The sequence below is a fragment of the Acrocarpospora phusangensis genome (assembly GCF_016862995.1).
Lineage (GTDB): Bacteria > Actinomycetota > Actinomycetes > Streptosporangiales > Streptosporangiaceae > Acrocarpospora > Acrocarpospora phusangensis.
The window spans coordinates 1-56459 of sequence record NZ_BOOA01000037.1 but is presented as its reverse complement, the minus strand read 5'-3'; the positions used below and the strand labels follow the sequence as shown (position 1 = coordinate 56459).

Below are 56459 nucleotides of genomic sequence, written 5' to 3'. Positions count from 1 at the left end.
ACGTTCGGTGCATGGATGGCCCACAGGCCGGCGCCGGATTGAATCCTCGCCTCGCGCCACTATCCGGCGCCGTTAACGCAGGTGACGCCACTCACCGTACCGGCGCCAAGATCTACTGGAACAGGCCGGCTACCAAGATTGGCAAGCTCAGCCCACCCAGAACGGCCCCCTAGCGGGTGGCCCGCAGGCCGGTTGTCGGCTTCGTGAAGCCGTGCCCGTGCCTGCGGGCCGGAGGCTCACGTCGTGGAGAACGTGAACCAGTTGACGTTGACGAAGTCGGCCGGCTGGCCGCTGGTGAAGGTCAGGTAGACGGTGTGGGTGCCGGTCACGGGGGTGACGTTGGCGGGGATGGTGCGCCAGGATTGCCAGCCGCCGGTGTTGGCGAGGGCGAAGTCGCCGATGACCGGGCCGGTGAGGCTGTCGAGGCGGACCTGGACGAGGCCGCTGACGCCGCCGGCGGCGCCGGAGGCCACGCGGGCGCGGAACTGGGTGGCGGCGGTGGAGCCGAAGTTGACGCCGTCGAAGCGGAGCCAGTCGCCGTTGGCGATCGCGCCGACGTTCTGGCCGCCGCCGGAGTCGGTGGTGGTCTCGCGGATGGTGCCCTGCTGGGCCTGGTACGCCTCCGCCTGAATGGTGGACCGCGCGTCCACTCCGCCACTGGGCGGCGGCGACGGGGACGGCGAGTTGGGCGGCGGGCTGGTGGGTGTACCGCTCTGCCAGACGGCCACGTAGTCCACGACCATCGGCCGTCCGGAGACGGTGGCGGAGGTCGGCGTGCCGAAGCCGGCGACGCCGTTCGGGAACCCCCCGCCCATCGCCACGTTCAAAAGGATGAAATATCCGGCGTGGCTGGTCATGTTATTCCAGGTCGTGGCGTCGAACTGGGACTGGCTGACGCTGTGGTACTGCTGGCCGTCCACGTACCAGCGCAACTGGTTGGGGTTGACCGAACGGTCCCACTCGAAGCGGTACGTGTGGAACGCCGACTGGCAGGAAGAGCCGGGACAGGCGCGGCTGTTACCGAGGCCGTTGGTCTCGTTGCACGGCCCGCCTGGGCTGACGCCGCAGTGCAGCACGGCCCAGACCGAGTTGATCCCGTTGACGTTCTCCATGATGTCGAACTCGCCGATGGCCGGCCAGTTCCAGTAGTTCCCCCGGTACGGCGCGCCGAGCGCCCAGAACGCCGGCCAGTAGCCGAGCGCCGCGTTGCCGGTGACGTTCGGCATCTGAATGCGTCCCTCGATCCGCAGGATCCGCCCGGATGCGGGCTTGAAGTCGGATCTGCGGGTCTCGATGCGGGCGGACGTCCAGTTCTGGCCGCTGCCGATGGGCGTGATCCGGAGGTTGCCGGAGCCGTCCAGGCTCAGGTTGGCCGGGTTGGCCGTGTAGTTCTGGATCTCTCCGGTGCCCCAGTTGCCGGGTCCGCCCGGATAACCGTGGCCGGTGTCGATCTGCCAGTTGGCCGAGGACGGCAGGGAACCGGCGCTGCCGTTGAAGTCGTCGGCCCAGACCAGGCTCCAGCCCGAGGGGGTCGACGGCACGGCGGCGTTGGCGGTCATGGCGTGGAGCAGGCTGACGGGGATGAGAAGAGCGGTCAGCCACCCGAGGAGAGAGCGTTTTCTAACTCGTACGGATTGCATGAGGAACCTCTCGCGTGAGGGGATACCGCAGCCACCGCAGCGCTGAAGGGCGGTTGGGGTTACTTTGCGCCTTAGTCCAACAGGGGTCAAGGCCCAGAAGTGAGAGATTAGAGAGCGCTCTCCATGTTCGAGATCTGAACACTCGCGAGCGCGCCGAGCACGCCGGCGCGTTCGCCCAGAGCGCCGGGCACGACCGAGAGCACGGCCGCGGCGCTGGGGATCGCGAGCCGGCGCACGACCTCCAGGATCGGATCGATCAGCAGCGGGCCCGCCTCCGCCAGGGCGCCGCCGACCACGACCAGGCCGGGGTTGAGGATGTTGCACAGACTGGCTATCGCGACGCCGAGATGGCGTCCCGCGTCACCGATCACCCGCCGGCAGCCGACATCGCCCGCGAGGGCCAGCTCGACCAGCCGGGTGACCGTGACACCGGGCCCGTGCGTGGCTCTGACCAGCTCAGTCAGATAGAGCCCGCCCGCGAGCGTCTCCAGGCACCCGCGGTTCCCGCACCGGCAGAGCCGCCCGTTCTCGTCGATCGTGATGTGCCCGAGTTCTCCCGCCGCGCCGCTCGCGCCCCGGTACACCCGCCCGTCGATGATGATGCTCGCCCCCACCCCCGAGGCGATCTTCAGGTACGCGACGTCGCGCCGCCCCCGCGCGGCCCCCCACGTCGCCTCGGCCAGCGCCCCCAGGTTCGCGTCATTGTCCACGTGTACGGCCAGGCCCAGCCGTTCCCCCATGGCCAGCGCCGGATTGATCCCCACCCACCCCGGCAGGATCGTGCTGGACCCGAGGATGCCGGTCAGCGGATCGATCGGGCCCGGAACACCGAGACCCACCCCCAGGATCTCCGTCCGCTGCGCGCCCAGGCTCCGCAGCAGCTCGTCCACCAGCAGTTCCGCGGCGAGCAGGCCCTCGGCGGCGCTGGCGTCGACGTCGATCGGGATGGCGCGTTCGGCCAGGATCTGGCGGGTCACCTCGCCGATCGCCACCCGCAGGTGGGAGTGGCCGAAGTCGATGCCGACCAGCAGGCCGCTCTCGGGGGCCAGGGTGACCGCGTTGCGGCGGCCCCCGCCGGAGGTGATGGCGAGAACGCCCAGGTCGCGCAGTTCCCTGACGATGGTGGAGACCGTGGCGGGGGACAGGCCCGTGGTCCGGGCGAGCTGGGCCTGGGTGAGGGTGCCCGCTCGCCGTACCGCTTCGGTGACCATGCGCCGGTTGGACTCGCGCAGCGAGGACAGCGAGTTCGCCATAAACGATCTCCCATGTTCAGGTTCCGAACCTACACCCCTTGACGGGTCCGGAAAATACGAGCACTCTCAACAGAGAGCGCTCTCAGGAGAGAGGGGGCGACTGTGCCCACCTTCAAGGTCATCATCAGCGGCGAGGGGCAGTACGCCCTGTGGCCGGCGGACTCCGAGCCTCCCGAGGGATGGCGTGCCACCGGCGTCGACGGCGTCCATCAGGAACACCTCAACCACATCGCCGAAGTCTGGGGTGTGCACGGCACCATCGTGTGACCCCTCCCCCGAACCGCTCAATCCCCGGTCGAACCCCACCCCTTCAGTAGAGGGCCTTCGTTAACCTTCCGTCCATCTTTTCCCGAGCCGCATCGAAGCGCATCGAGTCGCCGGGGCGGCAAACTGCCAGAAGTGGGCTACGTGGACTCGCGGATCACCAGTTCCGTGGGCAGGACGACCGGGCTCTCCGGGTTCCGCGTCAGCAGCAGGCGGGCCAGCTCGCGTCCCATCCGCAGCGTCGGCTGGCGCACCGTGGTCAGCGGCGGCTCCGTGTACTCGGCCGACAGGATGTCGTCGAACCCCACCACCGCGACGTCGTCGGGCACCCGCCGGCCGGCGAGGCGGAGCGTCTGCAACGCGCCGAAGGCCATCATGTCCGAGGCCACGAAGACCGCGTCCAGCGCCGGATCGTCCTCCAGGAGCTGGCGCATCGCGAGGGCGCCCGAGTCGCGGGTGAAGTCGCCGAGGGCGATGATCGACCGGCGGCCGGAGTCGCGCAGGACCTGCCGGTAACCGTTCAGCCGGTCGATGCCCGCGATCATGTCGGGCGGCCCGGCGATGGTGGCGATGCGGCGGCGTCCCCGTTCGAGCAGGTGGCCGACCGCCTGCACCGCCCCGGAGACGTTGTCCATGTCCACGTACGGCAGGCCGTTGCCCGTGATCGGCCGGCCGCTGCACACGACCGGGATGCCGCGCCGGGCCAATGACATGGGCAGCGGGTCCGCGCCGTGCATGGACGCGATGATCACGCCGTCCACGTGCCCGGCGGTCGTGTACCGCTCGACGCGTTCGTGGCCGCGCGCCGACCCGGCCATCATCAGCACGAGCTGTTTGTCGGCGGCCTCGACCTCCTGGCTGACCCCGCGGATGATCCCGGCGAACGTGGGGTCCTCCGAGAACACCCGTACGGGCGGCTCGGAGAAGACGAGCGCGATGGAGTCGGCCCGCTGCGTGACCAGACTCCGCGCCGCGAAATTGGGGACATATCCGAGTTCGTCCACTGCCCGCAGGACGGCGACCCGGATCTCCTCCCCCACGCTCGCCGACCCGTTCACCACCCGGGAAACGGTCGCCCGGGACACCCCGGCCCGGGCGGCCACCTTCTCCAGCGTCGGGCGTACGGTCACGCGTCTCCCCCGTCCGCCGCGTACGAGGTCGCGTACGGACAGGTCACGCCGGCAGTCCGTTGCGCCGGATGACCTCGCTGTACCACCGGGCGCTGTCCTTCGGCACCCGCTCCTGCGACGCGTAGTCCACGTAGACCAGGCCGAACCGCTTCTCGTAGCCGTACGCCCACTCGAAGTTGTCCATGAACGACCACACCAGGTAGCCCCGCAGGTCCACGCCGGCCTCGATCGCGGCGTGGGCGGCGCGGAAGTGCGCGTCCAGGAACGCGATGCGCCGGTCGTCGCTGACCCTGCCGCCGGCGAGCACGTCGTCGAAGGCCGCGCCGTTCTCGGTGATCAGCAGCGGGACGGCCGGGTAGTCGCGCTTGAGGCTGACGAGCAGCTCGGTGAGTCCGTCGGCCTCGATCGGCCAGCCCATGGCCGTGGTCGGGCCGGGCTTGTCGATGAAGCCGACGCCTTCGCTGCCGGGGAAGACCGGGTTGGCGGGCTGGCCGGGCCGGGGTTCGACCTGGAACGGGTGGTAGTAGTTCACGCCGAGCATGTCGATGGGGGCGCCGATCAGGGCCAGGTCGCCGTCCTTGACGAAGGACCAGTCGGTGAAGCGTTCGGCCCGCCGTACGACGTCGGTGGGGTATTCGCCGCGGAGCACCGGGTCCAGGAAGATCCGGTTGAGGATGCCGTCGGGCACGGCCACGGCGGTCAGGTCGGAGCCGCGTACGGGCGCGAGGTTGAGGGTGATGCAGACCTCGCGGGCGCCGGCCCTGCGCAGTTCCCGGTTGGCCAGGCCGTGGCCGAGCAGCAGGTGGTGTGCCGCCGCGAAGGCCGCCCCCGGATCGGTACGGCCCGGCGCGTGCAACCCCGCCGCGTACCCCAGGAACGCCGAGCACCACGGCTCGTTGAGGGTGGTCCACAGGTCGATGCGGTCGCCGAGCCGCCGGTGCACCATCGTCGCGTACTCGGCGAAACGCTCGGCGGTGTCACGGTTCGTCCAGCCGCCGTGGTCCTCCAGGGTCTGCGGCAGGTCCCAGTGGTACAGCGTGATGATCGGCGTGATGCCGTGCCCGTGCAGTTCGTCCACGAGCCGGTCGTAGAAGTCGAGCCCGCGCGAGTTGGCCGGCCCGGAGCCGTCGGGCTGGATGCGCGGCCAGGACACCGAGAACCGGTAGGCGCCCATGCCGAGCCCGGCCATGATCGCGACGTCGCTGGCGTAGCGGTGGTAGTGATCGCAGGCGACCTCGCCGGTATGCCCGAGATGCACCTTGCCGGGGGTACGCGAGAAGGTGTCCCAGATGGACGGCCCCCGGCCGCCCTCCCGCGCGGCGCCCTCGATCTGGTACGCCGCCGTGGCCGTCCCCCACACGAACCCCGCCGGGAACTCCAGCACGCCGGACTCCGCCCCCCGGGCCAACTCCGCGGACACGGTCATGTCGCCTCGCCCCTTCCCCGCGCCTCCCCGTGAGAGCGCTCTCAGGCAGCATCCCGGCTGGACGGACCAGCTGTCAAGGCACGCTGAAACGCACACGTTTTCCTGGATGCCCGTGATGACGCATTGACGTGACGTTAACTGCGGGGTTACCGTCCTGGCGCTGAGAGCGCTCTCTGAATCCCTCGGGGCGATGCCGGTGCCCAAGGAGGTGACCGTGCGTTTCAGAACGGCCGCCGGGCCGAAAACGCCGCGCGCGCCGGATCATTCGGGCCCGGGCGGCGTGCCGACCCCAGGCGGTGCTCGACAAGGACGGCGCGAAGACCTAGATCACGTACGACGTGTCCACCTACGCGGCGAGCCGACCCCGAGCCGACCAAGGCCGACCGAGGGGACAAACCGGGGCGCCGGGCGGCGGCGGCAAGCCACCCGGCGCTTCCCCGAAGACTCGTGAGAGCGCTCTCCCAGAGACATAACACTGCAATTCACAATGCGGTAACCGTCAGCTCACATCGATTGACATCCACTCGACAAGAGATAAGGCTTCCGGAATCGCTCTCTCACGAGCGACGTCCCGGTAATAGCTTTGGAGGAAGGGTCCATGTCGCTCCCCTCTCGACCCGCCCGTATCACGGCCGTCGTAGCCGGCCTGGCGCTGATCGCCGCCGGATGCGGGTCTACGGAGACCTCGGCGCCCGCCGCAGGCGGCAACGCGAGCGTCTCCGCGGAGTGCGCGCCGTTCGCCGAGTACGGCTCGTTCGCCGGCAAGACCGTGAGCATCTACTCCCCCATCCGAGACACCGAAGCGGACCTGTTCCAGGAAGCCTGGGGCCCGTTCGCCAAGTGCACCGGCATGAAGATCACTTATGAGGGCACCGGCGAGTTCGAAGCCCAGATCCAGGTCCGCTCCGACGCCGGAAACCCGCCCGACATCGCCTTCTTCCCGCAGCCCGGCCTGCTGGAGCGGTTCGCCAAGGCCGGCAAGCTCAAGCCCGCCTCGGACAAGGTCAAGGAACTGACCGCCGCCAACTGGTCGCCGGACTGGGCCAAGTACTCCACCGTCGACAACGTCTTCTACGGCGCTCCCCTCGGCGCCAGCGTGAAGTCGTTCGTCTGGTACTCCCCGAAGATGTTCGCCGAGAACGGCTGGAAGGTCCCGACCACCTGGGACGAGATGATGACGCTCAGCGACACCATCGCGGCCACCGGGATCAAGCCGTGGTGCGCGGGCATCGAGTCCGGCGACGCCACCGGCTGGCCCGCCACCGACTGGATCGAGGACGTCATCCTGCGCGAGCTCGGCGCCGAGGAGTACGACAACTGGGTCGCCCACAAGCTCGCCTTCAACGACCCGAAGGTCGTCGCCGCGGTCGACAAGGTCGGGGCGATCCTCAAGAACGACAAGTACGTCAACGGCGGCTACGGCCCGGTCAAGTCGATCTCCAGCACCGCCTTCCAGGAGGGCGGCGTGCCGATCACCGAGGGCAAGTGCGCCCTGCACCGCCAGGCCTCCTTCTACGCCAACTTCTGGCCCGAGGGCACCAAGGTCGGCGAGCAGGACGACGTCTACGCCTTCTACCTGCCCGGCAACGACGCCACCAAGAAGCCGGTGCTCGGCGGCGGCGAGTTCGTCGCGGCCTTCGCCGACCGTCCCGAGGTCCAGGCCGTGCAGGCGTACCTGGCCGGCACCGACTTCCCGAACCGCCGCATGAAGCTGGCCACCTACGTCTCCGCCAACAAGGGCGTGGACCTGGCCAACGCGGCCAACCCGATCGACCGCCTGTCCATGGAGATCCTCCAGGACCCGGCGACGATCTTCCGCTTCGACGGTTCCGACCTGATGCCGGCCGCGGTCGGCGCGGGCACCTTCTGGAAGGGCATGACCGACTGGATCAACGGCAAGGACACGAAGTCCACCCTGGACTTCATTGACGCCTCCTGGCCGAAGTCGTAGAACTTCACCCGTGAAGTCAGCGTCCGGCTCCGGCCACGGAGCCGGACGTTGCCTGCCTCAAGGGAGACCCATACCCCATGGATCTGAACTTCGACTTCGCGGCCGAGTCACCCAAGCTCGTCCAGCTGCTGATCGGCGTCGTCGTCTTCCTCGCCTTCGTCGGCCTCATGCTGCTGCTCCTGGACCGCGCCCCGATGCGCCAGCGGGCCAGGCTGCACGCCTTCATCCTGCTCGGCCCCGCGCTGCTCCTGCTGGGTATCGGCCTGGTCATCCCGGGCATCCGTACCACGATCCTGTCGTTCATGAGCGGCGACAGCGCGAACTTCGTCGGCTTCGAGAACTACTCGTGGATGTTCACCCAACCCGAGGCGCTCACCGTCCTGCGTAACACGCTCATCTGGGTGCTGCTGGTTCCGCTGCTGGTCACGGCCATCGGCCTGGTCTACGCGGTGGTGGTGGACAACACCCGGTTCGAGGCGCTGGCGAAGTCGCTGGTGTTCCTGCCGATGGCGATCTCGTTCGTCGGCGCGGGCATCATCTGGCGATTCGTGTACGCCTACCGCCCCGAGGAGGCCGACCAGATCGGCCTGCTCAACCAGATCGTCGTCTTCTTCGGCGGCACCCCGCAGCAGTGGCTGCTGGAACCGCCGGTCAACACCCTCTTCCTGATCATCGTCATGGTGTGGATCCAGGCCGGATTCGCCACCGTGGTGCTGTCCGCCGCGATCAAGGGCATCCCGTCCGAGATCGTGGAGGCCGCCCGCCTGGACGGGGCCAACCCCATCCAGATGTTCTTCCGGGTGACGATCCCGGCGATCCGGCCGGCCGTGATCGTGGTGCTGGTCACCCAGTCCATCGGCACGCTGAAGCTGTTCGACATCGTCCGTACGATGACGGGCGGGCAGTTCGACACCAGCGTCATCGCGAACGAGATGTACAACCAGGCCTTCCGCTACGGCGAGACGGGCAAGGGCGCGGCCCTCGCGGTGTTCCTCTTCGTGCTCGTCATCCCGATCGTCGTCTACCAGGTCCGCACGCTGCGGCAGCACCGGGGAGCCTAGATGACCGCCACCGTCGCCAAACCGCTCGCCGCCGTCGACGCGCACACGCCGGCCGCGCGGGTCCGCAAGCGGCTGACCAGCCGCTGGGCCAGCCTGATCGCGATCGTGATCGCGCTGCTGTGGACCACGCCGACGTTCGGCCTGTTCCTGTCCTCGTTCCGGCCCGAGGACCAGATCAAGCAGACCGGCTGGTGGACGTTCTTCGCCGATCCGCAGCTGACGCTGGAGAACTACCAGTCGGTGCTGTTCGGCACGTCGTCCTCGTCCGGCCAGATGGCCAGCTTCCTGATCAACTCGCTGGTCATCACGATCCCGTCGGTGCTGTTCCCGGTGGCCCTGGCCACCTTCGCCGCGTACGCGCTGAGCTGGCTGGACTTCCGCGGCCGGGACTGGATCTACATCGGCATCTTCGCGCTCCAGGTGGTGCCGCTGCAGATGGCCCTGGTGCCGCTGCTGTCGTTCTTCTCCCAGGGCGTGGAGATCTTCGGCCTGACCGTGCTGCCGGCCTGGGAGCTGGAGGGCCCGGCCAGGTTCGTCCAGGTCTGGTTCGCGCACGCCTGCTTCGCCCTGCCGCTCGGCGTCTTCCTGCTGCACAACTTCATGTCCGAGCTGCCGGGCTCGCTCATCGAGGCGGCCCGGGTGGACGGCGCCACGCACGGCATGATCCTGCGCAAGATCGTGCTGCCGCTGGTGGCCCCCGCGCTGGCCTCCTTCGGCATCTTCCAGTTCCTCTGGGTCTGGAACGACCTGCTGGTGGCGCTGATCTTCGCGGGCGGCACTCCGGACTCGGCTCCCATGACGGTACGGCTCGCGCAGATGGCCGGCACCCGGGGCAACGAATGGCAACGCCTGACGGCGGGCGCGTTCGTGTCCATCGTGATTCCGCTGGTGGTCTTCCTGTCCATGCAGCGCTACTTCGTCCGCGGCCTGCTGGCCGGTGGCATCAAGGGATAACCGACGCAAAAATGAGAAATGCGCCGCCTGGACTAAAATATCTGCGTTCAATCGCCCGACCTGCGACTACGTGAGATCGGTAAGCTAGGTCGCGCATTTTCTCATTAGCGGAGGGTCCTAATGAAGCGCCCCACCTTGGAGGCTGTCGCCGCGCGCGCGGGAGTGTCCCGGGCGACCGTTTCCAGGGTCGTCAACGGCCAGTCCACGGTCGGCCCGGAGATCCGCGACGTGGTCATGCGCGCCGTGCGCGAGCTGGGCTACGTGCCCAACTCGGCGGCGCGCAGCCTGGTCACGCAGCGGACCGACTCCATCGCCCTGGTCGTCTCCGAACCGCCCACCCGGGTGTTCTCCGACGACCCCATGTTCTCCACGGTGATCCGTTCGGCCAGCGTGGAGCTGGAGGCGGCCGACAAGCAGGTCGTGCTCATGCTCAGCGGCACCGCGCAGAGCCACGCCCGGGTCGAACGCTACATCGCCTCCGGGCACGTGGACGGCGTCATGCTCATCTCCATGCACGGCGCCGACCCGCTGCCCGCCGCCATCACCCGGATGGGCGTGCCCGCCGTCTCGTACGGCCGGCCCGCCGTTCCGGTGGCGCTGCCGTACGTGGACAACGACAACGTCGGCGGCGCGGAGAAGGCGGTGCGGCACCTGCTGGACCGGGGGCGGCGGCGGATCGCCACCATCGCGGGCCCGCAGGACATGATCGGCGGCCAGGACCGGCTGACCGGGTACCGGAAGGCGCTGCGCGACTCCGACCGGCGTTCGATCGTGGCCGTGGGCGACTTCACCCGGGAGTCGGGGGCGACCGCGATGCGGCAGCTGCTGGAGGACGATCCGCAGCTGGACGCGGTGTTCATCGCCAACGACCTGATGGCCATCGGCGCCATCCAGGCGCTGCGCCACGCCGGGCGGAGCGTGCCCGACGACGTGGCCATCGTCGGCTTCGACGACATCGAGGCGGCCAGGTACACCGACCCGCCGCTCACCACGGTCCGGCATCCGATCATCGAGCAGGCGGCGGCCATGGTCCAGCTGCTGCTCAGCCTGCTGGAAGGCGACGAGAAGGCGGCCAGCCCGGTGATCCTCCCCACCGAGCTGGTCATCCGCGAGTCAGCCTAGAGAGTTCTTTATCCTGGCCAGCGTGTTGAGCGGGGCCAGGCCGTACGCGTAGAAGTCGACGGCGGTCGCTCCGGCGGCCTTGGCGGCGCGGACCTTGGCGGCCAGGCGGTCGGTGGCGTCGGTCTCGCCGAGCGCGGCGATGTCCGGGGCGCCCGGGCGGAGGACGGCGCGCAGCTCCCGGTCCTTGCCGACCGAACGCTGGTAGGCGGCGATGTCGTCGGCGACCCTGGCCGCGTCGCGGGCGAAGGCGAGCACGGCGAAGGACGGCACGATGTCGCCGAGCGCGACCAGGTCCACGCCGAGCTGCCAGGCGTCGTGGGCGGCGAGACCGGCCGGGGGCAGGCCGTCGGCGTAGCCTTTGGCCCCGCCGGTGCCGTCGGTGAAGGTGAGCGTGGAGCCCTCCTCGGTGACGGCGGCGGACACCTCGGCCACCAGCGTGGTGACGGTCTCCGACCTGGCCCGCGCGTACGCGACGACCTCCGGGCCTGCGTAGGCGGTGAGCGCGGCCCTGGTGACCTCGCCCTGGGCGGGCGGGTCGCCGTCGAGCACGCCGCCGACGATCCTGCCGCACTCCTCGCGCGCCACCTCGGCGTTGACACCCAGGTCGGCGGCGCGGCGCAGGCAGTGGTGGCAGAAGCAGAGCCCGAACAGGAAGGCGTCCATCGGGCCGAGCGGGACCGCGCAGCGTTCCTGGCTGAAGGGCCGGAAGTGCAGGTCTTCGGCGACGACGCTGTCAAAGCCCTGCCGGGCGACGGCGCGGGCCAGGGCCACCGCGTATTCGCGCACGTCGGGGTGGGCCGGGCAGAGGTCGGCCGGGGAGCCGCGGTCGCCGAAGCAGTTGCGGACGGTGACCTCCGGGTGGAGGGCGCCGATGGCGGCGTTGCGGAGGAAGACCGTCCAGCCGTGCCGGGCCAGGCCCGGCCTGGTCAGCTCGGCGAGGGGAAGCGGGGGCTGGAGCGGGGGGAGCAGGCGGCCGAAGAGGCCGTCCGGCAGGGGGAAACGCACGCCGTCGTGGCGCACGGTCAGGCGGGTGGCGCCGTGCGGGGTGACGTCCCTGGTCTGGTGGTAGGCCGCGGCGATGGTCACGCCGGCGGCGCCGTACCCGGTGATCCGGTCGAGGACCTGATCGACGCCCTCGGCCAGGTCCTCGGCGAAGACGTACACGGAGGTGTCCACCTAATGCCCCTTGTAGGCCACGAAGTCGATCTCGACGAGGATGTTCAGCAGCTGCGAGCCGACGGTGGTCCGCACCGGGTACGGCTCGGTGAAGTACGTCTTGTACACCTCGTTGTAGGCGGCGAAGTCCTCGTGCAGGTTCTGCAGGTGCACGGTGGACTTGACCACGTGGTCGAAGGTGAGGCCGTGCGCGGCCAGGATGGCGCCCAGGTTCTGCAGGGTCTTGTGCGTCTGCTCGGCCACGTCGGCGCCCACCACCTCGCCGGTCACCGCGTCCAGCGGTCCGACGCCCGCCGTGTACACGAAGTCCCCCACCGCCAGGCCCTGCGAGTAGGGGCCGACCGGCGCGTAGCTGTCGGTGGTACGGATCTCCTGCTTGCCGGTCATCTTTTCGCTCCTAGAAATAGGTGGTGATCAAGTCGACTACCACGTGGTCGTCGTCCACGACGGGGATGACGCGCCACTTGTCGAACGCCGTGCACGGGTGGGAGATCCCGAACGCCACCAGGTCCCCGGGGCGTACGCCGTCGCCGCTCAGGTAGGTGTGCTGGTCCTGGATGCGCTCCACGGTGAGCCCGTTGCGCGGGATGGGCAGGTCGATGTCGTACGGGATGTCGCGTTTGCCCATGCCGACCAGGACGAGGCCGGGCTCCGGGGTGGAGATCACCTGGGCCCAGACCTCGATGGCGGGCTGGAGCACGTCGCGGAGCGGGCTGGTGCGCGCGTACAGGCCTTCGTCGTGGGCGACGTACGCGCCGCTGCGCAGGATCACGGTCGCGTCGAGGTCCTTCAGCTCGGCGGCGACCAGGTCCAGCCAGGCGCTGCCGCCCGCCGAGACGATCAGGTCCGGGGTCAGCGGCCGGACCAGTTCGGCGGCCTGCCGGAGTTCGCGCAGGTAGGCGCGGACCTCGTCCGGGCCCGGCTGGGTGCCCTCGTAACCGGCGACACCGGCGAGTTCGACGCCCGGGGTGGCGGTGATCGCGCCGGCGATGGCGCGGAGTTCGTCCAGGCCGCGGCAGCCGGTACGGCCGCCCGGGTGGCCGAGTTCGATCAGGACCTGGAAGGGCCGGGCGCCCGCGCGGGCGGCCAGGGTGGCGACGCCGTCCAGGCAGTCGGCGTAGACCAGGCATTCGAAGCCCGCGTCGAGTTCGCCGGCCAGCCAGCGGAGCGCTCCCGTGTCGTAGACCTCGCTGGCCAGGAGCACGCGCCGTACGCCGAAGTGGCGGAACGCGAGGGTCTGGGCGGCGTTGGCGGCGGTCATGCCCCAGGCGCCGGCGCGGAGCTGGGCGTGGCAGAGCTCGGGGGACATGGTGGTCTTGCCGTGGGGGGCGAAGGTGAGGCCGTGGTCGCGGGTGAAGCGGGCCAGCGTGGCGATGTTGTTCTCCAGCGCGGACTGCCGCAGCACCAGGAGTGGCCAGGTGAAAGGCCCGTCGAAGAGGGAGTGGCGGGCGGCCAGGAAGTCGGCGCGGGTGACCGGTTCGGGGTGCAGGAAACCGCGGGTGCGCCAGTCGATGACCAGATCCGCGACCAGATCCGCCGCCGGGTGGGACGGATCGATGTCAGAGAACATCCGTCCGCCTCCGATCTGCCCGGTATAGACCACCTCGTGGATCGTACTGGACCTCAGGCGGCACGGAGGGCACGGCCGGGCGTGGCCCCGGTCAGCCTGCCGTCCCTGAGCACCGGGACGCCGGCGACGAGCACGTCGTCGATGCCGGTGGCCGGCGAGCGCGGGTCCTGGTACGTCGCGGTGTCGGTCACGGTGGCCGGGTCCACCACGATCAGGTCGGCGATCTGGCCGGGGCGGATCAGACCGCGGTCCGGCAGGCGGAACCGGCGCGCCGGGTGCGAGGCGAGGTGCACGGCGGCTTGCTCCCAGGTCAGGTCGCCCAGTTCGCGGACATGCCGGCCGAGGTAGCGGGCGAACGTGCCGTACGCGCGGGGATGCGGGTGGCCGCCGACGTGGATGCCGTCGGATCCGCCCGTGTGCCCGGGATCGCGCATGATCGCGCGCATGGACTCGTCGCCGCTCGGGCCTTCGTCGGGGCGGGTCATCACGCAGCCCGCCTCCAGGCGGGTCTCGATCAGCAGGAGCCGGCAGAACTCCTCGACCCTGGTGCCGTGCCGCTCGGCGGCCTCCGGCAGGGTCAGGCCCTCCGCCCATTCGAAGCCGGGCGCGTGGGCGAGGGTCAGCCGCTCCCAGACGACGCCCGCCCACTCGCGCTTCACCCGCTCCCCCTCGGCGGCGAGTACGGCGATCGCCTGCTCGATGTCCGCGGCGGGCACCCACGGGGGGAGCACGACCATCCCGAGGATGGTGCTTCCGCGCAGGTAGGGGTAGGTGTCGAAGGTCAGGTCCACGTCCTGGGCGCGGGCGTCGGCCACGAGGGGCAGCAGGTCGGCCGAGGGGCCGTGGAAGTGGGAGACGTGCATGGCGGCGCCGGAGAGTCGGGCGATCTCGACGACCTCCGCCATGCCGACGCCAGCCTGGGCTCCGTATCCCCGCATGTGCGTCACGTAGGGCCGTCCGTTGAGGGCCGCACAGATATCCGCCAGTTCTCGCGCGTCCGCATACCGGCCCGGCGCGTACTCCAGCCCGCTGGAGATTCCCACCGCGCCCTCGCTCAGCCCTCGCTCCACGATTCCCCGCATGGCGGCCAGTTCTTCCGGATCCGCCGCTCGCTCGGCCGCCCCCATGACGTCGAATCGGACGGTTCCATGCGGAATCAGATAACCCGCGTTGACCGCGACAGCCTTGTCATATCCCCCCAGCAGTTCCCCCACCGACACCGGTCCCTCGACCGCCGGATGTCCGCCATTGATCGCCGCGAAATATCGGCGTACATAGCGAAATGTCGCTTTTTGCCTCACCGGAGCGAACGACAAGCCGTCCTGCCCGAACAGGACGCTCGTCACCCCTTGCCGCAAACAAGCAAGCTGCACGTTCTTCTCGAAAATCACCCCGTCGCCATGGGAGTGGCAATCCACGAACCCCGGCAGCACATACCGTCCCCCTGCCTCGACGACGGCGGCCGCCTCCACTCCTCCAAGGGACCCGACCTGGACAATTCGCCCATCCCGCACGCCGACATCGCCGCGAAACCGAGGCCCCCCAGCCCCGTCGACGACCCAGCCACCCCGCACCACAAGGTCAAGTCCCATCCCCCGATTCAAGCACCTCGCCCCGGAATGATCGGCCGGGACCAGGGCTCCAATCAAATGGCCAGATGCTCGGCCAGCGCCCGGTCGATCTGCTTCATGAGAGCCGGGGGCAACTGCCCGATTCGGCCGCCCACGCGCTGAAACGCCACCGCCCGTAGCTGCTCCACCTGAGCCTTCGAATCCCTACCCAGCCCGGACTCCTCGGCGGGAACCAGGACCTGGAAGGATAGAACCTGGGCGGTGTTCGAGGTGAGCGGGACGACTGTGACCACGCCTCTGCCGTTGCGCTCGACCGAGCGGTTGGCCGCGTCCCTGCTGACGATGACCGCCGGTCGGGTCTTCATGACTTCCGACCCTCGTACGGGCTCGAAGTCCACCCAGAAGAGGTCACCTCTCCGCATCGCCCAGCCCGTCCCCCGCGGTGCCGTCCCAGAGGGAAGCGTCTTCGCCGGAATCCCACTCTTCGAAAGCGGCCGTGTACGCGTCTTCCAGATGAACCTCTCTGAGCAGATTCAACGCATCGTGAATGGCGGCGGATCGAGACGGGCTCCGATGCCGGGCCACGTACTCGTCGATGAACGCGACATCCTCGTCCGGCAGGCTGACACTCAGCTTCATGACCTGATGCTACCCATCATCCTACTTGATTTGCTACCATCGGTAGGAAGCTAGTCGACTGTTGGGTAGTAGCTCCTGGTTGGGATGTCGGGGCATTGGGGGTTCGGGAGGACGGGGTGGGCGGCGAGGGTGGTGCGGGCCTGGATGCGGGCCCAGTTCCAGCCGTTCCAGGGGTCGGGGCGGTCGAGTTTGTGGTCGCGGACGATCCGGTCCAGAACGCAGCTGCGGATGGGTTCCGGCAGGCGGTCGAGGGCCGGGACGGCTTCCACGCCGAGGCTGCTGAGGTAGCGGTGGTCGAGCCGGTCGACGCCGCGGACGGCGTGCTGGGTCTCGGCGATGCGGGCGTCGGGGTTCCAGAGGGCGAAGGTCAGGAGGGTGACGCCGGTGAGGAGGACGAAGGTGCGCGGCAGCCAGGTGGTGGGCAGTCTCTTCAGGCGTACCGCTCCCGCGAGCAGGACCAGGACGAAGACGGCCGCCAGCCACCAGATGGTGACGCCGACCGTGGCGCGCAGGCGGGTCAGGCCGTACGCGTCGATGTAGAGGTCGAGGCGGTGCAGGGCGGAGGCGAGGATCACCAGGGTGAAGGCGCAGAGCAGGCCAAGGAGGCTGGCGAGCAGCCAGCGCCGGGTGTCGGGGTTCAGCAGGGCCCAGCAGAGGGCGACGATGGCCAGCACGATGAAGCTCACCGTGACCAGCTCGAAGAAGCCGGATCTGGCGTATTCGGCATAGGTCAGGCCGGCGGTTTCGAGGACGCGGTCGTTGCCGCCGAACAGGACCGTGATCTGCACCGCGACGAACGCCGCGAAGAGCAGGTTGAGACCGGCCAGCGGGATCACCCAGAGCGTGCTCCCGATCGAGACGCGCGGCAGCGGAATCTCGGTCTCGGCCACCGGGCGCAGCGCCACCAGCACCGCCGCCGCCACCAGCACCCCGAAGACCACGAACACGCAGATCCGGTACGGCAGCTCGTCCGCCCAGCCGGGCGCTTCCAGCAGATCGCGTGCGAACTGCGAGAACACGGCGTCGGCGGCCATGAACAGCAGCCCGAAGACGACCAGTAAGACCGCGGTGACGCCCAGGCTCACCAGCACCGGCAGCAGCCGCCGCCGTTTCGCGAACTGCTTGATCGGCGCGGACAGGAACCACGGCATCGGGAACACGGCCAGTCCGACCGACGCGCCTCCCCTGATCGTGCTGAACCATCCGCGCCCGGCCCCCGACAGGGCCAGCGACGCGACGAACACCGACGCCACCAGAGCCGGCCGCAACACCCACTCCGCGTCCCGGATCAGCGCCACGGCCACCAGCGCGTACCCGAGAATCGAGAACGCCGCCGACCAGAGCGTCACCTTCCGCCGCACGGCGGGCAGCACGGCCAGACCCATCGCGACCGCCGTCAGCACCAACCCCAAACCCTTCGGCGCGTACGGAAGCACGACCGCCGCCACGACCCCGACCACGGCCGCCGCCGGCAGCACCCACGACGGCGTGTCAGGCAGGTCCGGCCGTGGGAAGAGCGGCGGCGGAACATAAGCGGGCGGCGGCCCTCCGGGAGGTCCGTATCCACCCGGTGGCCCATAAGCGGCAGACTGGCCATACGCGCCGGGATACGGCCTGTACTCCCGCGACGACCCGGCCCTCGGCTGCTGCACACCCGGGCGCTCACCCTCCGGAGCCGCATGCCCAGGCTCGGTACGCTGCGCGTCTGCCACCACCGCGCCCCGCGAAGCGCTTCCGCCATCAGCCGCCACGACTTCGGCCGCAGCAGCGGCGGCCGAAACCGGCGGATCCTCCGCGGAACCAGCCGCAACCGGCACCGCCTCCTCGAAGGCGGCCGAAACGGTCACGCCTGTTGCCTCCCCCGAGGTGGCCGGAACGGTCACCCCTGTTGCCTCCCCCGAGGTAGCCGGAACGGTCACCGCCGTTACCTCCTCCGAGGTGGCCTGAGCGGTCACCGCCGTCGTCTGACCGGCGGCGGCCGGAACGGTCACCTCGGTCGTCTCCTTGGCGGCCGGAGAGGCCGAGCCGGGGGGTGGGTTCCATGGGTAGGGGCCGAAATCGGCGGGTGCCGGATAGGACTGACTGCCGCGTGAGGAACCGACCATGGCACCGGCCACGGCACCGCCGCCGCTGACCAGGAGCACCACGATCACTCCGCCCAGCCCGTCCAGCGTGTTGCCGGCGAGTATCACCAGCACGGCACCGACGAAGAACCCCAGCATCATGCCCATGCCCGCACCGAGCCCGGCCTGCCCGCTCTTCGCCCCGGACCCTCGCGGCGGCATCGAATAGTACGAACCTCCCGGAGGCGGCCATCCGGGCGGGCGCACAGGCGGAACACCCGCCGGACGAAGCACCGGCGCCGTGATCGGAGCCGCCTGCCTCGCGGCAGCCGCGGAGGATCCGCTGACTGGCTTCTCGGACCCGGACGAGCCCGCCGAGCCAGATCCGGATGATCCCGCAGAACCTGACTCGGACGATTTGGCAGAACGATGCTCGGACGATCCCGCAGAACCAGAATCGAACGATCCCGCAGAACCATCGAACGATTTCGCAGGAGGAGGCTCGGACGATCTCGCGGAAGCAGGCCCCGCTGAGTTGATCGCAGCAGGTTCCGGCAACGAACCACCGGACATCTCCGGCACACTCCCGAGCGCATTCGACGAACCACCGGATATTCCGGAAACGGCACCGGAAACAGCCCCAGCCGAACCATGGGACGCCCCCGACATCCCGCCGGAAACGGCTTCAGACGATGTCACACGTGTCCCTTCCGCATCCGCGCCAGAGAGGTGATCGCCAGCCGGATCGGCTCCCTGCACTTCAGCGGACTCGCGCGCCAAGCTCTGGGAGACCGAACCGTTCGGGGTCACGGAATCCGCCGGCTCTACTCGGGCCACGACAGACCCGGTCGCCGCCGAACTCGAAGCAGCGCCCAGAACGATGCGAGCCTCCGAGACACCTCGCGCCCCAGACTCTCGCGCTCCAGACCACTGCACTCCGGACTCCTGCACTCCAGACCCTTGCACTCCAGACCCTTGCACTCCAGAGCCTTGCACTCCAGAGCCTTGCGCCCACGACTCTTGCGCCCCAGACTCTCGCGCTCCAGACCACTGCACTCCAGACCCTTGCACTCCAGAGCTCTGTGCCCCCGACTGTGTCCCGGACCTTCGTGCCTCAGTGTCTTGCGCACCAGATCTCTGCGGCCCAGACCCTCGCACCCCAGAAGCTCGTACCCCCGAACCGCGTTGCACTTTGGAGCCCTGCTTCCCGGAGCCCTGCGTTCGTGAGCCTTGGGCCGATGAAGCGGCGGAGTCGGCATCGTTCTGGAGAGGGTCGGCCGAGGTGCCTGGCATCTGGGTTCTCCCTGGCAGTTGGACGAGCATGTGGCAGCCGCGCGGATGGTCGATCACGCGGATGGTGCCCTGGTGGAGTTCGACGATCTCCTTGGCGATGGCCAGGCCGAGACCGGCGCCTCCGGCGTCGGCGGCGCGGCCGGCGTCGAGGCGGGAGAAACGCTCGAAGACGCGGGCGCGTTCGCCGACGGGGATGCCGGGGCCTTCGTCGTGGACGGTGATCTGGACGCTGGATCCGGAAGCCCGGCCTCGCAGGCGGACGGTGCCGCCGGCGGGGCTGTGCCGTACGGCGTTGTCGAGGAGGTTGGCGAGGACCTGGGCGAGCAGGGCGGGGTCGGCTTCGAGGTGCAGGCCGGGGGTGACGTCGCTGTGGACGGTGACGTCGTCGCTGGCCAGGCCGGCTTCGCGGGCGGCCTGGCCGCAGAGGGAGCCGAGGTCGAACGGCTCGGCCTCGATCGGGCGGGCGCCGGAGTCGAGCCGGGACAGGTCGAGGAGCTGGGCGACCAGGCGGCCGAGGCGCTGCGTCTGGGCGAGAGCGGTGCCGAGCGTCTCCCGGTCGGGCGGGGAGACGCCGTCCACGACGTTCTCCAGGACGGCCTGAAGACCGGTGATCGGCGTACGGAGTTCGTGGCTCACGTTGGCGACCAGTTCGCGGCGTTGCCGGTCGACTTCGGCGAGGTCGGCGGCCATGGCGTTGAAGGCACGGGCGAGCTCGCCCACCTCGTCGCGGGAGGTGGCGGAGACGCGCAGGCCGTACCGGCCCTTGGCGATGGTCTGGGCGGCGGCGGCCATCTCGCGGAGCGGCTTGGTCATGCCCCTGGCCATGAACTGCACCATGATCACCGCAAGGACGACGGCGATCCCGATGCGCAGGTTGCCCGGCAGGTCCGCGCCCAGACCGAGCTCGTTGACCACGAAGGCCGTCACCACGGCCAGTACGATCACCAGCCCCAGCTTGACCTTGATCCTCCCGAGGAAGTCCAGCGGTCTCATCAGCGGCCCCGACTGCGTCTCATGGTCGGTTGGACCTCCCCTGGGCGGAGAAAGTTCGGCCGGATCACGGGCGGACCAGCGCGTAGCCGATGCCGTGCACCGTCCTGACGACCCCGGAGCCGAGTTTGCGGCGCAACGCCCGGACATGGCTGTCCACCGTGCGCGTGGCCGCGGCCTCGGAGAATCCCCAGATGTCCGACAGCAGGCGTTCCCGCTCGAACACCTGCCCCGGCCGTTCGGCCAGCCTCCTCAGCAGGTCGAACTCCGTCCGCGTGAGCTGGGCCTCGACACCGCTGACGAAGACCCGGCGCTCCGCGGTGTTGATCTCGACGCTGCCCACCCTGATCACCGCGTCCTCGGCCGCGAGCTGGCTGGCCCGCTCGACCCGGCGCAGCAGCGCGTGGATCCTGGCGACCAGCTCGCGCATGCTGAACGGCTTGGTGATGTAGTCGTCGGCACCCACCCCCAGGCCCACCAGCACGTCGGTCTCCTCCCCGAGTGCGGTGAGCATGAGCACCGGCACCGGCCTGGCGGCCTGCATCCTCCGGCAGACCTCCAGGCCGTCCAGCCCCGGCAGCAGCCGGTCGAGCACGACCAGGTCGGGCTCCGATCGGGCGTAGGCCGCGAGCGCACCCTCGCCATCGCTCGCGACCCGCACGTCGAACCCCTCGGCCGCCAACCGGGTCTGCACGGCCCGGGCGATCGTGTCGTCATCCTCGACCAGGAGGATCCGCCGCTGCTGGGGAGATGCCATGACGTGCAGCGTAGAGCGCCGACGTGCAGACGAGTTACCCATCAATGTGCAGAAATCGTGCACTCATGCCTGGACGGCACGGGCGCCGGAGAATGTCGGTGGCGGCGGATACCGTGTGCGTGTGATCGATGTCGAGGGCTACCTGCGAAGGCTTGGACTGCTGCACGACGGCCCGCCGAGCGTGGAAGGGCTGTTCCTGCTCCAGCAGACCCACGTCGAACGCGTCGCGTACGAGAACCTGGCGATCTGGCTCGACCAGCCCACGACCGTGGATCCGATGGAGTCGGCCGCCCGCATCGTCGGCGGTCGCGGTGGCTACTGCTTCCACCTGAACGGCGCGTTATGGGCGCTGCTGACCGCTCTCGGCTACCAGGTCACGCGTCACTTCGGCAGCGTCCAGGGCACTCCGGAGTCCCCGGCCGGGTCGGTCGGCAACCACCTGGTCCTCACCGTCGCCGGCCTCCCCACCGGCGACAACCCGACCGGCGAATGGCTGGTCGACGCGGGTCTCGGCGACGCGATCCACGAGCCCATCCCCTTGATCGCCGGCACCTACCGGCAGGGCCCTTTCGAGTACGGGCTGCGCCCCTCGGAAGCCGAACCCGGCGGCTGGCGCTTCGACCACGACCCGCGCGGCAGCTTCTACGGCATGGACCTGCGCCCGGGGCCGGTCGGCATGGACGCCTTCGACAGCATGCACAAACACCTCAGCACCTCCCCGGACTCCTCGTTCGTGCGGACCTCCGCCATCCAGCGCCGCGACGCGCACGGCGTGGACGCCCTCACCGGCCTGGTCCTGCGCCGCTTCGGCCACGGCGACACCACCACCGTCCTCGACCGCGAAGAAGATTTCGCCGAAGCCTTGGCGGACGTGTTCGGCCTCACGCTGACGTGGGAGGAACGCGCCCAGCTCTGGCCACGCTTATGGACGGCCCACGAAAAGTGGCTCACCACGAAAACGTCCTGATCGATTCCGTGGTGCCCGCGCCAAGAACCTGACAAGTCCGTCGACCCGGATAAGGGCGCCCGGCAAATGGCCCAGCTAGCCGCTTCTCGCCGTTATCCGGCGCCGTTAACGCAGGTGACGCTGCTCGCCGCACCGGCGCCAAAAGTGGCCGACTTGATGCTGTCAGAGGTTCTGAGCCCCGTTCTGTTCTTGGCGCGGGTTCGTTGGACTGCCACCACCCTTGGCGTGTCAGGCGACCTTCGGCGAACCTGCCGTCCATGTGTTGCAGGCTCCGGCTCGGCCGGCCTGGTAGCCCTTCTTTAGCCAGTACACCCGGTTGGCGGGCTTGCCGTTGTACTTGAGGTAGCCGTACTCGGGCGGCTCCATGCCGGCGATCAGCGCCTTGAAGTCCTTGATCTTGCGTCCGAGGCTCTTGGCGGACACCCCGGCGAAGCAGTCGGCTTGCAGGTAGAAGCGGTGGGTCTGCTCGTCCACCTCGTCCCCTGACGGGTCGTTGTCCATCCGCCACCACGCCTGGCCGATGCCCGTCTGCCCCTGGACGACGCCGCTCCAGGTCCGGGTGATCACAGCGAACGCCTTCAGGTCGCTCTTGGCCTTGATCCAGTCGTCGGCCAGCCGCACTCTGATGACCGTGCCGCAGATCGTGGCGTACGAGCCGGCGATGTCCATCCCGCTGGAGCAGGACTCCTTCTCCGTGGTGAACATGACCTTCACCGGCTGGAAGCCGTCGATTGTGCCCTTCCAGGCCGTGTTCAGGCAGGAGACGAGCTTCTTGACGTACTTCTCGGTCGAGGACTTGGAGGTGCCCTTGGCCGGCTTGCAGGTGGTCTTGGGCAGTGCGGGCTTCTTGTAGATCTTGTTGTGGGTGAGTGTGGGCTCGCCCTTGACGGGATGCGCGTGCGCCGTACCGGAGACCGTCACGAGGACGGCCGCGGCGACGCCCAGTAATCGAATAATCATGAGGCCGGAGAATAGCGGCCACGCCGACGGGCCGGCCTCCGCCGCGCGAAGGATTTGAGCAGGGGCATGCTCAGGCGCCCTGCGTACGCGCATACCTACCGTTCGTCACATGCACACCCTTTACGAGTGTTCCTGGTGGAGGTACTGGGGGCGGGGCTGCTCACGCTGCTCCAGACCCCCGCCGCCGCGGACCCGATCGTGAACGTGACGGTCACGATCAAACGCATCACTCTCCTGGCGGGCGGCGACTGCGGCGAGCGCGCCAAAGACGTACATCCCGCGAGCGTCCGGGTTGTCACTCCACCAGCGCGCCGAAGACGTAGGTCCCGGGGGCGTCCGGGTTGTCGCCTGCCCAGAATTCGGTCCAGTGGACGCGGAACTCGTCGCGGGTGATCCGGCCGTCGCCGTCCAGGTCGAGACGGGGGAAGATCTCGTCGGTGGCGGCGGGCGTGCCGTTCCAGGTCTGGATGAGCGCGGCGTACTCCGCGCGGGAGATGAGGCCGTCCCCGTCCAGGTCGATGGCCTCGAACATCGCGTCGGCGGTGCCGGAGACCGCGTCCGCCATCTCGCCGAGCCGCTCCACGACGAGCAGCACGTCGTCGAGGCTGACGGCGTCCCTGCCGGAGGCGGACTTGAGCACCGGCCACCAACCGGTCATGACGGCGGCCAGCCGCTCCGGGTCGGCGGGCCCGGCGACCGCCGTCCAGCGCCGGGCGAGCGCCTGGAAGTCGGCCTCGGTCAGCCTCCCGTCGCCGTCCACGTCCATCGCGTCGAAGACCGCGACGACTTTCCTGCGCTGGAACTCACTGGCCACATCCGCCTCCGCTCTCCAGGGGACTTCATGCTTCCCGGAGGTCACGGTCAGTGACCATATTCGGATGGGTGACGGATCTGTTACGTATCGCTATCCGCTCAGGCCGCGGAGGGTCGCGGTGACCAGGGTGCCGAGGGAGGGCAGGTGGTAGCCGCCCTCCTGGACGGCGACCGTGGGGAGGCCGAGGGAGGCGATGGCGGAGCCGGTTTCGTGGTAGCCGGTGGTGGTGACGCGGAGGGGGCTTTCGGGGTCGTCGGCGGCGGCGTCGACGCCGAGGGAGACGACGACGGCTTCGGCGCCGAAGGCCTCGGCGGCGTCGCGGAGGCGGGTGAGGGCGGAGAGCCAGGCGGCGTCGCCGGATTCGGGGGCGATGGGGATGTTGAGGGTGGTTCCGTGGCCGGGGCCTGCGCCGGTTTCATGGGCGAAGCCGAAGTAGTGGGGGAACCAGCCGGCGCCGGGGTCGACGTGGGCGGAGCCGTAGAAGACGTCCGGGCGGTCCCAGAAGATCGCCTGGGTGCCGTTGCCGTGGTGGGCGTCCACGTCGATGATCGCCACTCTGGCGAAGCCGTGGTCGCGGAGAGCCTGGGCGGCGACGGCGGCGTTGTTCAGGTAGCAGGAACCGCCGTAACCAGCCGGGGTGGCGTGGTGGCCGGGCGGGCGGCAGAGCGCGTACGCCACCCGCTCCCCCGAGGCGACCAGGTCGGCGGCGGTCTGGGCGGCGTCCACGGCGGCCCGTGCCGCGCGCCAGGTGCCGGGGCCGACCAGGGTCATCGTGTCGTAGCAGTACAGACCGGCGCGGGCGTGTGTGGCCGCCGGGTCGTGCGCGGGCATGCCGGCGAGCATGGCCTCGGTCGGGAAGACGTAGGGGACCACGCGATCCTGGCCGTAGTCACGCGGGTAGCCGCCGTCCTCCCACTTCTGCCAGATGCCGTGCAGATGGTCCACGAAGGCGGGGTCGTGGACCGACCGCAGGACCTCGTCCCCGTGCGGCGCAGCCTCGACGATCGGGAATCCGCCCGCCGCCAACTCGTCGCGGATGACGGTGACCCGCTCCGCGACCTCCGTTCCCGGGGTACGCGTCCCGAGCCAGATCTCGGCTCCGGGATCGTGCGCCAGCGTCTCCGCCGACCAGACGACGGTCACACGGGTCATGCGCGGCCCGAGGCGCGGAAGAAGCGGTCCAGGACGCGTACGCCGAAGTCGAGGGCGTCCACGGGCACCCGTTCGTCCACCCCGTGGAACATGGCGTTGTAGTCGAAATCGGCCGGCAGGGCCAGAGGGGCGAAGCCGTACGTGACGATGCCCAGTTCGTTGAAGGCTTTGGCGTCGGTGCCGCCGCTCATCACGTACGGGACGGGCAGCGCGGCCGGGTCCTCGGCGACGAGGGAGGCGCAGAGGGCGTCGAAGGTGGGGCCGCCGGGGTCGGCCTCGGGGGCGTCCTCGAAGCAGACGAACTCGCGGGTGACCTTGGGGCCGAGCAGGGAGTCCACGGTGGCCAGGAACTCGTCCCGGGAGCCGGGGAGGAAGCGGCCGTCGACCTGGGCCTCCGCGGAGCCCGGGATGACGTTGACCTTGTAGCCGGCGTTGAGCATGGTGACGTTGGCCGAGTTGCGGAGCACGTGCTTGAACAGTTCGCCGACCTTGCCGAGGCGCTCGGCTTCGGCGTCGAGGTCGTCGAGGTCGAGCGGCCGGCCGAGGGCGGCGGAGATGCCGTCGAGCATGCCGCGTACGCCCGGGGTGAGCTGCAGCGGCCACTCGTAGGCGGCCAGGCGGGACATGGCGTGGCAGATCTCGGCGACCGCGTTGTCGGTGGCGCGGAGCGAGCCGTGCTGGGCCACGCCGCGGGCCCGCAGCCGCATCCAGGCCATGCCCTGCTCCCCGACCGCGACCGGATAGACCCGCTTGCCCTCGTGGACCACGGAGTATCCGCCGTCCTCGCTGATGGCTTCGCGGACGCCCTCGAACAGGCCGGGGTGATGACGGGCGAGGTAGTAGGAGCCGTACTCGCCGGTGGCCTCCTCGTCGGCGGTGAAGGCGAGCACGACGTCGCGGTCGGGGCGCACGCCCGCGCGGGCCCATTCGCTCACCATGGCGAGGGTCATCGCGCAGGTGCCCTTCATGTCGACGGCCCCGCGCCCCCAGACCACGCCGTCCACGATCTCGCCGGAGAACGGGTGCAGCGTCCAGTCCTCGGCGGCGGCCGGCACCACGTCCAGGTGCCCGTGGATCAGGAACGGGTCCCCTGAGCCCGACCCGGCGACCCGGGCGACCACGTTGGACCGGCCCTTCGAGGTCTCCAGGATGCGGGCCTCGACCCCGCAGTCGCCCAGCAGGGTCGCGACGTACTCGGCGGCGGCGCGTTCGCCCCGGCCCCGGTTGTCGCCCTCGTTGGTGGTGTCGATCCTGATCAGATCTGAGCAGATCACGCCGGCGTTCATCTGAATCTCCAAAAATCAGGCCAGTACGCACGCGGCGTGGTGGCCCCGGTCAGCGGGCAGCACAGGGAGGGACTCCCGCTCGCAGCGGGCGGCGACCTCGTCCGGCAGCCCGGCCGCGTACGCGGGACAGCGCGGCCGGAACCGGCAGCCGCCCGGGATGCGGGAGGGGTCGGGCGTCTCCCCGGCCAGCACGATCGGCTCCTGCCGCGCCACCTCGGGCACCACGGACAGCAGCGCCTTCGTGTACGGATGGCGGGGATTCATCAGCACCTCGGCGGTGTCCCCCGTCTCCACGATCCGCCCCAGGTACATGACGGCCACCCGGTCGGCGATGTTCCAGGCCAGCCCGAGGTCGTGGGTGACGACCAGCACCGACAGGCCGAGCTCCTCGCGCAGGCGCAGCAGCAACGCCAGGATCTCCCCGCGTACGGACGCGTCCAGGGAGGAGACGGGCTCGTCGGCGACGAGCACGTCGGGTTCGAGCACGAGCGCCCCGGCGATGACGACGCGCTGCCGCTGCCCCCCGGACAGTTCATGCGGATATTTCAGGAAAAATCGCTCGGGGGGACGGAGGCCGGCCTTCGAGAGCGCGTCGGCCACCCGCACCTCCTCCCGGTCCGAGACGCCGTGGATGCGCAAGCCCTCCGCCACGGCCTCGTACACGGTGTGCCGGGGGTTCAGGGACCCGCTGGGGTCCTGGAGCACGAGCTGCACGTGCCGCCGGAACTCCTTCAGATCCGCGCGCGAGTAGCGAAGCGGCTTGGTGCCGTACTCGACCTTGCCCGCGGCGGGCTTGACCAGGCCGAGCAGGCTGCGCGCCAGCGACGTCTTGCCGCACCCGGACTCCCCGACCAGCGCCACGATCTCCCCGGCGCCGATCTCCAGGTCCACGCCGTCCACCGCCCGCGCGGAACCGAACCGCACGCACACCCCGCGCGCCGCGAGCGCCACCACATCCGCCGAGCTCATCGCACCCCTCGCAGGTCCAGGCCGGTCTCCCCGGCACGCAGGCAGGCGGCGGCCCGTCCCGGCGCCACACTCGTCAGGGCGACCGGCGTCGTCGCGCACTCCTCCAGCGCGACCGGACATCGCGTATGGAACTCGCACCCGCCCGGCAGGTCGCCGGGGAACGGCGGATCTCCGGGCAGGCCGCGCGGTGCGTACCGGAAGCGTTCGTCGCCCACCCGGGGGAAGGCCCCGGCCAGCGCCGCGCTGTACGGATGGCGCGACTCGTCGAACACCGACGACGCGGGGCCCTGCTCCACGACCCGCCCCGCGTACATGACGGCGACGCGGTCGCAGTTGGCGCCCAGCACCGACAGGTCGTGCGAGATCAGCACCAGCGACAGGCCCAAATCGCGGACCAGGCCGCCCAGGAGTTCCAGCACCTGTGCCTGCACCATCACGTCCAGCGCGGTGGTGGGCTCGTCCGCGATCACCAGGCGCGGCTTGCAGGCCAGCGCCAGCGCGATCATCACGCGCTGCCGCTGCCCGCCGGACAGCTGGTGCGGGTAGTCCCTGGCCCGGCGCGCCGGCAGGCCGACCTGTTCGAGCAGTTCCCCCACCCGCCGGTCCGCCTCCCGCCGGGAGGTCTTCGGCTCGTGCAGCAGGATCGGCTCGGCGATCTGCCTGCCGATGGTCTGCACCGCGTTCAGCGAGTGCAGGGCGCCCTGGAAGACGATGGACGCCTCGGCCCACCGGATCGCGCGCAGGCGCCCGAACTTCATGCCGTACACGTCCTCGCCGTCGAGCAGGACCTGGCCTTCTACCTTGGCCGAGCGGGGCAGCAGCCGGAGCACGGCGTTGGTGATGGTGGACTTGCCGCACCCGGACTCGCCCGCGATGCCGAGCACCTCGCCGGGGGACACCGCCAGGTCCACCCCGCGGACGGCGGGCACGTCCCCGGCGTAGGTGACCCGCAGGTCCTTCAGCTCGAGGAGACTCAATGGCCCTCCTTCAGACGCGGGTTGAGCACGACCTCCATGGCCCGCCCGACCAGGGTGAACGCCAGCACGACCAGCACGACGCAGATGCCGGGCGGCAGCACGAACCACCACTCGCCGTTGGACATCGCCCCGGTGCCGAACGCGCTGTCCAGGATGTTCCCCCACGACTGCTCGGTCGGGTCGCCGAGCCCGAGGAAGGACAGCGTGGTCTCGGACAGGATCGCGATCGACACGGTGAGCACGACGTGCGCGAGCACGACCGGCATGACGTTCGGCAGCACGTGCCGCGTCATCTGGTGCCAGTCCCCCGCCCCCAGCGCCTTCGCCCTCTCCATGTACGGCCGGGACCGCACACTCAGCGTCTGCGCGCACACCAGCCGGGCCGTACCCGGCCAGGAGGTGACGCCGATCACGATGATGATGTTGACCAGGGAGGCGCCCAGCACGGTCGCCAGCACGATGGCCAGCGGCAGGAACGGGATCACCAGGAACCAGTCGGTGAAGCCCATGAGCAGCGAACGCGCCCACCCGCCGTAGAAGCCGGCCATGATGCCGACCAGCGTGCCGATGACGATGGCGATGGCGGTGGCCGACAGCCCGACGATGAGCGACACCCGGGTGCCGTGGATGAGCAGGGTCAGGATGGACACGCCGTTCTGGTCGGTGCCGAGCCAGTACTCGGCCGACGGCGGCTGGTGGCTCCTGGCGGTGGCCCTGGCCACGTTGAGCCCCTCCGGGTCGGCCAGCAGCGGCGCGAAGATCGCCACCAGGGCGAAGACGACCAGGATCGCGAGGCCGGCCAGGGCGCTGTTGTGCGAGCGGAAGTCGTGCCAGAAGCGGGCGGCGGTGGCGCGGCGGCGGGCCCAGGTGATCGACCTGGCCGAGGTCGCGGCCGTCACTGGGTGCTCACCCTCGGGTCGAGCACGGCGTAGAGCAGGTCGGCGAGCAGCGTGAACACGACCACCCCGAGGGAGAACAGCAGGAACACGGCCTGGAGCAGCGGGATGTCGGGCCCGCGCAGCGCCTCGTACGACAGCAGCCCGAGCCCGGGCCAGGAGTACACGGTCTCCACGGTGATCGCCCCGCCGATCACGAACCCGAGGTTGAGGAAGATCAGCGTCATGGTGGGCAGCAGCGCGTTGGGCACCGCGTGCCGCCGCCTGACCAGGTCCTCCCGCAGGCCCTTGGCCCGCGCCAGTTGCAGGTAGTCCTGCCGCAGCTCGTCCACCAGGGAGGCCCGCATGATCGAGGTGTACTCGGCCAGGTAGACGATGGCCAGCGCGGTCACCGGCAGCACCATGTGCCAGGCGGTGTCCAGGACGGTGTCCAGGAACCCGGTCACGCCCGGCGTGGAGATGCCGCCGCTCGGGAAGAACGGGAGCGCGATCAGCAGCACCATGCCGACCCAGAACTCCGGCATCGCGTAGAGGGTGTTGGTGGTGCCGGTGGTGACGCGGTCGAAGGTGCCGCCGCGCCGCCAGCCGCTGCGGATGCCCAGCCAGACCCCCGCCACCGAGGCGATCAGGATCGCCGTGCCGACCAGCAGCACCGTCGGCCAGACCCGCTCGCCGACCAGCTCCCAGACCGGCCGGTTGAACCGGACCGAGTTGATGGTGCTGGCGAACGGGTTGGACAGGTACTCCAGGAACTGGGTGCCGATCGGCCGGTTGAGCTGGGCGCGCAGCTTGATCAGCTGCTCGGGGGCCATGTTGCGGCCCCGCGAGTAGAGGCCGATCGGGTCGCCCGGCAGCATCCGGAACAGGAAGAAGTTGAACACCAGGACGAACAGCAGCGTGCCGCACGACCAGCTGATCTTCCTGATCACGTAGCCCCGGGTTCCGGCGAGGAAGGGAGTCCGCGCCGGAACCGCCGGGGTCGGCGGCACCCCAGGAGCAGTGGTGGCGGTCGCCATCGGGCTATTCCCGCTCGTCCGCGTCAGCCGTACGGCGCCGGCGGGCGACCAGCACCCCGGCCACCGCGAGGACGGCGATGCCGCCGACGACCGCGCCGATCACGGCGGAGCTCATGCCGGAGCTCTCGCCCGAGGACGCCGCCGCGGCGGAGGCGGAGGGCTTGACCGGCTCGATGGAGAGGTAGGAGTGGATGCCGTACTGGAAGAGCAGCGAGCCGTCCGGGTCGGGCTGCGGGACGAAGCCGGTCCACTTGTCGCTCCGGTAGGCGACCATGTCGTTGTAGTAGTACGTCATCGCGTACGCGGCGTCGTCGTAGACCATCTGCTGCATGCGCTTGGCCAGTTCGGCGCGCTTGGCGGGGTCGGTCTCGCCGGACTGCTCTTCGTAGAGCTTGTCGTACTCGGGGTTGCAGTAGAAGGAGTCGGACAGGTCGGCGAAGATCGAGTCGCCGTCCTTGTAGCTGCGCTTGCCGCAGGTGAAGACCGACATCTGGTAGTCGGGGTCGGGTTCGACCACCCAGCCCCACTCGAACATGTCGTACTCGCCCTGGCCGATGATCTCGGTGAGCGCGTCCTCGGACATGACCTTGACGGTGACCTCGATGCCGATGTCCTTCAGCCAGGTCTTCACGAACTCGCCGGTGGCCTGGGACTCCTCGCCCTCGCGGACGAACAGCCGCAGCGTCAGCTTCTCGCCGTCCTTCTCGCGTACGCCGTCGGCGCCCTTCGGGTAGCCGGCCGCGTCCAGGAGCTGGTTGGCCTTGGCCGGGTCGAAGTTCTGCTTGGTCGCCGGGTCGAGGTGGAGCGCCGGGTACATGGGCGGGATGAAGGTGGAGGCGGCCGAGCCGTGGCCGTTGAGCACCCGGTTGACCAGCACGTCGCGGTCGATGGCCTGCGAGATGGCGAGCCGGACCTGCTTGTCCTTGAGCGCGGGGTGGCCGTCGCCGATCGGGGTGCCGTCGGCGAGCGCGGCGCCGGTGTTGAAGGCGATCTCGTTGAAGCCCGGGTAGTTGGAGCTGCGGGTGGTGATGCCGGGCTTGTTCTTCAGCGACTCGAAGACGTTGCTCTGCAGGTCGTACGCGAAGTCGATCTCGCCGCGGGTGAGTGCCTGGGCTTCGGCGTCGGCGTTGAGGAAGACCCGGAAGACCAGCTCGTCGAACTTGGGCGCGCCGCGCCAGTACTCCTTGTTCGCCTCGAACCGGAGGAACTGCCCCTTACGCCGCTCGATCAGCCGGAACGGCCCGGAGCCGACGATCGCCTGGCCGGCCTCCGGCTCGTTGGCGTACGACTTGACCTCGGTGCCGTCGATGTCCTTCCAGATGTGCTCCGGCAGGATCGGCACCGCCAGGCGTTCCATGATCGGCGTCGGCTTCTTCACGTGCAGCACCAGCGTCGTGTCGTCGGTGGCCTCGGCCCGCTCGATGTTGGTGACGTAGTTGCCGTAGTTGGTCTGCTCGAAGTCGCCCTCGATGACGCGGTTGAAGGTGTAGGCGGCGTCCCTGGCGGTCAGCGGCTGCCCGTCCGACCACTTCACCCCCGACCGGATCTTGTACGTCCAGCTCTTCTTATCCGGCGCCTCCTGGTACGACTCCGCCAGGCTGGGCATCGGCGACACGTCCTTGGGGCTGGACGTGACCAGGTAGTCGTACATCAGGGCGTAGGTCTCGTACGCCTCGACCACGATCCCGGTGAAGGGGTTGGTCGAGTCCACGTCCGACAGGATTCCGACAGTGAAGGTGACCTTGCCCGCGGACGCGGACCCCGACGGCGCGGGGCTCTCGGCCAGCGCGGTCGCGGCGGGCGCCGCCAGCAGCCCGGCCGCGAGCGCGACGCTCAGAGCTCTTCTGACGAGGTGGTGCATATCGGCCTCCGGGGGCGGGAGTCGATGAAATGTGTTGACTGGTCAATCAGTCGGTTAGGTACTGTCCTGCCATGACACAACCCCCCGTCGCTCCCCGTATCCCGGTGGTGCACCGGCTGCACGGAGTCGAGCGAATCGACGATTACGACTGGATGCGCGACCCGGAGGCGGCGCGCGAGAACCTCGTGGCCGAGCGGCGGCACTATGCGGCGGAGACCGCCCATCTGGCCCCCTTTCAGCAGGTTCTCGCGGCCAAAATGGCTGGACGGACGCCTGAGACTGAGTCTTCAGTCAGTTGGCGTCATGGGGCTTTTGTCTACTACACCCAGATTGAAACTGGAAGAGAGTTTGGTGACTTCTGTCGAAAGCGTGATGGTTCTGACGGCGGATCTGTGCTGCTGGACCTCGACGAGCTCGCCACGGCGGGCTACGTGGAGCTGGGCGTGCGGGAGATCAGCCCGTGCGGGCGCTTCCTGGCGTACTCGGTGGACACGAGCGGGGAGGAGGTCTACGAGCTCCGGTTCCGCGATCTGGAGACCGGGGAGGACCTTCCCGACCGGGTGCCGGGGACGTACTACACGGGGGCCTGGTCAGCGGATTCGTCCAGTTTCTTCTACACGGTGGTGGACGACTGCTACCGGCCGTACGAGGTACGGCGCCACGTGCTGGGGCAGGCCGAGGACGCCGTCGTCCTGACCGAGGCGGACCGGCGGTTCGAGGTGACCGTCGAGGCCACCCGCTCGGGGGCGTACGTCGTGATCACGGCCACCGACCGGGACACCACCGAGGTGTGGCTGATCCCCGCGGCGGACCCCGGGGCCGAGCCGCGTTCGGTGCGGGGACGGCTTCCCCGGGTCGAGTACCGGGTGGACCACGACGCCGCGAACGACCGCCTGCTCGTCACCACCGACGACGGCTGGCCCGAGTTCCGCGTGCTCGACGGCGACCAGGAGCTGTTCGCCCCCGACGCGGCCGAGCGCGTCTACCGGACCGACTGCTTCGCCGGACATGTCGTCGTGTCGCTGCGCCGGGGCGGCGACCCGCTGCTACGGGTGCTCCCGCTGGACGGCTCCGAGCCGTGGGAGATCCACCCGGAGACCACCGCCGGCCGCATCGAACTCGTGCACAACCACGTCTACGACACGGCCGAGATCATGATCGAGACCGGCTCCTACAGCGAGCCCACCCGCTGGTCGGCGGTGAACCTCGCCACCCGCGAGCGCACGGTGCTCAAGACCGCCGAGACCCCCGGCTACGACCCCGCCGACTACGTCAGCGAACGCCACTGGGCCCCGGCCGCCGACGGCGTGCTCATCCCCGTGACCGTGGTCCGCCGCCGCGACGTCCCCCTCGACGGCACGGCTCCCTGCCTGCTGTACGGCTACGGCGCGTACGAGGCCGTCTTCGACTTCGTCTGGGACGCCTCCCTGTCGGTCCTCCTCGACGAAGGCGTGATCTTCGCCCACGCCCACATCCGCGGCGGCGGCGAGATGGGCCGCGCCTGGTGGCAGGCCGGCCGCCTGTCCCGCAAGCCGACCACGTTCTCCGACCACGTCGCCGTGGCCTCCTGGCTGGAGGACAAGGTCTCCGCCATCGCCACCCGCGGCCTCTCCGCCGGCGGCCTCCTCATGGCCGCCGTGTACGGCAGACGCCCCTGGGCCGCCGTCATCGCCGAGGTCCCGTTCGTGGACGTCGTCACGACCATGCTCGACGACTCGATCCCCCTGACCGTCAACGAGTGGGAGGAATGGGGCGACCCCCGCAAGCCCGAAGAGTTCGCCTGGATGTACGCGTACTCGCCGTACGACAACATTCCGGAGACGACGACGCCGCTGCTGGTCACCGGAGCCGTCAACGATCCCCGCGTGCTCGTGCGCGAACCCGCCAAGTGGGTGGCCAAGCTGCGCACTCGCGGCGCGAACGTGCTGTTCCGGGTGGAGGTCGAGGACGGTGGGCACAGCGGGCCGACCGGCCGCTATGCCCACCTCGACTACGAAGCGGAGGTCTACGCCTACGTGCTGGCGGCGCTCAGAGGGACTCCCTGAGCTCCCGCTTGAGGATCTTGCCGACGGCGTTGCGCGGCAGGCCGTCCACGAGCTCCAGGCGCTCCGGGAGCTTGTAGGAGGCGATGCCGGTGGCCCGCAGGAACTCCACCACGGACTCCAGGGTGACCTCGGTGTCCGGTTTGGCGACCACGAGCGCGCAGACGCGTTCGCCGAGCACCTCGTCGGGATAGCCCACCACGGCCACCTCGGCCACGGCGGGATGCCCGGCCAGCAGGGCCTCCAGTTCGGCGGGGGCGATGTTCATGCCGCCGCGGATGACCAGGTCCTTCGTGCGGTCCACGTACCGCAGGTAGCGGTCGCCGGCCAGCTCGAAGACGTCGCCGGTGATCAGGTAGCCGTCGTCGTCGAAGGGGTCGGCCTCGGCCGTACCGGCCAGGTAGCCGGCGAAGACCGTCGGGCCGGACAGGCGAAGTTCGCCGGGCACTCCCTCGCCCGCGACCTCGGTGCCGTCGGGGGCCACCAGCTTGACCCTGGTGCCGCCGAGGGTGCCCGGCCAGGTGGTGTCCGGGGCGTCCGGGCGGGGGAAGAAGCGGGCGCGGTCGTCCGGGTCGGGCATGGTCTCCGGGTCGGACAGCAGCGCGATGCCCTCGTTGGAGCCGAAGAAGTTGATGATCGCGATGCCGTGCTTCTCCTGCCAGCCGCGCACCATCGGCGGCGGCAGCGGCGCCGAACCCGAGCCGATCCGGGTCAGCGAGGAGATGTCGAACTGGCCGAGCACCTCCGGCTTGTGCAGCAGCAGGGTGAGCAGCGCGGGCGGCGCCAGCGTGTAGGTGACGCGCTCGGCGGCGATCTGGGTGAGGTAGACCGGCAGCTCGAACGGGTGGTGCTGGACCAACGTGCAGCCGGTGCGCAGCCACGGCAGGAAGACGCCGCCGATGCCGGCCATGTTGACCATCGGGAACGGGTTGAGCACCACGTCGTCCGCGGTGAGGCCGACCGCCTCTGCGCAGGTCCAGCCGACCGCGAGCCAGTCGTAGTGGCAGCGCGGCACGCCCTTCGGGGTGGCCTCGGTGCCGGAGGTCCAGCAGATCGTGACGCAGTCGTTCGGGTCCCGCTCGAAGGTCTTCAGATGCGCGTCCAGCACGGCCGGGTCCGCGGTCGCGGTCTCCAGCTCCTCGCCCCAGGCCAGCACCGTACGCATCGACGGCACGGCCAGCTCCCGGATGCCCGCCGCCCGGTCCGCGGCGGTGACGAAGAGGCCGACGTTGGCCAGCACGCCCAGTTGCGTCAGCTCGTACTGCCGGTACTGCACGGGGAACGGGGTGATGATGGCGCCGAGCCTGATGCCGGCCAGCAGGGTCACGGTGAGCTCGACGCTGTTGGGCAGCTGGACCGCCACCACGTCGTCCACGCCGACGCCGTGCCCGAGCAGCACCCCGGCCACCCTGTCCACCTCGGCGTCCAGCTCCGCCCAGGTCAGCCGCTTGGGCGTGCCCCCCATCAAGGCGGCTTTGTTGGGCGGATCGACCACCGCGGGCGCGTCGGGCCGCTCGGCCGCCTGCGCGCGTAAGAGCCGGTCGATCGTGTCGTCGGTCCACCAGCCTTCGCCGGTGTAACGCTCCACTTGGTCTTTCGGGTGCAGCCTCATCGCGACTCCCGCGCTCGACGTTCCCGAGAACATACGGAAGCTGATCGCTAAAGGTCAACAGATGCCGAAATTTCAGGTTATGAAGTGGACTTCGCGGCGTTCGAGGGTGCCGCCGCAGGCCGTACAGAGCAGGATGGGGGCGAGAGCGGCGCCGCAGGGGCGGTGGGTGATGGTGAGCTCGGAGCCGGCCGGGGCCGGGAGTTCGCGCTGCGCCCAGGAGACCAGGAACGCGAAGACCTTGAAGAAGGCCAGGCCGCGGTCGGTGAGCCGGTAGAGGCCGCCGGACAGCTGGAAGACGCCCAGTTCCACGAAGCGGCGGAGCCGGTCGGTGAGCACCGAGGGGGCGATGCCCAGTTCGGCCTGGAAGTCGCCGAACCGGTGCGCGCCGAGGAAGGCCGCGGCCAGCACGCTGGTGCTCCAGCGGTCGCCCAGAATCTCCATCGAGTCCGGGCAGTACCCGAGGAAGTCGGTCCTGGACGCGAGCGTACGGCGATGCTGCCGGGGCAGCCCCACCCGGGCGAAGGTCGCCAGCGGCCCCCGCACGGTCCGAGTGTCGCGCGCGGTCATCCCCTCCCGGCACTCCCCGCAGGCCAGGTACGCGTGCGCCTCCCGGCCGCAGTTGTCATGGATGAGCGGCGGCAGCGGCCGCTCCGTCCAGTCGCGCTCCCACGAGTGGATGGCGACCAGCAGCGACCACAGGTCGAGCCCTCGATCGGTCAGCCGGTACTCGTAACGGGTGCGGCCGTTCCGGTACGCGGCCGTCTCGAAGATGCCGTGCGCGACCAGCTCCTTCAGCCGGGAGGCGAGCACGGATTCGGAGATGCCCAGCTCGTCGCGCCAGCCCGCGAAGGTGCGGACATGGAGCAGGAAGGCCCGCTGGAGGATGAGCAGCACCCAGCGGTCGCCCAGGATGGCCAGACCCTGCCCGATCGCGCTGAGCTCTACCGTGCTCTCGGGGGTCTCAGGCGCGGCTACGGCCGTCGGGGTTTGCACGCCCGGCATGTGGAACTCCGGTCTTTCCGAACTGGTGTGAGAACGTTTGCTGGATGACACTGGCTTGAAAAGGTCCACTCTAAGGGCTCATTGACGGGCTGACTTTTGTTATCGTAGTGTCCGGTTATGGCACAACCCACGGTTCCCTCGGTGATCATGGATTCGATGGTCACGGACGAGTCCGGCGAGCCGAATCCGTACCTGCTCGGGGTGTACGCGCCGGTCCGGGACGAGGTCACCGCCGAGAACCTCCAGGTCATCGGGGAGATCCCGGCCGACCTCAACGGCGTCTACCTGCGCAACGGCCCGAACGCGCGGTTCCCCGTACGCGGGCGGTACCACTGGTTCGACGGCGACGGCATGGTGCACGCGGTGCACTTCGAGAACGGCCGGGCGCGCTACCGCAACCGGTACGTGCGCACCAAGGCGTTCCAGGCCGAGACCGACCGGTCGCTGTGGACCGGGGTGATGGAGAACCGCAAGGGCAACCCGTTCGGGAACACCCGGGGGCTGAACCTCAAGGACTCCGCCAACACCGACCTGGTCTACCACCGGGGGAAGGTGCTGGCGACCTGGTACCTGTGCGGGTCGCCGTACCAGCTGGATCCGCTGTCGCTGGAGACGCTCGGGGTGGAGACCTTCCTCGACACGCTGACCGGGGACTTCATGGCGCACCCGAAGGTGGACGAGCGGACCGGGGAGCTGTTCTGGTTCGACTACGGGCCGCGTCCGCCGTACCTGCGGTACGGGGTGGTCGGGGCGGGCGGCGCGGTCGAGCACTGCGTGGAGCTGGAGCTGCCGGGCGCGCGGCTGCCGCACGACATGTCGATCACGGAGAACCACGCGATCCTGATGGACCTGCCGCTCTACCAGGACCTGGAGGCGGCGCGGCAGGGCCGGTACAAGCTGACCTTCAACCGGGAGCTGCCGTCCCGGTTCGGGGTGATCCCCCGGCGCGGCACGGCGGAGCAGATCCGCTGGTTCGAGGCGCGGCCGTGCTACATCTACCACGTCGTCAACTCGTGGGAGAGCGGCGACGAGATCATCCTGGACGTGTGCCGGGTCAGCCGTCCCGCCCCGAAGGGCGACGGCGGCCCGCTGGCCGCCATGATCTCCTACCTGAAGCTGGACGCCCGCCTCTACCGCTACCGCTTCAACCTGGTCACCGGCCAGACCAGCGAAGGCTACGTGGACGGCGACCACAACACCGAGTTCCCCACCATCGACGCCCGCCTGACCGGCCGGCCGAGCCGCTACTCCTACAACGTCTCCGTTATGGACGCCGACACCAACCTCTTCGACGGCCTCGTCAAGTACGACAACGTGACCGGCGCCAAGCAGGAGCACTACTACGGCGACCACCGGTACGGCAGCGAGGCCCCCTTCGCCCCGCGCGACGGCTCCACCGGCGAGGACGACGGCTACCTGGTCACCTTCGTCACCGACGAACGCGAAGGCACCTCCGAGGTCCAGATCCTGGGCGCCGCCGACCTCACCCAGGGCCCGGTCGCCCGCGTCCTGCTCCCCCAGCGGGTCCCGCTCGGCTTCCACGCCACGTGGGTACGCGCCGACCAGTACCGGACGGCCTCGTGAAACTGACCGTCTCGCTCGGGCTCTGGCAGGACCGCCCGGCGGAGGAGGCCCTGGTCACCGCCCGCGCGGCCGACGAGCTCGGCTACCCGGAGCTCTGGGTCGGCGAGATGGCCACCTACGACGCGTTCGCGCTGGCCACCGCGATCGGCTCGGCCACCTCCCGGATCGCCCTGACGGTCGGCCCGCTGGCCGTCGCCGTCCGCGACCCCATGATGATCGCGATGGGCGCGGCCTCGGTCGCCGGCCTCACCGGACGGCCGGTGTCGGTCGCGCTCGGCACCTCCAGCCCGCTGGTCGTCGAACGCTGGCACGGCCGCCCCCACGCTGGCTCCACCAAAGCCCTCTCCGAAGCCGTGGACGCCCTGCGGCCCCTGCTCGACGGCGTGAAATCCGACCACCCCCGCAGCCAGGGCTACCGGCTCCGCCTCCCCCCGCCGCGCTCCGAACTCACCGTGGCGGCCTTCGGTCCCGCCGCCGTACGCATCGCCGCCCGCGCCGACCGCATGGTCCTCAACCTCATCACCCCCGCCTCGGCCGCCCGCCTCATCGCCGACCTGCGCACCCTCACCACCCCGGAAACCGACGGCTCGCGCGTCCTCACGGCCCCGGAAGCCGACGGCTCGCGCGCTCTCACCGCCCGGGAAGCCGAAGGCTCGCGCACTCTCACGGCCCCGGAAGCCGAAGGCGGCAACGCCAAGCCCGGCCCCCGGGTGGCGGCCTGGGTCACCGCCTGCGCCGACCCCGACCAGGCCGCCATCGAACAGCTCCGCCGCGCCGTCGTCGGCTACCTCGCCGCCCCCGGCTACGGCGAGATGTTCGCCGAGGCCGGCTTCGGCGACATCGTCGACTACGCCAGAACCCGCCCCCACCCCCGCGAACTCCTCGCCGCCATCCCCGACAAACTCCTCGAATCCGTAGCCCTCCTCGGCGACTCCATCGAAACCCGCCTGGCCGAATACACCGCCGCCGGCGTAGACGAAATCGCCCTGGTCCCCGTCAGCACCGACAACGACCCCGGCGGCACCCAAACCCTCCGCACCCTCGCCGCATACCAGAACTCAAAACACTGAAAGATCAACCCACGGAACCCCGTTTTGGCGCCGGTACGGCGAGTAGCGACACCTGCGCTAACGGCGCCGGACAACGGCGAGAAACCGACGACCCAGCGAGGCCACGCGAAAGAGGTCCCAGCGCGGCACGGGCTTTCATCGGGCAGTATTGAGATGTATCGCGAAACGAAGGGGCCCGACATGTCGCCACTCGCTAAGTACTACATCGGTGCGGGCGTAGGCTCGCTGCTCGCCCTCTGGCTGCTGCCCGGCCTGATCTCCTGGCTCGTCGTGATCGGCCTCCTGGCCGCGCCCGCCGTGGCCTACTTCATGCTGGACGAGTCCCAGCGCAGGCGCCTGCGCCGAATCCGCCGCAGGGGCATCGGCAGCTGACGACAGACCGGGAACCCGCGCGGCACAAGCCGCGCGGCGCCCGGTTACGCGGTGGCCTGGGCGGCGAGCTCGCGGTGGACACGGTCGGTGACCCGGCGTTCGAAGACGAACGACAGGAACGGAACGGTGCCCGCGAGCATCACCCCGAGGATGTATCCCCAGCTCCAGCGCGCCTTCATGCCCAGGTTGACGGCCGCGACCAGGTACACCATGTAGAGGAAGCCGTGGATCGGGGAGACGACCTTGGACGGCCCCTCGATGTCGAAGCCGTAGCGGAGCACGATGCAGGTGGTCAGCACCAGCAGCATGACGCCGACGACGTATGCCATGAATCGGAACGGCTTGAGGGCGGAGTCCACGGTCACTACCTGCTCACGGGTTCGGGATGGGAGTCTGGTTCCGAGCCGGTTCCGGCCCCCGGGTCGGTCAACGATACCGGCGGCTTCCGACCGGCCCGTACGGCGTCGCGCACGAAGTGCCACCACATGAAGACGGCGAACAGCGCGAAGATCCACCACTGGGCGGCGTAGGCGAGGTTACGCCAGGTCAGGGCGGCGCCCTGGGTGGGTGGGGGGACGGCCACGGGGGTCGCCGTGAGGGCGGGGTCCTGGGTCACGGCGACCAGGAAGCCGTCGTGCAGGGGCCCGTCCCAGAGGTTGATCAGCTGCGCGGTGGAGACGGTCGCCACCTGCCCTTCGGGGAGGGCTCCGCCGCGCTGGACCGCGTCGCTCTGGTCGGGCGGACGCAGCCGCCCGGTCACCCGTACCGATCCGGACGGCACCGCCACCGCCGGATCCTGCGGGGAGGCCACCCAGCCCCGGACGACGGCCACCGTGCTCCCGTCGGCGAGCCGCAAGGGCGTCAGCAGCCAGAATCCGGCCCCGCTGGAGACCCGGCCGCCGGGCGCCTCCACGTCGGCCAGCCGGTCGGCCACCAGCAGCTGCGCGGCCGCGTCGTACGCGCCCTGGGCGAACACCTGCCGTCCGGCGAGGTCGCTGGTCAGCCGCTGCCCCACCCGGCTCACCGACTCCACGGCCACCGGCGCGGGATCGGCCGCGGCCAGCGGACGGCCCGACTCCTCGAACACGGCCAGCTGCCAGCGACCCAGGAACGCGAACGCCACCAGAACCCCGACCACGAGCAGGTGGAGGACCACCAGCCGGGGAGCGAACAAGGTGCGCAGCATGCCTTACACGGTATCCGGCGCCCCCGTCAGTCCGGCCACGGGCACCGCCCCGAGCGATCGCCGCACCGACACCCAAGTATCGGCGCCAGCGATCTCCCCTGGTTCCGGTACCTGTCGGCCTGTGGTGGAACGTGCCCATCCGGGCATCCGCACTGCTAGTGCAATTCCGACAAACGGGTGTCATGTGCGCAGGGTGTGTCGCTAGAGTTCGTTTCATGTCCGACCCTCAGGTTGACCCGGCCGGGAACACGCAGCAGTTCAAGGCATTCGCCCGCCAGCAGGAAGCGGCGTCCGCCCAGGAACCGCCGTCCCGGTTGCCGATCTACATCGGCGTCGGCGTCGCGCTTCTCGTCGTGATCGCCGTCGTCGCGTACCTCGCGATCGGCTGACAACCTCATAAGCAAACCGCCGGCGACCGCGCCCGTCGGCGGTTTTGTCATGCCACTGACGGCCTGACGCGGTGACGAGCCCGGGATCGGCATGACGATCACGGTGGTCCGCCACCGGTTTCGCCATGCCGATCGGGCGAAAGACCAGGTCAGTCGTTCCGGACGACCAGCGCGCTCCCGCCGCCCCTGCGGACCGGCTCGGCGACGGCCTGCACCTTGCCACGCCCGAGGAATTCGAGCCCGGTGGCCGCCCCGATCTCCGGCGTCGACGCGAAGACGTGCCCGATGGCCTCGAGTTCTGCGCCGTACCGGGCGATGAAGGCGGGTTCGGCCTGGGTGGCGGCGATGTTGCGCTGGGAGGCGCGCGGGGCGGCCAGCGCGTCGGGCAGGGTCATGCCGAGGTCGAGACGGTTGACCAGGATCTGCAGCACGGTGGTGATGATGGTCGCGCCACCGGGCGAGCCCACGGCCAGCAACGGCTTGCCGTGCTTGAGCACGATCGTCGGCGCCATCGACGAACGCGGGCGCTTGCCGGGGGCGGGCAGGTTGGGGTCGCCGGGCGCGGGCCCGAAGGTGAAGTCGGTCAGCTCGTTGTTGAGCAGGATGCCCCGGCCTGGGACGACGATCCCGCTGCCCCCGGTCTGCTCGATCGTGATGTTGTACGCGGCGACGTTCCCCCACTGGTCGGCCACCACCAGATGCGTGGTCTCGGGACCTTCCGGCTGAAGCTTGGGCGCGCTGGCCGCGGCCGGCGGCGGGCAGGGGCCGTACGAGCCGTCGGGAGAGCCGGGCGCGGCCGGATGGGGCAGGGCCCGGTCGCCGATCAGGCAGGCCCGCTCCTTGCCGAACTGGGCTGACAGCAACTCCTTCAGCGGCACGTTCACGTACGCGGGATCGCCCACGTACGCGTTCCGGTCGGCGAAGGCCAGGCGGGAGGCGTCCAGGTACTCGTGCAGGCCGACGGGCCCGGCGGCGGACAGGATGTTGAGGGCCTCGCCGACGGTGGAGCCGCCGGAGGAGGGCGGGGCCATGCCGTACACGTCGAGGCCGCGGTAGCGGACGCGGGTGGGGTCGGGGGTGAGGGCGCGGTAGGCGCGCAGGTCGGCGAGTTCCATCAGGCCGGGGCGGACGACCCTGGTCGCACCGGGAGTGACCGGGGGGTTCTTGACGGTGGCCACGATGTCCTGGCCGAGCCCGCCGCCGTACAGCCAGGAGGGGCCGCGGTCGCCGAGTTCGCGGTAGGTGCGCGCCAGGTCGGGGTTGCGGAAGACCGAGCCGACGGCGGGCGGCTGCCCGCCGGGCAGGTAGAGGGCGGCGGTGGAGGTGAAGTCGGCGAACCTGGCCGCGTTGGCGGCGGTCTGGTCGTAGAAGGTCTGGTCGACGACGAAGCCCTTGGTGGCGATGTCGATCGCGGGTTTGAGCGCCTGGCGCAGCGAGAGCGTGCCGTGGCGGCGCAGCGCGAGTTCCCACTGCGCGACGCTGCCGGGCACGCCTACCGATAACCCGCTGGTCACCGCGTCCGCGAACGGGATGCCCTCGAAGGTGGCGGCGGTCATCGCGGCGGGCGCGGTCTCCCGGCCGTCGATGGTGCTCACCTTGCCGCGTCTGGCGTCGTAGTAGAGGAGGAAACCGCCGCCCGCCAGCCCGGCCGAGTACGGCTCGGTCACCCCGAGTGCCGCCGCGCCCGCCACGGCGGCGTCCATCGCGTTCCCGCCCTTCCTGAGCACACCGAGCGCGGCCTTGCTGGCGTCCAGGTCGACGGTGGCGACGGCCCCGCCGTAGCCCTCCGCCACGGGTTGCTTGGTCTGGTCGGCCTGTGCGGGGGTCGCGACCAGGCCCACGGTCACGACGAGGCCGAGCGACATCCCGGTGATTCGTCCCACTTGCCACCTCCACCACATCAGCGAATCACCCAGCATGACTCAGCCAGTCAAACACGTCCAGCCGACGGTAAAGCGTTGCTGGCGGCTCCCAGGTAATGAAGTGGCAATTACGATCCGTCACCACGGTGTCACATGTCACCCTGTCCGGCATGACAACCTGGCCTGAGGTGGCGACATCCCCGCCGCCCATCCCCCGGCAGCCCTCGGCTGAAGAGGGTGAGGCCGACCTGATCGCCGCCGCGCGGGCCGGCGACGCCCTGGCCGCCCACCAGCTCGGCCGCCACTACGCTCGCCGCGGCGACCGCGCCGCCGCCCGCCACTGGTGGGAGCGCGCGGCCGGGGCCGGCAACGTGGACAGCGCGTTCAACCTGGGCATGTGGCACGAGAAGCACGGCACCCTCGACGAGGCCATCAGCTGGTACGAGCTGGCCGCCGGGACCGGCGACGCCGAGGCCGCCGCCAACCTGGCCACCCTGCTGCTGGAGCAGAAGGGCGACGCCCCGGGCGCGCGGCAGTGGTACGAGACGGCCGCCACCGCCGGCTCCCGCCGCGCCGCCCGCCGCCTCGCCCTGCTCTGCGAGGACGCCGGCGAACTGGGCAGGGCCCGCGACTGGCACCGCCGCGCCGCCCTCGACGGCGACCTGTCCGCCGCCCACGACCTGGGCTTCCTCGGGTACGCCGCCGGCGAGGAAGGCGACGCCCGGCACTGGTGGGAGTACGCGGCGCGCGGCGGCCACGCCGAGGCCGCCTACCACCTGGGCCTGCTGCTGCACGCGCTGCGCGACCCGGAGAGCGCCGAGGTGCTCTACCGGCTCGCCTCCCGGCACGAGCACCCCGGCGCCGCCTCCCAGCTGGGGGCGATCGCGCTGGCCCGCCGGGACCTGCGCAGCGCGCGGGCCTGGTTCGAGCGGGCGGCGCGGGCCGGGCGGGTGGAGGACCAGCGCATGACCGGCTTCGTCTGCGTGGAACTGGAGGACGCTCCGGCGGCCAGCCACTGGTTCGGCCGGGCCGCCGCCAGCGGGGACGCCGAGTCGGCGTACAACTTCGGGCTGTTACTGATCGCCGAGCACGCCGATCTGAACGGCGGCGAGCACTGGTTCCGGCAGGCCGCGACGGCGGGCCACTACCGGGCGGCGCTGGAGCTGGGCACCCTGCTCTCGGTCACCGGCAAGGCCGCCGAGGCCGAGCAGTGGCTGTCGGCGCCGGCCTCGTCCTGCTGGGACCGGCCGACGGAGCCGGAGCTGGCGGCCCGCGCCGAGCTGGCCGTGGCCGCGTCCGGCCGCCGGTGCGGCACCACGCTCACGGTGCCCGAGCTGACCGAGATCCTCGGCACCTGGGATCTGCTCACCCGGCGGCTGCGCGAGCCGCTCGACCCGGTCACCTGGCTCACCGAGAAGAGCGGCCTGCACGCCTCCGCCGTCGAGCATCTGGGTTCGGTCCGGGCCACGCTGATCCGGCCGGGTACGGCTCCGTGGCCGACCCCGACCGAGATCGAACGTGTCCTGGCCACCGCCCGCGAACTCCGCAGGCGGCTGGGCCTCAGCTGATCAGGCCGCGATCAGCCCGGAGACCGGCTGGTACGGCAGCCCGTGCGCCACGGCCACCGGCTCGTTGGTGACGACGCCCTCGTGCGTGTTGAGCCCCAGCGCCAGCCCCGCGTCCTGGCGCAGCGCCGCCTGCCAGCCGAAATCGGCCAGCTTCAGCGCGTACGGCAGGGTGGCGTTGGTCAGCGCGTAGGTGGAGGTGTTGGCCACCGAGCCGGGCATGTTGGCCACGCAGTAGAAGATCGAGTTGTGCACGGTGAAGGTCGGGTCCGCGTGCGTGGTGGGACGCGAGTCCTCGAAGCAGCCGCCCTGGTCGATGGCGATGTCCACCAGCACCGAGCCCGGCTTCATGCGGGAGACCAGCTCGTTGGAGATCAGGGTGGGGGCCTTCGCGCCGGGGATCAGCACCGCGCCGATGACCAGGTCCGCCTCCAGCACGGCCTGCTCGATCGCGTACGCGGTGGAGACCAGCGTCTTCAGCCGGCCCTGGTAGATCGCGTCGATGAAGCGCAGCCGGTCGATGTTGACGTCCAGGATGGTGACGTCCGCGCCCATGCCCACCGCGATCTGCGCCGCGTGCAGGCCGGAGACGCCGCCGCCGATGACGACGACCTTGGCGGGGGCCACCCCGGGCACGCCGCCCGGCAGCACCCCGCGCCCGCCGTTGAACCGCATCAGGTTGTACGCGCCGACCTGGGGCGCGAGCCGACCCGCCACCTCGGACATGGGGGCCAGCAGCGGCAGCGTGTTGCCGACCTGCACGGTCTCGTAGGCGATGGCGGTGGCGCCGCTGGACAGCAGGGCGTCGGTGCACGGCCGGGAGGCGGCCAGGTGGAGGTAGGTGAACAGGACCTGACCCCGGCGCAGCCGGTGGTACTCCTCGGCGACGGGCTCCTTGACCTTGAGCACCATCTCGGACTCGCCCCAGACCGCGTCGGCGGTGTCCAGGATCTTGGCACCGGCCGCGAGGTACTCCTCGTCGCCGATGTGCGATCCGAGGCCGGCCCCCCGCTGCACGTGCACGTCGTGACCGTGCTTCACCAGCTCGTGCACCCCGGCGGGGGTTGCGGCCACGCGGTACTCGTGGTTCTTGACCTCGGCAGGCACGCCGATCTTCATTACACGTGTCCTTACTGTGACATGGCCGAGCCTCCGGCCCGGCGGGCCGGGCACCTATGCCTGCGTCTGCCCTCGTCGCCGTCCGCTATGCCCAGCCGATCTTGAATTGGGTTACAACCGAGCCCAGGCTTCGGTCAGGACGCCCCGCAAGATCGACTCGATCTCGTCGAACTCCTTGGGCCCGGCGATGAGTGGGGGGGCGAGTTGGATGACGGGGTCGCCGCGGTCGTCCGCGCGGCAGTACAGGCCCGCGTCGAACAGGGCCTTGGAGAGGAAGCCGCGGAGCAGCCGCTCGGACTCGTCCGCCGAGAACGTCTCCTTGGTCTTCTTGTCTTTGACCAGTTCGATACCCCAAAAGTACCCGGACCCGCGCACATCTCCAACTATTGGCAGGTCATAGAGCTTTTCGAGGGTGGACCGGAAGATCGACTCGTTCCGGGTCACGTGGCCCAGCAGGTCTTCCCGCTCGAACAGATCGAGGTTCGCGAGCGCCACCGCGGCCGAGACCGGGTGGCCGCCGAACGTGAAGCCGTGAGCGAACATCTCGGTTCCCGAGGAGAACGGCTCGAACAGCCGGTCCGAGCAGATCATCGCGCCGAGCGGGGAATATCCACTGGTCAGGCCCTTGGCCGAGGTGATGATGTCGGGTACGTAGCCGAACTTCTGGCCGCCGAACATGGTGCCGAGCCGGCCGTACGCGCAGATCACCTCGTCGGAGACGAGGAGCACGTCGTAGCGGTCGCAGATCTCGCGCAGGCGCTCGAAGTATCCGGGCGGCGGCGGGAAGCAGCCGCCGGCGTTCTGCACCGGCTCGACGAAGACGGCGGCCACCGTGTCGGGGCCCTCCATCTCGATGGCGGCGGCGACCCGGTCGGCGGCCCACCGGCCGTACTGCTCGGGGCTCATGCCGGGGATGCCGCTGATCTCGTCGGCGCGGTAGTGGTTGGTGTTGGGGACCCGGATGGAGCCGGGCACCAGCGGCTCGAAGGCCTGCTTGAACGGCGGGATGCCGGTGATCGAGAGCGCGCCGTGCGGGGTGCCGTGGTAGGCGATCTGGCGGCTGATGACCTTGTGCTTGAGCGGCTTGCCGGTCAGCTTGAAGTACTGCTTGGCCAGCTTCCACGCGGTCTCGACGGCCTCGCCGCCGCCGGTGGTGAAGAAGACCCGGTTCAGGTCGCCGGGGGCCGCTTCGGCCAGCCGGGCGGCCAGTTCCACCGCCTTGGGATGCGCGTACGACCACAGGGGGAAGAACGCCAGCTCCTGCGCCTGCTTGGCGGCGGCCTCGGCCAGTTCGGACCGGCCGTGCCCGGCCTGCACCACGAAGAGTCCGGCCAGCCCGTCGAGGTAGCGCTTGCCGTGGTCGTCGTAGATGTAGGCGCCTTCGCCCCGGACGATCATCGGCACTTCGCCGCCGGCGTAGGAGCCGTGCCGGGTGAAGTGCATCCAGAGGTGGTCCTGGGCGGCCTTCTGCAGGTCTTCGGCGTGCGTCATCTCATACTTCCCTCGGTCTCTCGGCTCCCCACAGTGTGCATCGCCCCTTCCGCATTTGCCAAGCGATTACGTGGTCCCAATCTGTCAAGACTTCGGATTCCGCGACATCGTGTTGTAACGGCAACGAAATCCGTGAGGGCTTTCTTGGGCTTCCCCGGCCTTCGGCGCGGGTTGTGATGCAATGGGCTGACCGAATGCTGAGATAGAGAGGGATCGACGTGGCACCCGAGGAAATCGAGAACGCCGTCCGCGCGGGCATGCCGGAGGCGGTAGAAGACCTCAAACGGCTGGTGTCCATCCCGTCAGTGGCGTTTCCCGGACATCCGGCCGAACCCGTACACGAAGCGGCTGATCTCGCCGAGGCGCTGCTGCGCTCGGCCGGGCTGCCCGAGGTGCGGCAGATCCCGGTGGAGGGCAGCTATCCCGTCGTCTACGCGGAGTCGCCCGCGCCGCCCGGCGCGCCCACCGTGCTGCTGTACGCGCACTACGACGTGCAGCCGCCCGGCGACCCTGACCTGTGGCGCACCCCGCCGTTCGAGCCGACCGAGATCGACGGCGCGCTCTACGGGCGGGGCGCGGCGGACGACAAGTCCGGCGTCATCACGCACGTCGCCGCGCTGCGGGTCTTCAACGGGAGCTTCCCGGTGGGCATCCGGGTGATCCTGGAGGGCCAGGAGGAGTACGCGGGCGAGCGCCTGGAGGCGTTCGTGGAGCACAACCCCGAGCTGATCAGCGCGGACGCGATCGTGATCGCCGACGCGGGCAACCCGCGGGTGGGCGACCCGGCGGTGACGACCTCGCTGCGCGGCATGGCCGCGTTCACCGTCGAGGTGCGCACGCTGGCCGAATCCGTGCACAGCGGCTCCTTCGGCGGCGCCGCGCCGGACGCGCTGGCCGCGCTCATGCGCATGCTCACCGCGCTCCACGACGACAACGGCGACCTGCGGGTGCCGGGGCTGCCGCGCGGGAGCTTCCGCGGCCAGGCCGCCGCGGAGGAGGACTTCCGGGCCACCGCCGGCGTGCTGGACGGCGTCTCCCTGGTCGGCTCCGGCTCGCTCGCCGACCGGCTCTGGGCGTCGTACGCGGTGACGGTGACCGGGCTGGACGTGCCGACCGTGTCCGGCGCGATCAACGCGGTGCAGGCGGTCGCCAAGGCCCGCGTGACGATCCGGATCCCTCCGGCGGGAGACCCGAAGACGGCGCTCAACGACGTCGTCGACTACCTGCGGCAGGTCACGCCGTGGGGCGCGCAGGTGACGTTCGCCGACTACACCATGGGTTCCGGCTACATGGCCGAGTCCGGCGGCCGGGCGCGGGCCGCGCTCAACGCCGCGATGGAGCGCGCCTTCGGGCAGGCGCCCAGGGACGTCGGCCAGGGCGGGTCCATCCCGCTGGTCGCGACCCTGATGCGCCAGTTCCCCGCCGCCGAGATCCTGCTGTACGGCGCGGAGGACGACGACGCCTCCATCCACGCGCCCAACGAGCGGGTGAACCTGGAGGAGCTCCGCCGTACGGTCACCGCCGAGGCGCTCTTCCTCGCCTCGTACGGGGAGCAGTGATCTGCAACTAACACGGGTCGCCATTCGTCGGAAATCTCAGAGGCAAGGCTGAGATTTCCGGGAGGCCTGTTGTCCCAGCAGTTGTCCCAGCGGCGGCGGCGCGGATTCGCTCCGGTCATCGTGGCGGTCATTCTCGTGGGCGCGGTCGTGGTGGTGTTCCGTACCGTGTACGGGGCCTGCGGGCCGGTCAAGCTGACGGTGGCGGCGTCGAGCGAGAAGGCGGAGCTGCTGCGGCAGATCGCCGCCGGGTATCGCGGGCGCTGCGCCCAGATCGAGGTGCGGGCGCAGGCGTCCGGCGCGGTGATGCAGGCGCTCGCGCGGGGATGGGACGAGCGGGTGGACGGGCCCCGGCCCGATGTGTGGACACCGGCCGCCTCCGGGTGGATCACGCTGCTGCGGCAGCGGGTCAAGGGGGACGGGCCGGTGGGGGCCGACAACCCGTCCATCGCGAGCACGCCGCTGGTGATCGCCATGCCGAAGCCGATGGCGGCGGCGATGGGATGGCCGAAGAAGAAACTGGGCTGGTCGGACATCCTGGAACTCGGGTCCGATCCGGAGGGCTGGGCCAGGTACGGCCATCCGGAATGGGGGGCGTTCCGGCTCGGCAAGACGAATCCGAACTTCTCCACGTCGGGGTTGAACGCCACGGTCGGGGCGTATTTCGCGGCCACCGGGTTGTCGGGGGACCTGGTGAAGGCGAATGTGAGCGACGCGAAGACGCGGGAGTTCGTCCGGGGGGTCGAGCGGTCGATCGTGCATTACGGGGATACGACGCTGACGTTCCTGTCGAATCTGCAGCGGGCGGACGACGCGGGGGCGGCTATGTCGTACATATCCGCGGTGACGGTGGAGGAGAAGTCGGTCTGGGACTACAACCAGGGGAATCCGACGGGGGATCCGAAGACCTTGGGGGACCATCGGAAGCCGCGGGTTCCGCTGGTGGCGATCTATCCGAAGGAGGGCACGCTCTTCTCCGACAATCCGTACGCAGTGTTGTCGTGGGCCGATGAGGCCAAACGCGCGGCGGCGGCCGAATTCCTGAAATATCTGCATGAGGAGGGGCAGCAGGCGCAGTTCGCTTCTTATGCGTTCCGGTCCTATCAGGGGAAGCCGGGGAAGCTGATCACAGCGGCCAATGGGCTGGATCCGAAGCAACCCAGGACTCGGCTGAATGTGCCTTTACCCGCCGTACTCGACCAGATTCTGAAGAGCTGGGCCACCTTACGCAAACCCGCCAACGTGCTCATGGTCATGGACGTGTCCGGATCCATGTCCGCCGAGGTCGCCGGCACCGGGAAGACCAAACTCGACCTGGCCAAACAGGCCGCCGTGAACGCGCTCCCCCAGTTCGGCCCCAACGACCGCGTCGGCCTCTGGATCTTCTCCACCGAGCAACAGGGCTCCCGCGACTACCGCGAACTCGTCCCCATGAAGCGCGACACCGGCGCCGCCCTCAGAACCCGCATCAAGGGCCTCATCCCCAACGGCGGCACCGGCCTGTACGACACCGCCCTCGCCTCCTACCATCACGTCCTCACCCGCAAGAACACCGGCGCGATCAACGCCGTGGTCTTCCTCACCGACGGCAGGAACGAGGACCAGGCGTCCATCGCCCTCGAAGACCTCCTCCCCGGCCTGCGCAAGGAGCAGGGCCAGGAAACCGTCCGCATGTTCACCATCGCGTACGGCGAGGACGCCGACCTGAACGTCCTCCGCCAGATCTCCGAATCCACCAACGCCGCGGCCTACGACTCCCGCGAGTCCGGCAGCATCGACCAGGTCTTCACGGCGGTCATCTCCAACTTCTGAGTCAGGTGTCCCCGGCCATCCGGAATGCGCCCTGTTCGAGGCGGCGGATGAGCTGGTGCGTCCAGGCGGTACGGCTGTCGGCGGTGTGCAGCCAGAGACCGATGACAGCGCCGACCGGACCCCACGTCTCCAGGTCGGCGTCCGGCGGGAGGTGGCTGGTGATGCTGTCGCGCCATTGGTCCATCGCCTTCGCGCGCCGGCGGAGCAGGTCGACGGCTTCGGCGCGAGGCAGGTCATCGATAAGGCCGACGGCCGCCGCGAGCTGGTCCAAGCTGGGGTCGCGGCTCGACAGCGCCTTCCTGAGCAACCTGAAGTAGGCCTCGTCACCTTCGGCGGTGATCTCGTATTCCAACCGCGGCGGACCGCCCGCTTCGCTCGGGGTGCTCTCGTGCGCGAGAAGCAGTCCCTGCTCGGTCATGGATTTGAGCGCGTGGTAAACCGAGCCAGAGGTGGCGTTGGACCACTCATGCGCCCCCCAGGCCTCCAGGTCGGCTCGTACCAAATAGCCATGGGCACGGCCACGCCGCCGTACCGCGCCGAGCACCAACAGCCGAACCACAGACATGACTCAGACCCGCAGGGTGGCCGCGAGGTCGCGGAGGCTGGCGAGGACGTCGGCCAGGGTCTCCCGTTCGGCGTCGGTGAGGGGAACCCGCTCGGCCCGGGCGAGGAAGGCGCGGACGCCTTCGGGGTCGTCGGACCGCGCCGCGAGTTCGGCCCGGTAAGCCAGGGCCGCCAGCAGGTCGGCCGGTGCCGCGCCGGCCTCGTCCCGCCGCAGCGCGTTGTCCAGGATCCGGGCGGCCTGATCGTCGCTGCCGTGGGAGTCACCCATGACCACGGCACTGCTCAGAGACGCGGCGAGCTTGCTCGGAGCCGGTTCCGGTTCCGCGGTGCCGGCCTTGTCGGCGAAGATCCTGATCCAGTTCCCGCCCGGGTCGATCACGGCGAACCCGGACAGGTTGTCGGCGTTCTTCCGCTTCCGGGGCCGGGTCATCCGCGGAATCCCGGACACCAGCAGCTTGCCGTGAACCGCGCGCATCCCCTCCGCGAACGCGTCGAACAACTTCCCCGTGTCGGGCACCAGGACCAGGCAAGTCCCGTAGGAGTCCTCCGCCTTGAAGCCCGGCATGCCGAAGAAGTCCAGCTGAAGATCCTCCCGCCGCAACGACACGTACGGATTCGGCCGGACCTGGTAGTAGATCCGGCTGAACCCCAGCATCTCGTAGAACTCGGCGATCTCGTCGATCGAGCCGCACGGCAGCAGCGGCACTGTTCTCTCGCCGGCCATCCTTCCCCCAATCCACTCCACTAGCCAAATTTGGCTACTCGAGCTTAGGACACTTCGGACCCCGGGCTCAAGACCCGCTCAGGCCAGCTGGGCGAGTTCCGCCGGTCCCGCGTTGCCGCCGCTGCAGACGATGGCCACCTTCTTGCCCGCGAACTCGGCCGGTCGGGCCAGCAGCACGGCCAGGGCCGCGGCGCCCGCGCCCTCGGCGAGGGTGTGCGCGTCGCGGGCGAGCACACGCTGCGCGGCGCGGCAGTCGTCATCGGAGACCAGGACGAAATCGCTCAGACCATCGCGCATGATGCCCTGCGGCAGCGCGAACGCCGATCCGGTGGCCAGCCCGTCCACCGTCGTCTTCATGGGCCGCCGGACGAGCTCTCCCAGCCGCCAGGAGTCGTGGGCGGCCGGGGCCTGCGCGGACTGCACCGCGATCACCCGGCACTGCGGGGCCAGCGCCTGGGTGACCACGCAGGCCGCCGCGGCGCCCGTCCCGCTGCCCACCGGCACGATGACGGCGTCCAGATCGGGCTGCCGGGTCACCATCTCGTAGTAGAGCGTGCCGACGCCCGCGATGATCTCCGGGTCGTCCGCCGGGGTCACCAGCCGCCGCCCTTCCCGCCCGGCGAGGGCCCGCGCGTGCTCCCCGGCCTCGACCATCGTGGCCCCGGCCACGACCACGCTCGCCCCGAGCGCCTCCACGGCCGCGACCTTGGCCGGATTCGGGTTCTCCGGCATCACGATCGAACACGGCGCCCCGAACACCCGCGCCGCGTAGGCCACCGACTGCGCGTGGTTCCCCGTCGAGTACGCCACCACCCCGCGATCCCGACCGGCCATCCCGGCCAGCAGCGTGATCCCGCCCCGGACCTTGAACGCCCCCGTGGGCTGCACGTTCTCGTGCTTGACGTGTACCTCGGCCCCGACGACCGCGTTCAGCACGGGATAGGACCACATCGGCGTCTCCGGCAGATACCCCGCCAGCACCTGCCGCGCCCTGAGCACGTCTCGCATTTCCGTCATGGACCCACCCTGACTCTCCCACCCCTCCCCCGGCAACAGCTCTCAGACCTGACGGAAGCCCTCCTCACCGCTTCCCGGCGCCATCGACTCGACTGGCCGCAGCGGACACGCGTAGTGCGCCCCCGTGAACAGGCCCACGTCAGCGCCGCCGATAAACCAGATGCCCGCCAGGCGTTGTATTCGTATCGTCTGGAGCCATGCCGGACATCACCGCTCTCGCCGTTTTCACCGTGGCCACGCTGGCGCTGCTCGTAGTGCCAGGGCCCGCCGTCGTCTACATCGTGACGAGGAGCGTCGCGCAGGGCCGTACCGCGGGGCTTGTGTCGGTGCTGGGGGTGCACGCCGGCTCGATCGTGCACGTGGTCGCCGCCGCCCTGGGCCTCAGCGCCATCCTGGCCACCTCCTCGACAGCGTTCCTCATCGTCAAATACCTCGGCGCTGCCTACCTGCTCTGGCTGGGCATCCGCAAACTGATGAACCACGCAAATCCAGAAACCACCAACCCGACCGCCGCCTCCCACTCCCGCCTATTCGGCGAAGGCTTCGTCGTCAACGTCCTCAACCCCAAAACAGCGATCTTCTTCCTGGCCTTCCTCCCCCACTTCGCCGACCCCGCCGCCGGCCCGATAGCCCCCCAGATTGTCCTCCTGGGCGCAATCTGGATCATCCTCGGCATGGCCAGCGACGGAACCTACGCTCTCCTGGCCGCCTCAATCGCCGGCCGCATTCGCCGCTCACCCACAGCCAGACGCCGTCTGGACATTGGCAGCGGCCTCGTCTATCTGGGCCTCGGTACCACCGCAGCCCTAACAGGAGAAACCCACACCTAACATCGACGCCATCCGCGTACGTTACCCACGAGTGCGGAGAGCGGTCCACCACCGCAGCACCAACGGCAGGCAGGATGGTTCGCTCCCCGAAGGAGTGGAAGCGTGAGATCGAAGATATGTAGTACCTACACGTCCGCGGTCCACCCCACGGGCATGGGGAGCGGTCGGTGAGGTGGCGGCGGCCCTCCTGCTGGGCCCGGTTCACCCCCACAGGCGTGGGGAACGGTCCGGGTCGCCCTTGACGGCCTCGCGCCATCGCGGTTCACCCCCACGGGCGTGGGGAGCGGTTGACCGCGCCGCATGTGCGCATCCTGATCTCCGGTTCACCCCCACGGGCGTGGGGAGCGGTCGGCCTTGGCCTGCTTGTACTCGCCGGACTGCGGTTCACCCCCACGGGCGTGGGGAGCGGCGCGGCGTGTAGACGTCATGCCGCCGCCTCCTCGGTTCACCCCCACGGGCGTGGGGAGCGGTGCTTCAACCGCTCCCTGCGCATCCCAGAAGACGGTTCACCCCCACGGGCGTGGGGAGCGGAGGTCGGTGGGAGGGGAAGGCGCGGGGGCGGGCGGTTCACCCCCACGGGCGTGGGGAGCGGCTGGTGATCGCGGGAGGCTGCTGAATGTCTCGCGGTTCACCCCCACGGGCGTGGGGAGCGGCATTGGACGGGCCTCACCCTAGCCGCTAGAACCGGTTCACCCCCACGGGCGTGGGGAGCGGACCAACACGGCGCATGACGTTCGCACCCTTGCCGGTTCACCCCCACGGGCGTGGGGAGCGGCAATCCACTAGGCACTACCTCACCCCTGGACACGGTTCACCCCCACGGGCGTGGGGAGCGGCTACTAGAGGAGTTGGCGGAACAGTTCCTCAACGGTTCACCCCCACGGGCGTGGGGAGCGGTTGTTCGACCCGGTCGTCCTCGTGAGCGAACGCGGTTCACCCCCACGGGCGTGGGGAGCGGAGGAGTGGGGCCGGACCATTCTCGGTTTCGAACGGTTCACCCCCACGGGCGTGGGGAGCGGATCAGCCCAGCGAAGAGGAGGCCGTCGACGACCGGTTCACCCCCACGGGCGTGGGGAGCGGCCGTTTTCGGTGATCTCGGCCTGGAGGAGTTCCGGTTCACCCCCACGGGCGTGGGGAGCGGTCATGTTTTCCTCTTCTCTGCCTCTGTGAGGTCGGTTCACCCCCACGGGCGTGGGGAGCGGACCCTCGCCACCTCGCCGTTGATCGTCTCGGCCGGTTCACCCCCACGGGCGTGGGGAGCGGCGGTCCACGCCGCAACCAGCCGGGACGCTGACCGGTTCACCCCCACGGGCGTGGGGAGCGGGACTACAAATTCGGCAGCATGATGCCGGAAGACGGTTCACCCCCACGGGCGTGGGGAGCGGGGCGGGGCCTTACCCCCGCAGATTGGGATCATCGGTTCACCCCCACGGGCGTGGGGAGCGGCGAACGACAGGTAGCAGCGGGTTGCCGGTCTGCGGTTCACCCCCACGGGCGTGGGGAGCGGGTGGCGACACAGGACGCGTCGCCCGACGAGGGCGGTTCACCCCCACGGGCGTGGGGAGCGGACTTCTTGAGCTGCGGAAACTCAGTTGAGCAGCGCAAATGTGGATGTCCGGTTTTGTCGGTGATGCGCCCTAGCGGTCATGGGCGCGGCGAGCGTCGGCTTCCGGCACATTGCCCAGCGAGAGCGCCCAACCCCCACGGACGTGGGGGAGCGTGATTTCTGAGCTGGAAAATCGGTTGAGCTGGGCGGATAGGGTCGGTGGTTGGCTTGGAAGTGTTGTAGGACGCCGGGCAGGGTCATGTCTCGGAGGGCTGTTCGGGGAGGAAGCGCACAAGTTGTAAACCGTCGAAGTCGGTGACCTGGCGGCGGCGTTGGCCGGCGGTGCGGATGATGAAGCCTTGTTCGTTGTCAGCCGGATGGAGGCAGGTGGCTGCGCCGTCGGCGACGCAGCCGGTGACGGCGGCCCAGAGTTGATCTCGGACGCGGGCGGAGACAGTGCCTACGTACAGGCCAGGGGATGGCTCGATGAGCCACCGAGTCAGGGCGCCTCGGACGTGGTCGGGGACGGCGGTCGTGGAGATGACGATCATTGAAGCCATGGTGATGCTCCTGCGTCGGCTTCGCTTCCCAAGGTAGAGAAGCCAGAGAGTGTCACCATGGGATCTCGGCCTCCCCGAGGGCGCTGTCGCCGTAGTTGACTCCGGCGGGTAGAGAGCCCAGGTCGGGGTCCCAGAGATGGACGATGTCGGCGGTATGTGGCGCAGGTGTTCGTGTCGCCGCTTCAGGTGCGAGGACCTTCTGGATGTCCGAGACGATTCCGGGCATCAGTTTGATCAGCCGGAATTCCTCGCGGAGCCGGATGCGAGCCTCACGTTCGGGGTTGGTGGAGCCGGCCAGGTTGAACGCGAGGGGGATAGTGACCTTCGCCTTGTAAAGATCGGCAATGTCGTACACGAATGAGGTCTGGGTTCCGGCATGGATGAAGCCCAGGGCGGGTGAGCAGCCCAGCGCGCATATGGCGGCGTGTACGACGCCGTACAGAGCGGCATTGGCCGCGGAGAGGGCCAGGTTGACGGGGTCCTGGTCGTCCCAGGCGGCAGGGTCGTAGTTGCGCCGGAATCGGGCGATACCGTGTTTGGTGGCCAGCAGACGGTACAACGCTTTCATGCGCTGGCCCTCCAGACCGCGCAGCTGGGCCAGTGAGGTTGCGGCGGGGACCGAGGAAGAGCCGAAGCGGTACTCGTACATTCGTTTGGCCACCTGGAACCGCTCTATCTCGTCGGCCCAGGCACGGGCTTGGTGTTCGAGCCAGTCGGTGGTGAGCTGGGCAGGCAATATCCCGGCGTACGAGCGGACGCCGCCCGCGCCGACGCAGACCAGGGTGGTGCCGTGGCGGG

The 56459-nt window shown here is 69.9% G+C and carries 48 protein-coding genes and 1 CRISPR repeat array; of the genes, 15 read left to right on the top strand and 33 right to left on the bottom strand.

Translation table 11 applies throughout. The annotated features are described in order from the left end of the window. Positions 1-236 precede the first annotated feature (236 nt). Positions 237-1559, bottom strand: coding sequence for a glycoside hydrolase family 16 protein (locus tag Aph01nite_RS22415; RefSeq protein ID WP_239161884.1), 1323 nt, complete (start codon positions 1557-1559; stop codon positions 237-239). A 188-nt stretch (positions 1560-1747) separates the two neighbouring features. Further along, the gene (locus Aph01nite_RS22410; protein WP_204042918.1) at positions 1748-2893 is read right to left on the bottom strand and encodes an ROK family transcriptional regulator; all 1146 of its coding nucleotides are present in this window, start codon (positions 2891-2893) and stop codon (positions 1748-1750) included. A 102-nt stretch (positions 2894-2995) separates the two neighbouring features. Between Aph01nite_RS22410 and Aph01nite_RS22405 the strand changes: the two genes are divergently transcribed. Further along, a complete protein-coding gene (locus Aph01nite_RS22405; protein ID WP_204042917.1) occupies positions 2996-3160 on the top strand; it encodes an MbtH family NRPS accessory protein in 165 nt (54 codons plus the stop codon). Between the two features lie 137 nt (positions 3161-3297). On the opposite strand, the gene Aph01nite_RS22400 is transcribed toward Aph01nite_RS22405, so the two are convergent. Both Aph01nite_RS22400 and Aph01nite_RS22395 read right to left on the bottom strand, forming a co-directional pair. Further along, complete coding sequence (locus tag Aph01nite_RS22400) at positions 3298-4287, bottom strand: LacI family DNA-binding transcriptional regulator (protein ID WP_204042916.1); 990 nt, start codon at positions 4285-4287, stop codon at positions 3298-3300. Between the two features lie 43 nt (positions 4288-4330). Then, the gene (locus Aph01nite_RS22395) at positions 4331-5713 is read right to left on the bottom strand and encodes a GH1 family beta-glucosidase (RefSeq protein WP_204042915.1); all 1383 of its coding nucleotides are present in this window, start codon (positions 5711-5713) and stop codon (positions 4331-4333) included. 598 nt (positions 5714-6311) lie between these two features. Between Aph01nite_RS22395 and Aph01nite_RS22390 the strand changes: the two genes are divergently transcribed. The 4 genes from Aph01nite_RS22390 (at position 6312) to Aph01nite_RS22375 (ending at position 10801) form a co-directional block, all read left to right on the top strand. Further along, positions 6312-7664, top strand: a complete 1353-nt coding sequence (locus Aph01nite_RS22390) for an ABC transporter substrate-binding protein (RefSeq protein ID WP_204042914.1) — start codon at positions 6312-6314, stop codon at positions 7662-7664. An 83-nt stretch (positions 7665-7747) separates the two neighbouring features. Then, the gene (locus Aph01nite_RS22385) at positions 7748-8725 is read left to right on the top strand and encodes a carbohydrate ABC transporter permease (protein WP_373872315.1); all 978 of its coding nucleotides are present in this window, start codon (positions 7748-7750) and stop codon (positions 8723-8725) included. Then, entirely contained in the window at positions 8726-9679 is a 954-nt protein-coding gene (locus tag Aph01nite_RS22380) for a carbohydrate ABC transporter permease (RefSeq protein ID WP_204042912.1), read from the top strand. 120 nt (positions 9680-9799) lie between these two features. Continuing rightward, on the top strand, positions 9800-10801 hold the full coding sequence (locus Aph01nite_RS22375; RefSeq protein ID WP_204042911.1) for a LacI family DNA-binding transcriptional regulator: 1002 nt from the start codon (positions 9800-9802) through the stop codon (positions 10799-10801). On the opposite strand, the gene Aph01nite_RS22370 is transcribed toward Aph01nite_RS22375, so the two are convergent. From Aph01nite_RS22370 to Aph01nite_RS22335, 8 genes are all read right to left on the bottom strand, one after another. Further along, a complete protein-coding gene (locus Aph01nite_RS22370; protein WP_204042910.1) occupies positions 10793-11977 on the bottom strand; it encodes a hypothetical protein in 1185 nt (394 codons plus the stop codon). The two genes, Aph01nite_RS22375 and Aph01nite_RS22370, sit on opposite strands and share 9 nt — an antisense overlap. Beyond that, positions 11978-12364, bottom strand: coding sequence for a Rid family detoxifying hydrolase (locus Aph01nite_RS22365; RefSeq protein ID WP_204042909.1), 387 nt, complete (start codon positions 12362-12364; stop codon positions 11978-11980). A 10-nt stretch (positions 12365-12374) separates the two neighbouring features. Further along, entirely contained in the window at positions 12375-13547 is a 1173-nt protein-coding gene (locus Aph01nite_RS22360; protein WP_204042908.1) for an alanine racemase, read from the bottom strand. A 53-nt stretch (positions 13548-13600) separates the two neighbouring features. Next, positions 13601-15139: an N-acyl-D-amino-acid deacylase family protein gene (locus Aph01nite_RS22355; RefSeq protein ID WP_204042907.1), complete on the bottom strand. Its 1539-nt coding sequence runs from the start codon at positions 15137-15139 to the stop codon at positions 13601-13603. A 53-nt stretch (positions 15140-15192) separates the two neighbouring features. Beyond that, positions 15193-15483 carry a type II toxin-antitoxin system PemK/MazF family toxin gene (locus tag Aph01nite_RS22350; protein WP_239161883.1) on the bottom strand — a complete coding sequence of 97 codons (291 nt, stop codon included), beginning with the start codon at positions 15481-15483 and terminating at the stop codon, positions 15193-15195. A gap of 43 nt (positions 15484-15526) precedes the next feature. Next, a complete protein-coding gene (locus tag Aph01nite_RS22345; protein WP_204042905.1) occupies positions 15527-15757 on the bottom strand; it encodes a ribbon-helix-helix domain-containing protein in 231 nt (76 codons plus the stop codon). A 50-nt stretch (positions 15758-15807) separates the two neighbouring features. Then, a complete protein-coding gene (locus Aph01nite_RS42810; RefSeq protein WP_507762534.1) occupies positions 15808-19905 on the bottom strand; it encodes a DUF4153 domain-containing protein in 4098 nt (1365 codons plus the stop codon). Positions 19906-20170: 265 nt separating this feature from the next. Then, positions 20171-20860, bottom strand: coding sequence for a response regulator transcription factor (locus Aph01nite_RS22335; RefSeq protein WP_239161882.1), 690 nt, complete (start codon positions 20858-20860; stop codon positions 20171-20173). A gap of 121 nt (positions 20861-20981) precedes the next feature. Here Aph01nite_RS22335 and Aph01nite_RS22330 point away from each other — a divergent pair, with 121 nt between their 5' ends. After that, on the top strand, positions 20982-21827 hold the full coding sequence (locus Aph01nite_RS22330; protein ID WP_204042902.1) for an arylamine N-acetyltransferase family protein: 846 nt from the start codon (positions 20982-20984) through the stop codon (positions 21825-21827). A 228-nt stretch (positions 21828-22055) separates the two neighbouring features. On the opposite strand, the gene Aph01nite_RS22325 is transcribed toward Aph01nite_RS22330, so the two are convergent. From Aph01nite_RS22325 to Aph01nite_RS22285, 9 genes are all read right to left on the bottom strand, one after another. Next, positions 22056-22787, bottom strand: coding sequence for a neutral zinc metallopeptidase (locus Aph01nite_RS22325; RefSeq protein WP_204042901.1), 732 nt, complete (start codon positions 22785-22787; stop codon positions 22056-22058). Positions 22788-23082: 295 nt separating this feature from the next. Next, entirely contained in the window at positions 23083-23601 is a 519-nt protein-coding gene (locus Aph01nite_RS22320; protein ID WP_204042900.1) for an EF-hand domain-containing protein, read from the bottom strand. Between the two features lie 90 nt (positions 23602-23691). Beyond that, complete coding sequence (locus Aph01nite_RS22315) at positions 23692-24753, bottom strand: histone deacetylase family protein (protein WP_204042899.1); 1062 nt, start codon at positions 24751-24753, stop codon at positions 23692-23694. After that, the gene (locus Aph01nite_RS22310) at positions 24750-26039 is read right to left on the bottom strand and encodes a M20/M25/M40 family metallo-hydrolase (protein ID WP_204042898.1); all 1290 of its coding nucleotides are present in this window, start codon (positions 26037-26039) and stop codon (positions 24750-24752) included. Before Aph01nite_RS22310 ends, Aph01nite_RS22315 begins: the two co-directional genes overlap by 4 nt. Before the next feature lie 15 nt (positions 26040-26054). Next, a complete protein-coding gene (locus Aph01nite_RS22305) occupies positions 26055-27008 on the bottom strand; it encodes an ABC transporter ATP-binding protein (protein ID WP_204042897.1) in 954 nt (317 codons plus the stop codon). Then, positions 27005-27985, bottom strand: a complete 981-nt coding sequence (locus tag Aph01nite_RS22300) for an ABC transporter ATP-binding protein (RefSeq protein ID WP_204042896.1) — start codon at positions 27983-27985, stop codon at positions 27005-27007. The genes Aph01nite_RS22305 and Aph01nite_RS22300 overlap by 4 nt, the downstream gene beginning before the upstream one ends. Next, positions 27982-28884: an ABC transporter permease gene (locus Aph01nite_RS22295; RefSeq protein WP_204042895.1), complete on the bottom strand. Its 903-nt coding sequence runs from the start codon at positions 28882-28884 to the stop codon at positions 27982-27984. Before Aph01nite_RS22295 ends, Aph01nite_RS22300 begins: the two co-directional genes overlap by 4 nt. Next, a complete protein-coding gene (locus Aph01nite_RS22290) occupies positions 28881-29897 on the bottom strand; it encodes an ABC transporter permease (protein WP_204042894.1) in 1017 nt (338 codons plus the stop codon). The genes Aph01nite_RS22295 and Aph01nite_RS22290 overlap by 4 nt, the downstream gene beginning before the upstream one ends. Positions 29898-29901: 4 nt before the next feature. Beyond that, positions 29902-31758 (bottom strand): ABC transporter substrate-binding protein, encoded by a 1857-nt coding sequence (locus tag Aph01nite_RS22285; protein WP_204042893.1) that lies wholly within the window; start codon positions 31756-31758, stop codon positions 29902-29904. 71 nt (positions 31759-31829) lie between these two features. Between Aph01nite_RS22285 and Aph01nite_RS22280 the strand changes: the two genes are divergently transcribed. Further along, the gene (locus Aph01nite_RS22280) at positions 31830-33803 is read left to right on the top strand and encodes a S9 family peptidase (protein WP_204042892.1); all 1974 of its coding nucleotides are present in this window, start codon (positions 31830-31832) and stop codon (positions 33801-33803) included. Here Aph01nite_RS22280 and Aph01nite_RS22275 read toward each other — a convergent pair. Further along, positions 33787-35412, bottom strand: coding sequence for a class I adenylate-forming enzyme family protein (locus Aph01nite_RS22275; protein WP_204042891.1), 1626 nt, complete (start codon positions 35410-35412; stop codon positions 33787-33789). The genes Aph01nite_RS22280 and Aph01nite_RS22275 overlap by 17 nt on opposite strands. 72 nt (positions 35413-35484) lie before the next feature. Then, entirely contained in the window at positions 35485-36414 is a 930-nt protein-coding gene (locus tag Aph01nite_RS22270; protein ID WP_204042890.1) for a winged helix-turn-helix transcriptional regulator, read from the bottom strand. A 117-nt stretch (positions 36415-36531) separates the two neighbouring features. Here Aph01nite_RS22270 and Aph01nite_RS22265 point away from each other — a divergent pair, with 117 nt between their 5' ends. From Aph01nite_RS22265 to Aph01nite_RS22255, 3 genes are all read left to right on the top strand, one after another. After that, positions 36532-37998: a carotenoid oxygenase family protein gene (locus Aph01nite_RS22265; RefSeq protein WP_239161881.1), complete on the top strand. Its 1467-nt coding sequence runs from the start codon at positions 36532-36534 to the stop codon at positions 37996-37998. Next, entirely contained in the window at positions 37995-39068 is a 1074-nt protein-coding gene (locus Aph01nite_RS22260) for an LLM class F420-dependent oxidoreductase (protein WP_204042889.1), read from the top strand. The genes Aph01nite_RS22265 and Aph01nite_RS22260 overlap by 4 nt, the downstream gene beginning before the upstream one ends. A gap of 180 nt (positions 39069-39248) precedes the next feature. Next, positions 39249-39440 (top strand): tail-anchor membrane protein, encoded by a 192-nt coding sequence (locus Aph01nite_RS22255; RefSeq protein WP_204042888.1) that lies wholly within the window; start codon positions 39249-39251, stop codon positions 39438-39440. A gap of 44 nt (positions 39441-39484) precedes the next feature. Here Aph01nite_RS22255 and Aph01nite_RS22250 read toward each other — a convergent pair whose 3' ends face one another. Next, complete coding sequence (locus Aph01nite_RS22250) at positions 39485-39799, bottom strand: DUF3817 domain-containing protein (RefSeq protein ID WP_204042945.1); 315 nt, start codon at positions 39797-39799, stop codon at positions 39485-39487. A 5-nt stretch (positions 39800-39804) separates the two neighbouring features. Then, positions 39805-40626: an SURF1 family protein gene (locus tag Aph01nite_RS22245; RefSeq protein ID WP_204042887.1), complete on the bottom strand. Its 822-nt coding sequence runs from the start codon at positions 40624-40626 to the stop codon at positions 39805-39807. A gap of 215 nt (positions 40627-40841) precedes the next feature. Here Aph01nite_RS22245 and Aph01nite_RS22240 point away from each other — a divergent pair, with 215 nt between their 5' ends. Beyond that, positions 40842-41015, top strand: coding sequence for a hypothetical protein (locus tag Aph01nite_RS22240; protein ID WP_204042886.1), 174 nt, complete (start codon positions 40842-40844; stop codon positions 41013-41015). A gap of 149 nt (positions 41016-41164) precedes the next feature. On the opposite strand, the gene Aph01nite_RS22235 is transcribed toward Aph01nite_RS22240, so the two are convergent. Beyond that, positions 41165-42898 carry a gamma-glutamyltransferase family protein gene (locus tag Aph01nite_RS22235; protein ID WP_444978691.1) on the bottom strand — a complete coding sequence of 578 codons (1734 nt, stop codon included), beginning with the start codon at positions 42896-42898 and terminating at the stop codon, positions 41165-41167. 149 nt (positions 42899-43047) lie between these two features. Here Aph01nite_RS22235 and Aph01nite_RS22230 point away from each other — a divergent pair, with 149 nt between their 5' ends. Then, complete coding sequence (locus tag Aph01nite_RS22230) at positions 43048-44445, top strand: tetratricopeptide repeat protein (RefSeq protein ID WP_204042885.1); 1398 nt, start codon at positions 43048-43050, stop codon at positions 44443-44445. Here Aph01nite_RS22230 and ald read toward each other — a convergent pair whose 3' ends face one another. Together ald and Aph01nite_RS22220 are read right to left on the bottom strand one after the other, a co-directional pair. Continuing rightward, positions 44446-45561, bottom strand: coding sequence for an alanine dehydrogenase (ald, locus tag Aph01nite_RS22225; RefSeq protein WP_204042884.1), 1116 nt, complete (start codon positions 45559-45561; stop codon positions 44446-44448). A 111-nt stretch (positions 45562-45672) separates the two neighbouring features. Further along, positions 45673-47052 (bottom strand): aspartate aminotransferase family protein, encoded by a 1380-nt coding sequence (locus Aph01nite_RS22220; RefSeq protein WP_204042883.1) that lies wholly within the window; start codon positions 47050-47052, stop codon positions 45673-45675. A 218-nt stretch (positions 47053-47270) separates the two neighbouring features. On the opposite strand from Aph01nite_RS22220, the gene Aph01nite_RS22215 reads away from it, so the two are divergent. Both Aph01nite_RS22215 and Aph01nite_RS22210 read left to right on the top strand, forming a co-directional pair. Next, positions 47271-48611, top strand: coding sequence for a M20/M25/M40 family metallo-hydrolase (locus Aph01nite_RS22215; RefSeq protein WP_204042882.1), 1341 nt, complete (start codon positions 47271-47273; stop codon positions 48609-48611). 69 nt (positions 48612-48680) lie between these two features. Then, positions 48681-50420: a substrate-binding and vWA domain-containing protein gene (locus Aph01nite_RS22210; protein WP_239161879.1), complete on the top strand. Its 1740-nt coding sequence runs from the start codon at positions 48681-48683 to the stop codon at positions 50418-50420. Between the two features lies 1 nt (position 50421). Here the strand turns inward: Aph01nite_RS22210 and Aph01nite_RS22205 are convergent, their stop codons facing one another. From Aph01nite_RS22205 to Aph01nite_RS22195, 3 genes are all read right to left on the bottom strand, one after another. Further along, positions 50422-50985, bottom strand: a complete 564-nt coding sequence (locus Aph01nite_RS22205) for a PadR family transcriptional regulator (protein ID WP_204042881.1) — start codon at positions 50983-50985, stop codon at positions 50422-50424. A gap of 3 nt (positions 50986-50988) precedes the next feature. Beyond that, on the bottom strand, positions 50989-51708 hold the full coding sequence (locus Aph01nite_RS22200; protein WP_204042880.1) for a DUF8817 family protein: 720 nt from the start codon (positions 51706-51708) through the stop codon (positions 50989-50991). 78 nt (positions 51709-51786) lie between these two features. Then, positions 51787-52725: a threonine ammonia-lyase gene (locus tag Aph01nite_RS22195; RefSeq protein ID WP_204042879.1), complete on the bottom strand. Its 939-nt coding sequence runs from the start codon at positions 52723-52725 to the stop codon at positions 51787-51789. A gap of 197 nt (positions 52726-52922) precedes the next feature. Here Aph01nite_RS22195 and Aph01nite_RS22190 point away from each other — a divergent pair, with 197 nt between their 5' ends. Further along, positions 52923-53555 (top strand): LysE family translocator, encoded by a 633-nt coding sequence (locus Aph01nite_RS22190; protein WP_204042878.1) that lies wholly within the window; start codon positions 52923-52925, stop codon positions 53553-53555. Positions 53556-53752: 197 nt separating this feature from the next. Continuing rightward, positions 53753-55123: direct repeats of the CRISPR family, unit length 29 nt; unit sequence CGGTTCACCCCCACGGGCGTGGGGAGCGG. Between the two features lie 235 nt (positions 55124-55358). Here the strand turns inward: Aph01nite_RS22190 and cas2e are convergent. Next, positions 55359-55652 (bottom strand): type I-E CRISPR-associated endoribonuclease Cas2e, encoded by a 294-nt coding sequence (gene cas2e, locus Aph01nite_RS22185; protein WP_239161878.1) that lies wholly within the window; start codon positions 55650-55652, stop codon positions 55359-55361. A 61-nt stretch (positions 55653-55713) separates the two neighbouring features. After that, positions 55714-56459 (bottom strand): type I-E CRISPR-associated endonuclease Cas1e (cas1e, locus tag Aph01nite_RS22180; RefSeq protein ID WP_204042876.1); only part of this gene is annotated, 746 nt, incomplete at its 5' end.

Excerpts from the sequence above, each read along its gene's own strand:
- Aph01nite_RS22380 (WP_204042912.1), top strand. The coding sequence starts at position 8,726 with ATGACCGCCACCGTCGCCAAACCGCTCGCCGCCGTCGACGCGCACACG.
- Aph01nite_RS22375 (WP_204042911.1), top strand. The coding sequence starts at position 9,800 with ATGAAGCGCCCCACCTTGGAGGCTGTCGCCGCGCGCGCGGGAGTGTCC.
- Aph01nite_RS22315 (WP_204042899.1), bottom strand. The coding sequence starts at position 24,753 with ATGACCCGTGTGACCGTCGTCTGGTCGGCGGAGACGCTGGCGCACGAT.
- Aph01nite_RS22240 (WP_204042886.1), top strand. The coding sequence starts at position 40,842 with ATGTCCGACCCTCAGGTTGACCCGGCCGGGAACACGCAGCAGTTCAAG.
- Aph01nite_RS22255 (WP_204042888.1), top strand. The coding sequence starts at position 39,249 with ATGTCGCCACTCGCTAAGTACTACATCGGTGCGGGCGTAGGCTCGCTG.
- Aph01nite_RS22365 (WP_204042909.1), bottom strand. The coding sequence starts at position 12,364 with ATGACCGGCAAGCAGGAGATCCGTACCACCGACAGCTACGCGCCGGTC.
- Aph01nite_RS22245 (WP_204042887.1), bottom strand. The coding sequence starts at position 40,626 with ATGCTGCGCACCTTGTTCGCTCCCCGGCTGGTGGTCCTCCACCTGCTC.
- Aph01nite_RS22285 (WP_204042893.1), bottom strand. The coding sequence starts at position 31,758 with ATGCACCACCTCGTCAGAAGAGCTCTGAGCGTCGCGCTCGCGGCCGGG.
- Aph01nite_RS22305 (WP_204042897.1), bottom strand. The coding sequence starts at position 27,008 with ATGAGCTCGGCGGATGTGGTGGCGCTCGCGGCGCGCGGGGTGTGCGTG.
- Aph01nite_RS22390 (WP_204042914.1), top strand. The coding sequence starts at position 6,312 with ATGTCGCTCCCCTCTCGACCCGCCCGTATCACGGCCGTCGTAGCCGGC.
- Aph01nite_RS22270 (WP_204042890.1), bottom strand. The coding sequence starts at position 36,414 with ATGCCGGGCGTGCAAACCCCGACGGCCGTAGCCGCGCCTGAGACCCCC.
- Aph01nite_RS22360 (WP_204042908.1), bottom strand. The coding sequence starts at position 13,547 with ATGTTCTCTGACATCGATCCGTCCCACCCGGCGGCGGATCTGGTCGCG.
- Aph01nite_RS22290 (WP_204042894.1), bottom strand. The coding sequence starts at position 29,897 with ATGGCGACCGCCACCACTGCTCCTGGGGTGCCGCCGACCCCGGCGGTT.
- Aph01nite_RS22220 (WP_204042883.1), bottom strand. The coding sequence starts at position 47,052 with ATGACGCACGCCGAAGACCTGCAGAAGGCCGCCCAGGACCACCTCTGG.
- cas2e (WP_239161878.1), bottom strand. The coding sequence starts at position 55,652 with ATGATCGTCATCTCCACGACCGCCGTCCCCGACCACGTCCGAGGCGCC.
- Aph01nite_RS22195 (WP_204042879.1), bottom strand. The coding sequence starts at position 52,725 with ATGACGGAAATGCGAGACGTGCTCAGGGCGCGGCAGGTGCTGGCGGGG.
- Aph01nite_RS22410 (WP_204042918.1), bottom strand. The coding sequence starts at position 2,893 with ATGGCGAACTCGCTGTCCTCGCTGCGCGAGTCCAACCGGCGCATGGTC.
- Aph01nite_RS42810 (WP_507762534.1), bottom strand. The coding sequence starts at position 19,905 with ATGGCCGCCGCCGCCCAGACCATCGCCAAGGGCCGGTACGGCCTGCGC.
- Aph01nite_RS22395 (WP_204042915.1), bottom strand. The coding sequence starts at position 5,713 with ATGACCGTGTCCGCGGAGTTGGCCCGGGGGGCGGAGTCCGGCGTGCTG.
- Aph01nite_RS22275 (WP_204042891.1), bottom strand. The coding sequence starts at position 35,412 with ATGAGGCTGCACCCGAAAGACCAAGTGGAGCGTTACACCGGCGAAGGC.
- Aph01nite_RS22345 (WP_204042905.1), bottom strand. The coding sequence starts at position 15,757 with ATGAAGCTGAGTGTCAGCCTGCCGGACGAGGATGTCGCGTTCATCGAC.
- Aph01nite_RS22190 (WP_204042878.1), top strand. The coding sequence starts at position 52,923 with ATGCCGGACATCACCGCTCTCGCCGTTTTCACCGTGGCCACGCTGGCG.
- ald (WP_204042884.1), bottom strand. The coding sequence starts at position 45,561 with ATGAAGATCGGCGTGCCTGCCGAGGTCAAGAACCACGAGTACCGCGTG.
- Aph01nite_RS22310 (WP_204042898.1), bottom strand. The coding sequence starts at position 26,039 with ATGAACGCCGGCGTGATCTGCTCAGATCTGATCAGGATCGACACCACC.
- Aph01nite_RS22200 (WP_204042880.1), bottom strand. The coding sequence starts at position 51,708 with ATGGCCGGCGAGAGAACAGTGCCGCTGCTGCCGTGCGGCTCGATCGAC.
- Aph01nite_RS22350 (WP_239161883.1), bottom strand. The coding sequence starts at position 15,483 with ATGAAGACCCGACCGGCGGTCATCGTCAGCAGGGACGCGGCCAACCGC.
- Aph01nite_RS22205 (WP_204042881.1), bottom strand. The coding sequence starts at position 50,985 with ATGTCTGTGGTTCGGCTGTTGGTGCTCGGCGCGGTACGGCGGCGTGGC.
- Aph01nite_RS22280 (WP_204042892.1), top strand. The coding sequence starts at position 31,830 with ATGACACAACCCCCCGTCGCTCCCCGTATCCCGGTGGTGCACCGGCTG.
- Aph01nite_RS22325 (WP_204042901.1), bottom strand. The coding sequence starts at position 22,787 with ATGATTATTCGATTACTGGGCGTCGCCGCGGCCGTCCTCGTGACGGTC.
- Aph01nite_RS22415 (WP_239161884.1), bottom strand. The coding sequence starts at position 1,559 with ATGACCGCCAACGCCGCCGTGCCGTCGACCCCCTCGGGCTGGAGCCTG.
- Aph01nite_RS22230 (WP_204042885.1), top strand. The coding sequence starts at position 43,048 with ATGACAACCTGGCCTGAGGTGGCGACATCCCCGCCGCCCATCCCCCGG.
- Aph01nite_RS22265 (WP_239161881.1), top strand. The coding sequence starts at position 36,532 with ATGGCACAACCCACGGTTCCCTCGGTGATCATGGATTCGATGGTCACG.
- Aph01nite_RS22335 (WP_239161882.1), bottom strand. The coding sequence starts at position 20,860 with ATGGCATCTCCCCAGCAGCGGCGGATCCTCCTGGTCGAGGATGACGAC.
- Aph01nite_RS22355 (WP_204042907.1), bottom strand. The coding sequence starts at position 15,139 with ATGGGACTTGACCTTGTGGTGCGGGGTGGCTGGGTCGTCGACGGGGCT.